At 29.1% G+C, this 57,671-nt stretch carries 56 protein-coding genes (2 of these 56 cut by a window edge); 45 read left to right on the top strand and 11 right to left on the bottom strand.

Annotated features, from left to right (window positions below; all coding sequences use genetic code 11):
- From ABD939_RS14525 to ABD939_RS14350, 36 genes are all read left to right on the top strand, one after another.
- Positions 1-54 carry the 3' portion of an ABC transporter ATP-binding protein gene (locus ABD939_RS14525; RefSeq protein ID WP_345170120.1) on the top strand. It extends 1,161 nt beyond the left edge of the window, so 54 of the gene's 1,215 nt are visible here — the last part of the coding sequence; the start codon falls outside the window, past its left edge; it ends in the stop codon at positions 52-54.
- Between the two features lie 66 nt (positions 55-120).
- Complete coding sequence (locus ABD939_RS14520) at positions 121-810, top strand: DUF4956 domain-containing protein (RefSeq protein WP_345170118.1); 690 nt, start codon at positions 121-123, stop codon at positions 808-810.
- A 170-nt stretch (positions 811-980) separates the two neighbouring features.
- Entirely contained in the window at positions 981-3,485 is a 2,505-nt protein-coding gene (locus ABD939_RS14515; protein ID WP_345170117.1) for a CotH kinase family protein, read from the top strand.
- Positions 3,478-4,446, top strand: coding sequence for a metallophosphoesterase (locus ABD939_RS14510; RefSeq protein WP_345170116.1), 969 nt, complete (start codon positions 3,478-3,480; stop codon positions 4,444-4,446). The genes ABD939_RS14515 and ABD939_RS14510 overlap by 8 nt, the downstream gene beginning before the upstream one ends.
- 8 nt (positions 4,447-4,454) lie before the next feature.
- Complete coding sequence (locus ABD939_RS14505) at positions 4,455-5,126, top strand: VTC domain-containing protein (protein ID WP_345170114.1); 672 nt, start codon at positions 4,455-4,457, stop codon at positions 5,124-5,126.
- Positions 5,127-5,204: 78 nt separating this feature from the next.
- The gene (locus tag ABD939_RS14500) at positions 5,205-6,278 is read left to right on the top strand and encodes a DegT/DnrJ/EryC1/StrS family aminotransferase (protein WP_345170111.1); all 1,074 of its coding nucleotides are present in this window, start codon (positions 5,205-5,207) and stop codon (positions 6,276-6,278) included.
- Entirely contained in the window at positions 6,278-6,988 is a 711-nt protein-coding gene (locus tag ABD939_RS14495) for a WbqC family protein (protein WP_345170108.1), read from the top strand. The genes ABD939_RS14500 and ABD939_RS14495 overlap by 1 nt, the downstream gene beginning before the upstream one ends.
- A gap of 12 nt (positions 6,989-7,000) precedes the next feature.
- Entirely contained in the window at positions 7,001-7,693 is a 693-nt protein-coding gene (locus ABD939_RS14490; RefSeq protein WP_345170105.1) for a class I SAM-dependent methyltransferase, read from the top strand.
- Positions 7,693-8,886 carry a DegT/DnrJ/EryC1/StrS family aminotransferase gene (locus ABD939_RS14485; RefSeq protein ID WP_345170101.1) on the top strand — a complete coding sequence of 398 codons (1,194 nt, stop codon included), beginning with the start codon at positions 7,693-7,695 and terminating at the stop codon, positions 8,884-8,886. The genes ABD939_RS14490 and ABD939_RS14485 overlap by 1 nt, the downstream gene beginning before the upstream one ends.
- Positions 8,887-8,898: 12 nt before the next feature.
- Positions 8,899-9,981: a DegT/DnrJ/EryC1/StrS family aminotransferase gene (locus tag ABD939_RS14480; protein WP_345170099.1), complete on the top strand. Its 1,083-nt coding sequence runs from the start codon at positions 8,899-8,901 to the stop codon at positions 9,979-9,981.
- A 3-nt stretch (positions 9,982-9,984) separates the two neighbouring features.
- The gene (locus ABD939_RS14475) at positions 9,985-10,866 is read left to right on the top strand and encodes a glycosyltransferase family 2 protein (RefSeq protein WP_345170097.1); all 882 of its coding nucleotides are present in this window, start codon (positions 9,985-9,987) and stop codon (positions 10,864-10,866) included.
- Between the two features lie 4 nt (positions 10,867-10,870).
- Positions 10,871-11,707, top strand: coding sequence for a glycosyltransferase family 2 protein (locus ABD939_RS14470; protein ID WP_345170094.1), 837 nt, complete (start codon positions 10,871-10,873; stop codon positions 11,705-11,707).
- A 19-nt stretch (positions 11,708-11,726) separates the two neighbouring features.
- On the top strand, positions 11,727-12,623 hold the full coding sequence (locus ABD939_RS14465) for a glycosyltransferase family 2 protein (protein WP_345170091.1): 897 nt from the start codon (positions 11,727-11,729) through the stop codon (positions 12,621-12,623).
- Positions 12,623-13,546: a glycosyltransferase family 2 protein gene (locus ABD939_RS14460; RefSeq protein WP_345170089.1), complete on the top strand. Its 924-nt coding sequence runs from the start codon at positions 12,623-12,625 to the stop codon at positions 13,544-13,546. Before ABD939_RS14465 ends, ABD939_RS14460 begins: the two co-directional genes overlap by 1 nt.
- A gap of 49 nt (positions 13,547-13,595) precedes the next feature.
- Entirely contained in the window at positions 13,596-14,504 is a 909-nt protein-coding gene (locus tag ABD939_RS14455) for a glycosyltransferase family 2 protein (protein ID WP_345170087.1), read from the top strand.
- Positions 14,501-15,334, top strand: a complete 834-nt coding sequence (locus ABD939_RS14450) for a glycosyltransferase family 2 protein (RefSeq protein WP_345170084.1) — start codon at positions 14,501-14,503, stop codon at positions 15,332-15,334. Before ABD939_RS14455 ends, ABD939_RS14450 begins: the two co-directional genes overlap by 4 nt.
- Positions 15,335-15,354: 20 nt before the next feature.
- Positions 15,355-16,476, top strand: a complete 1,122-nt coding sequence (locus ABD939_RS14445; protein WP_345170082.1) for a glycosyltransferase WbsX family protein — start codon at positions 15,355-15,357, stop codon at positions 16,474-16,476.
- Positions 16,477-16,491: 15 nt separating this feature from the next.
- The gene (locus ABD939_RS14440) at positions 16,492-17,331 is read left to right on the top strand and encodes a glycosyltransferase (RefSeq protein ID WP_345170080.1); all 840 of its coding nucleotides are present in this window, start codon (positions 16,492-16,494) and stop codon (positions 17,329-17,331) included.
- The gene (locus ABD939_RS14435) at positions 17,328-18,269 is read left to right on the top strand and encodes a glycosyltransferase family 2 protein (RefSeq protein WP_345170078.1); all 942 of its coding nucleotides are present in this window, start codon (positions 17,328-17,330) and stop codon (positions 18,267-18,269) included. The genes ABD939_RS14440 and ABD939_RS14435 overlap by 4 nt, the downstream gene beginning before the upstream one ends.
- Complete coding sequence (locus tag ABD939_RS14430) at positions 18,266-19,477, top strand: glycosyltransferase family protein (protein ID WP_345170076.1); 1,212 nt, start codon at positions 18,266-18,268, stop codon at positions 19,475-19,477. Before ABD939_RS14435 ends, ABD939_RS14430 begins: the two co-directional genes overlap by 4 nt.
- Positions 19,474-20,391: a glycosyltransferase family 2 protein gene (locus ABD939_RS14425; protein WP_345170074.1), complete on the top strand. Its 918-nt coding sequence runs from the start codon at positions 19,474-19,476 to the stop codon at positions 20,389-20,391. Before ABD939_RS14430 ends, ABD939_RS14425 begins: the two co-directional genes overlap by 4 nt.
- 3 nt (positions 20,392-20,394) lie before the next feature.
- Complete coding sequence (locus ABD939_RS14420; RefSeq protein ID WP_345170072.1) at positions 20,395-21,396, top strand: N-acetylneuraminate synthase family protein; 1,002 nt, start codon at positions 20,395-20,397, stop codon at positions 21,394-21,396.
- The gene (gene neuC, locus ABD939_RS14415; RefSeq protein ID WP_345170070.1) at positions 21,389-22,549 is read left to right on the top strand and encodes a UDP-N-acetylglucosamine 2-epimerase; all 1,161 of its coding nucleotides are present in this window, start codon (positions 21,389-21,391) and stop codon (positions 22,547-22,549) included. The genes ABD939_RS14420 and neuC overlap by 8 nt, the downstream gene beginning before the upstream one ends.
- Entirely contained in the window at positions 22,549-23,244 is a 696-nt protein-coding gene (locus tag ABD939_RS14410) for an acylneuraminate cytidylyltransferase family protein (protein ID WP_345170068.1), read from the top strand. The genes neuC and ABD939_RS14410 overlap by 1 nt, the downstream gene beginning before the upstream one ends.
- A gap of 6 nt (positions 23,245-23,250) precedes the next feature.
- Positions 23,251-24,195, top strand: a complete 945-nt coding sequence (locus ABD939_RS14405) for an NAD(P)-dependent oxidoreductase (RefSeq protein WP_345170067.1) — start codon at positions 23,251-23,253, stop codon at positions 24,193-24,195.
- Complete coding sequence (locus ABD939_RS14400) at positions 24,188-25,597, top strand: glycosyltransferase family protein (RefSeq protein WP_345170065.1); 1,410 nt, start codon at positions 24,188-24,190, stop codon at positions 25,595-25,597. The genes ABD939_RS14405 and ABD939_RS14400 overlap by 8 nt, the downstream gene beginning before the upstream one ends.
- Positions 25,576-26,658: a glycosyltransferase family 4 protein gene (locus ABD939_RS14395; RefSeq protein WP_345170063.1), complete on the top strand. Its 1,083-nt coding sequence runs from the start codon at positions 25,576-25,578 to the stop codon at positions 26,656-26,658. Before ABD939_RS14400 ends, ABD939_RS14395 begins: the two co-directional genes overlap by 22 nt.
- Positions 26,658-27,797 (top strand): glycosyltransferase family 4 protein, encoded by a 1,140-nt coding sequence (locus tag ABD939_RS14390; RefSeq protein ID WP_345170061.1) that lies wholly within the window; start codon positions 26,658-26,660, stop codon positions 27,795-27,797. The genes ABD939_RS14395 and ABD939_RS14390 overlap by 1 nt, the downstream gene beginning before the upstream one ends.
- On the top strand, positions 27,794-29,335 hold the full coding sequence (locus ABD939_RS14385; protein ID WP_345170059.1) for a glycosyltransferase family 2 protein: 1,542 nt from the start codon (positions 27,794-27,796) through the stop codon (positions 29,333-29,335). Before ABD939_RS14390 ends, ABD939_RS14385 begins: the two co-directional genes overlap by 4 nt.
- Before the next feature lie 2 nt (positions 29,336-29,337).
- Entirely contained in the window at positions 29,338-30,333 is a 996-nt protein-coding gene (locus ABD939_RS14380; protein ID WP_345170058.1) for a glycosyltransferase family 2 protein, read from the top strand.
- Complete coding sequence (locus ABD939_RS14375; RefSeq protein WP_345170056.1) at positions 30,330-31,448, top strand: glycosyltransferase; 1,119 nt, start codon at positions 30,330-30,332, stop codon at positions 31,446-31,448. The genes ABD939_RS14380 and ABD939_RS14375 overlap by 4 nt, the downstream gene beginning before the upstream one ends.
- A gap of 29 nt (positions 31,449-31,477) precedes the next feature.
- Positions 31,478-32,179, top strand: coding sequence for a class I SAM-dependent methyltransferase (locus ABD939_RS14370; protein ID WP_345170054.1), 702 nt, complete (start codon positions 31,478-31,480; stop codon positions 32,177-32,179).
- A 1-nt stretch (position 32,180) separates the two neighbouring features.
- The gene (locus tag ABD939_RS14365) at positions 32,181-33,272 is read left to right on the top strand and encodes a glycosyltransferase family 4 protein (RefSeq protein WP_345170052.1); all 1,092 of its coding nucleotides are present in this window, start codon (positions 32,181-32,183) and stop codon (positions 33,270-33,272) included.
- Positions 33,269-34,624 carry an O-antigen ligase family protein gene (locus ABD939_RS14360; protein WP_345170050.1) on the top strand — a complete coding sequence of 452 codons (1,356 nt, stop codon included), beginning with the start codon at positions 33,269-33,271 and terminating at the stop codon, positions 34,622-34,624. The genes ABD939_RS14365 and ABD939_RS14360 overlap by 4 nt, the downstream gene beginning before the upstream one ends.
- Entirely contained in the window at positions 34,581-35,591 is a 1,011-nt protein-coding gene (locus tag ABD939_RS14355) for a glycosyltransferase family 4 protein (RefSeq protein ID WP_345170049.1), read from the top strand. The genes ABD939_RS14360 and ABD939_RS14355 overlap by 44 nt, the downstream gene beginning before the upstream one ends.
- Positions 35,592-35,650: 59 nt before the next feature.
- Positions 35,651-37,042 carry an exopolysaccharide biosynthesis polyprenyl glycosylphosphotransferase gene (locus tag ABD939_RS14350; protein WP_345170048.1) on the top strand — a complete coding sequence of 464 codons (1,392 nt, stop codon included), beginning with the start codon at positions 35,651-35,653 and terminating at the stop codon, positions 37,040-37,042.
- A 10-nt stretch (positions 37,043-37,052) separates the two neighbouring features.
- Here the strand turns inward: ABD939_RS14350 and ABD939_RS14345 are convergent, their stop codons facing one another.
- Both ABD939_RS14345 and ABD939_RS14340 read right to left on the bottom strand, forming a co-directional pair.
- A complete protein-coding gene (locus ABD939_RS14345) occupies positions 37,053-38,225 on the bottom strand; it encodes a lipoprotein N-acyltransferase Lnb domain-containing protein (protein ID WP_345170046.1) in 1,173 nt (390 codons plus the stop codon).
- A gap of 12 nt (positions 38,226-38,237) precedes the next feature.
- Positions 38,238-39,308, bottom strand: coding sequence for a putative type IX sorting system protein PorV2 (locus ABD939_RS14340; protein WP_486303714.1), 1,071 nt, complete (start codon positions 39,306-39,308; stop codon positions 38,238-38,240).
- Between the two features lie 115 nt (positions 39,309-39,423).
- Between ABD939_RS14340 and ABD939_RS14335 the strand changes: the two genes are divergently transcribed.
- Together ABD939_RS14335 and ABD939_RS14330 are read left to right on the top strand one after the other, a co-directional pair.
- Positions 39,424-40,125: a CDP-alcohol phosphatidyltransferase family protein gene (locus ABD939_RS14335; RefSeq protein ID WP_345170045.1), complete on the top strand. Its 702-nt coding sequence runs from the start codon at positions 39,424-39,426 to the stop codon at positions 40,123-40,125.
- Between the two features lie 12 nt (positions 40,126-40,137).
- Positions 40,138-41,037 carry a DUF808 domain-containing protein gene (locus ABD939_RS14330; RefSeq protein ID WP_345170043.1) on the top strand — a complete coding sequence of 300 codons (900 nt, stop codon included), beginning with the start codon at positions 40,138-40,140 and terminating at the stop codon, positions 41,035-41,037.
- Positions 41,038-41,129: 92 nt separating this feature from the next.
- Here ABD939_RS14330 and lptB read toward each other — a convergent pair whose 3' ends face one another.
- The 4 genes from lptB to ABD939_RS14310 all read right to left on the bottom strand — a co-directional run bounded on the left by lptB (position 41,130) and on the right by ABD939_RS14310 (position 44,028).
- Positions 41,130-41,870, bottom strand: coding sequence for an LPS export ABC transporter ATP-binding protein (gene lptB, locus ABD939_RS14325; protein WP_345170041.1), 741 nt, complete (start codon positions 41,868-41,870; stop codon positions 41,130-41,132).
- Between the two features lie 76 nt (positions 41,871-41,946).
- Positions 41,947-42,294, bottom strand: a complete 348-nt coding sequence (locus ABD939_RS14320) for a carboxymuconolactone decarboxylase family protein (protein WP_345170039.1) — start codon at positions 42,292-42,294, stop codon at positions 41,947-41,949.
- A complete protein-coding gene (tatC, locus tag ABD939_RS14315) occupies positions 42,287-43,111 on the bottom strand; it encodes a twin-arginine translocase subunit TatC (protein WP_345170037.1) in 825 nt (274 codons plus the stop codon). The genes ABD939_RS14320 and tatC overlap by 8 nt, the downstream gene beginning before the upstream one ends.
- Positions 43,111-44,028 carry a KpsF/GutQ family sugar-phosphate isomerase gene (locus ABD939_RS14310; protein ID WP_425550293.1) on the bottom strand — a complete coding sequence of 306 codons (918 nt, stop codon included), beginning with the start codon at positions 44,026-44,028 and terminating at the stop codon, positions 43,111-43,113. Before ABD939_RS14310 ends, tatC begins: the two co-directional genes overlap by 1 nt.
- A 245-nt stretch (positions 44,029-44,273) precedes the next feature.
- On the opposite strand from ABD939_RS14310, the gene ABD939_RS14305 reads away from it, so the two are divergent.
- Positions 44,274-46,478, top strand: coding sequence for a RecQ family ATP-dependent DNA helicase (locus ABD939_RS14305; protein ID WP_345170164.1), 2,205 nt, complete (start codon positions 44,274-44,276; stop codon positions 46,476-46,478).
- Positions 46,479-46,504: 26 nt separating this feature from the next.
- Here the strand turns inward: ABD939_RS14305 and ABD939_RS14300 are convergent, their stop codons facing one another.
- The gene (locus ABD939_RS14300; protein ID WP_345170033.1) at positions 46,505-47,629 is read right to left on the bottom strand and encodes a trans-sulfuration enzyme family protein; all 1,125 of its coding nucleotides are present in this window, start codon (positions 47,627-47,629) and stop codon (positions 46,505-46,507) included.
- A 92-nt stretch (positions 47,630-47,721) separates the two neighbouring features.
- Between ABD939_RS14300 and ABD939_RS14295 the strand changes: the two genes are divergently transcribed.
- Both ABD939_RS14295 and ABD939_RS14290 read left to right on the top strand, forming a co-directional pair.
- Positions 47,722-48,654, top strand: coding sequence for a peptidylprolyl isomerase (locus ABD939_RS14295; protein WP_345170031.1), 933 nt, complete (start codon positions 47,722-47,724; stop codon positions 48,652-48,654).
- A gap of 61 nt (positions 48,655-48,715) precedes the next feature.
- The gene (locus ABD939_RS14290; protein ID WP_345170030.1) at positions 48,716-49,261 is read left to right on the top strand and encodes a YfiT family bacillithiol transferase; all 546 of its coding nucleotides are present in this window, start codon (positions 48,716-48,718) and stop codon (positions 49,259-49,261) included.
- A 61-nt stretch (positions 49,262-49,322) separates the two neighbouring features.
- Here ABD939_RS14290 and ABD939_RS14285 read toward each other — a convergent pair whose 3' ends face one another.
- A complete protein-coding gene (locus ABD939_RS14285; protein WP_345170028.1) occupies positions 49,323-49,880 on the bottom strand; it encodes a thioredoxin family protein in 558 nt (185 codons plus the stop codon).
- Positions 49,881-49,927: 47 nt separating this feature from the next.
- Here ABD939_RS14285 and ABD939_RS14280 point away from each other — a divergent pair, with 47 nt between their 5' ends.
- Genes ABD939_RS14280 through ABD939_RS14270 form a run of 3 tightly spaced genes read left to right on the top strand, consistent with a single transcriptional unit; the run spans position 49,928 to position 52,198 of the window.
- On the top strand, positions 49,928-50,263 hold the full coding sequence (locus ABD939_RS14280) for a tRNA-binding protein (protein ID WP_345170026.1): 336 nt from the start codon (positions 49,928-49,930) through the stop codon (positions 50,261-50,263).
- Between the two features lie 3 nt (positions 50,264-50,266).
- Positions 50,267-51,160, top strand: a complete 894-nt coding sequence (locus ABD939_RS14275; RefSeq protein ID WP_345170024.1) for a bile acid:sodium symporter family protein — start codon at positions 50,267-50,269, stop codon at positions 51,158-51,160.
- Positions 51,161-51,166: 6 nt separating this feature from the next.
- Positions 51,167-52,198, top strand: a complete 1,032-nt coding sequence (locus ABD939_RS14270; RefSeq protein ID WP_345170023.1) for a lysophospholipid acyltransferase family protein — start codon at positions 51,167-51,169, stop codon at positions 52,196-52,198.
- On the opposite strand, the gene ABD939_RS14265 is transcribed toward ABD939_RS14270, so the two are convergent.
- From ABD939_RS14265 to ABD939_RS14255, 3 genes are all read right to left on the bottom strand, one after another.
- Positions 52,193-54,703 carry a M14 family metallopeptidase gene (locus ABD939_RS14265; RefSeq protein WP_345170022.1) on the bottom strand — a complete coding sequence of 837 codons (2,511 nt, stop codon included), beginning with the start codon at positions 54,701-54,703 and terminating at the stop codon, positions 52,193-52,195. The two genes, ABD939_RS14270 and ABD939_RS14265, sit on opposite strands and share 6 nt — an antisense overlap.
- Positions 54,704-54,786: 83 nt before the next feature.
- Positions 54,787-55,176, bottom strand: coding sequence for a PUR family DNA/RNA-binding protein (locus ABD939_RS14260; protein WP_345170021.1), 390 nt, complete (start codon positions 55,174-55,176; stop codon positions 54,787-54,789).
- Between the two features lie 163 nt (positions 55,177-55,339).
- Complete coding sequence (locus ABD939_RS14255) at positions 55,340-57,097, bottom strand: ABC transporter ATP-binding protein (RefSeq protein WP_345170020.1); 1,758 nt, start codon at positions 57,095-57,097, stop codon at positions 55,340-55,342.
- 210 nt (positions 57,098-57,307) lie between these two features.
- Between ABD939_RS14255 and nusB the strand changes: the two genes are divergently transcribed.
- Positions 57,308-57,671, top strand: partial view of a transcription antitermination factor NusB gene (gene nusB / locus ABD939_RS14250; RefSeq protein ID WP_345170018.1) — the 5' portion only. 581 nt of this gene lie beyond the right edge of the window; only the first 364 of its 945 coding nucleotides appear in the window; the start codon lies at positions 57,308-57,310; the stop codon falls past the right edge of the window.

Raw genomic sequence — 57,671 nt, 5'->3', positions numbered from 1 at the left:
GAAAAAGAGGCATGGGAGCCATTTTTACTAGAATCTAAATTTAAAAAAAAATAACTACAATATGTTTTCGATTTTTCTTAAAACTAAATATTTTGAATTTAAAACCAACATAAATTAAAGATGGATAAACACAAAACTTTTGAAGAATTTTTATTGAGTGGAAGCGCACAGTTTTCAATTTTAAATTTTTCTTTTAATTTACTTTTAACGGCGGTATTTGCGTATGTTTTAAGTCTATTATATAATAGATATGGTTCTTCTTTATCCAATAGAAAGAGTTTTGGAAAGAACTTTATTTTTCTTGCAGTTACAACGATGATAATAATTACTATTGTTAAATCGTCATTAGCTTTGTCATTAGGTTTAGTAGGAGCGCTTTCCATAGTTAGATTTAGAACCGCAATAAAAGAGCCAGAGGAGTTAACATTTTTATTTTTAAATATTGCTTTAGGATTAGGATTTGGTGCAGATCAAAAAGCAGCTACGATTATTGGGTTTGTATTTTTGATTTTGTTTTTGATAAGTAAAAGAATATTATACAAAAATTCTATATCGGAAAGTCAAAACCTTATTCTTATTTTAAAAATAAATAACCCTAGTAAAAACATTCTGGTAGAAATTCTAGTTATACTAAAGGAATATTGTGATAAAGTTGATATAAAGAGATTTGATGAAGAGAATTCTATAATGGAAGCTTCTTTTATTATAGAATTAGAAAACTTAGAGAAATTAAACGCTGTGTCAAGTAATTTAAAAGACTCTTTTAAAGATATATCAATTAGCTTTATAGACAATAATATAAATGTTTAATGAGATTATATAGAAAGAAAAAATCAATCCTAGCTATTAAACACCAATTTTTCACAAAAACGAAAATAAGCAAATTGGTGGTTCCTTTTATCGGGCTTGCATTTGTTTTGGGTGTTTTGCTTTCTAACAAAATCAAGTCAACGTATATATATGTTGGTACTAAAAACTTTGTGAAAGAAATTATTTATGGAAACTTTAAGAATAAAGTTAAAGATGTAGTTGAAAAGTCAAATGTTGATATATTAAATGTTGATGGCTTTGATATTGATGTAAAATTTAAGAACTGGGAAAGGATTAAATATTTAAGAGAATTAGCATTACTCGAAAAAAAAATACCTGTTAAGAGTCAAGAAGAGGTATCAGGAAAGATAAGATATTTAGGAGAATCCTATAAAGTTGATATATCATTAACTGGCGGTATGCTTGATCACCTCAAAAATCCTAAGCAATGGTCTTTAGCTGTAAAAGTCAAAGATGATAAAACAATCTTTGGAATGAAAAAATTTGCATTGTTAATACCAGATGCAAGAGGATATATGACAGACTGGATAACACACAAAATGCTTAAATCTAGGGGTGTTATTGGTTTAAGAAGTAATTTTATAGATGTAAATATTAATGGTGATTATCATGGTATATATTATGTTGAAGAACGTTTTGATAAACGATTAATTGAATCTAATCAATTAAGAGAAGGTATAGTTTTTAAATTAAATCTTGCTATCCCCAAAGATAATGTTAGACAAGTTAGAGATGTTGTTAATTCGCATTTAAATTTTAAAACTGAATTAGTTCCTTACGGCAGTTCAAAAATCAGTCAAAATCCAGAATTGAATAGCCAATTAATTAACTTAAAAAAAATATGGGCTGCATTTGAAACCAATAGTTTACCAGTAGAACAAGTATTTGATATGCGAAAGTTTGCTTCATTATTTGCAATTTCAGATTTGCTAAATGAAAAGCATGGTATGTCTATTCATAACACTCGTTTTTATTATAACCCTATAACAAGTCTAATAGAGCCAATTGCTAGAGAATGGTTGATTTTAAACGAAAATAAAAAATTTGGAACTTTATTTTTAGAGGGAGAAGTTTATGAAGAAAACTTTTATGACAACTACTATTTAAGAAGTGAAATTTACGAAAAGTTGTATGCTAACTTAGCGTTTAAAAAAATGTATTTACAAGAAGCTAAAGCTATTTCTCGCTTTTCTTTCTTAGATAATTTAATTGAGAATAACAAAGAAGAAATACAATCTTTAGTAGCTAAAATTAATAAGCATAACCCAAAGTATATATTCCCAGAGAAGATACTTAGAAGGAATCAAAAATTATTAAGAGACAAACTATTTCCATCTACTCCTTCAATACGAGTCTTTTTTGATAAAAAAAATAAGGATAGTTTAAGCTTTTTAGTTGAAAATTTAACTCATCTTCCAAATGAGATTACATCTGTAAAAGTTAGAGAAAAAATACTTTCTAACCAATCAGTAGTAATTGATGCTAGACAAGATTCAGAAAATAGATTACAAAGAAAATCTTTTAAGATAAATACAGATATTAATATTAAAAAAATCACCTCTGATTCTATAACAATTTATTACAATGTATTGGGTTTTGATAATGAAGTTGAAAATTATTTAGGAAGAAAAGTTCACTCTAAAACGGTTGTGTTTCCTAAAATAATGGAATTAAAAGACTATAGTGAATTGAGTTTACCTAATAGAAAACCTAATGTTCAAAAATTTAAATTTCTTAAAATAAATGAAGACAATAAAACGATAAGATTTAAGGGCTCTAAAATTGTTTTGAATGACGATCTTATAATACCTCAAGGTTACACTTTAATTGGAAATGCAGGATTGAATATAGATATTATTAACCGTGCACGAATAATATCTTATTCACCCCTTAGGTTTTTAGGAAAGGTAAATGAATTAATTACTATTACATCTTCAGACTTAACAGGTCAGGGTATTGTTGTTTACAATAGTGTACCTGAATCTGTAATGAATTATGTTAGTTTTGAAAATTTATCTAATATTTCAGATACTGGTTGGAATTTAAAGGGATCAATTACTTTTTACGAATCTCCTATATTTATAAATAATTGTTTTTTTAATTCCAATTTAAAAGGTGATGATTATTTAAATATTGTAAGAACTACTTTTAATATTCAAAATACAATATTTAAAAATACATTTGCAGATGCTGTAGATACTGATTTTAGCAAAGGGGAAATTATTAACACAAGCTTTTTTGAAATAGGAAATGATGCTATTGATGTTTCTGGGACAGATTTAACTTTATCACAAATAAAGATTTTTAGTTCAGGAGATAAAGGTATAAGTGGAGGAGAAGGCTCTTCTTTAAAGTGTGAAAATATTTTTATTTCAGATTCAGAAATAGGAGTTGCAAGTAAAGATGATACAAAAATTGAGATAAATAATATTGAAATTATGTCTAGTAAATTAGGCTACTGTGCTTTTCAAAAAAAATCAGAATATGGTCCTGGAGAAATGGAAATTGTAAACTCTAAACTAAGTGATGTAAAGACAGAACATTTAATTGAGATGGGCTCGTCATTAATTTTAAATGGAGCAACTATTAATAAAAAAAGTGATAAAGTAAAACAATATCTTTATGGCGTTGAGTACGGTAAAAACAGTGAATAATATAATTTTTTTAATACTCTTTTTGTTTTTTAATGTTACGTTTACCAAAGCGCAAACTAAAAAATCAGACTTACACTTTATTGTTATAGGGCATACATACTCTACAATAAAAACCCAGAGTGTTAGAAAAGCTTTTTTAAACAAGGTTAATATTGAAAAACCAGATTATGTTTTTATTCTTGGAGATTCACAAATTAATGATTCATTAGTTTTCAATGACTATAATTCCAAAATAGACGCTAAAGTATTTTTTTCTCCAGGTAATCATGAAGTAAAAGGAACATCTTTAGAAGACTATAAGAAAAGAGTTGGATATTTAAACACTACCATTGTAGATAATCGCTGTAATTTCATTGTTTTAAATTCATTAGAAAGTGTTGAGAATATAAATATTTACTTAAATGAAGCTTTTAAGAAAATTAATTATAATAATCCAATTGTTTTGCTTACTCATTTTAGGATATGGGATGAAAACTTACTAAGTGAAAAGGCATATCAACATGACAAGAGTTATTTGTTTGATGAAATTGATTTACAATTCAGAGAAAAAATAGATTATATTTTTGCAGGAAACAGTTCTGCCCAATATTTTGATAAGCAATATTGTCCTGAACATAAAGTAAATAAGAATGTAGCTTTTTGGGTAGATATGATTGATAATATTACTTGTTACTCTGTTGGTATGAAGCATAACCTTAATTTTACTAATGCGATTTTAAGAAGTAATAAACTGGTTGTTTACCCTACAAGTTTGCCTATTGAAATTAAAAATGAAAAAGAACAGAAAAATGTAGCTGTAATAGAAAAGAGTAAAACGGAAGATTTAAAAATAAAACAGAAGGATAATAAAAAACTTTATGACTCTATTTTAAAAAAAATGAAAAGTAAATCTATATGGCTCTCTTTTTTTCTTGGTATTTTTTGTACTATACTATTTTTCAAGTTTATTAAATTTAAATAATTTGGTATATGGAATATAGATATGAAAGAAAAATGTTCATCGAAAATATAAGTAGAAAAGAAGTTGAAATATATGTCAAAAATCATCCAGCTTTTTTTAGAGAAATATTTTATGCAAGGAATATTAATAATGTATATTTTGATTTTATCGATTTAATAAACTTTCAAGATAATATTATCGGAAATGTTGATAGACTTAAATATAGAATAAGATGGTATGGTGATTTGTTTACAGAAATTGAAAATGCAAGACTTGAGTTAAAAATAAAGAAAGGACATGTAGGTACAAAAAAAATGTTTCCATTAAAGAATTTTAAATTTTGTAAAGGAATAAGTGGTAGTGATTTAATTAAAGTTATTTCAAATTCATCTGTTGATGAATTGGTAAAACTAAAAGTAGAGTCTCAAAAGCCAGTTGTTTTAAATAGATACAAAAGAACTTATTATGAAAGTTTGGATAAAAAATTCAGAATAACAATTGATGATGAACAAATGTTTTGTAAAATTAATACTTTTCAAAATACATTTTTAAATAGAATAATTGACAATGATAATGTTGTTTTGGAGTTAAAATATAATAAAAGTCATGATTTAGAAGCTCAGAGTATTTTAAATAAAATTCCTTTTAGAATTTCAAAAAGCTCCAAGTATTCAAGAGGAGTTGAGTTATTTTATGTTTAGAATTTAAAAGGCACTAATAGAAACAATTTGGCTGTATAGAAGAAACAGTTTTTGTATAAATAACATAAACCAATTACATTGATAAACGTCACAAAAACCTTTTTACCACCTCAAGAGGAATACCAAACTATTTTAAAACGAGTTTGGGAAACCTCATGGATAACCAATAGAGGTATTTTAGTGCAAGAATTGGAAAATGAATTAATTAATTATTTAGGAGTATCAAATATTATTGCCACAACAAATGGGACATTACCTATACAAATAGCTATTAAAGCATTAGGATTAAAAGGGGAAATTATTACTACTCCATTTTCTTATGTTGCCACCACATCAAGTATAGTATGGGAAGGTTGTGTACCCGTATTTGTTGATATAAATCCTGAATATCTAACTATTGATGAAACAAAAATTGAAGCAGCCATAACACCGAAAACTACAGCCATTTTGGCAACTCATGTTTTTGGTAACCCATGCGATGTAGAAGCTATAGAAGCAATTGCAAAAAAATTCAATTTAAAGGTTATTTATGATGCAGCACATTGTTTTGGTGTTAACTATAAAGAGAAATCTGTTTTTAACTACGGAGATGTAAGTACATGTAGTTTTCATGCAACGAAGTTATTTCATACTGGAGAAGGTGGTGCTATTTTTAGTAAAGATGACACATTGCAAAAAAAAATATTTTATCATCATAATTTCGGACATGATGGACCAAAGGCTATTCAAGGCATTGGTATTAATGCAAAGATGAGTGAATTACAAGCAGCTATGGGTTTATCCGTTTTGCCTTATATCAAAGTTATATTAAGTGAAAGAAAACAAGTAGTAGATCAATACAATGCTGAATTGAATTTTTCTAGTCTAACCAAAATTAGATTAAGAGAAAACACTAAATGGAATTATAGCTACTATCCAATTCTATTCAACGATGAGGAAAAACTACTTGAAGTTGAAGTCGCACTTAACGCATCAAAAATTTTCCCTAGACGTTATTTTTATCCATCACTCAATACACTTAAATATGTAAATAGTAGACCTATGATTATTTCAGAATCAGTCGCTTCTAGGATATTATGTTTGCCTTTATATTCTGGCCTTGATGAAGTCGCAGTAAAGAAAGTAATAAAGATAATTAATAGCTTGATTTAATGAAAATTGGAATTATGCAACCTTATTTATTTCCCTATATAGGTTACTTTAGCCTTATTAGAGCTACAGATATATGGGTGGTTTTTGATGGCGTTCAGTTTATTAGACATGGTTGGATTGAACGTAATAGAGTACTAAATTCTAATAATGGTTGGCAATATATTAAAGTTCCTTTAGTAAAAACGTCTCGCAAAAATTTAATAAAAGACACTTATATTAGGTCAGATGAGAATTGGGAAAGTAAAATATTAGCACAATTAACTTGTTATAAAAAGAAAGCACCTTATTATAAGCAAGTAATTCAATTGTTAGAACAAGTGTTTGACGAAAAAAAAAGTAATATAACATCATTAAATGTTTTAGCACTTAAAAAAGTATGTAAATACATTGGGATTTCATTTAATTATAATATTTATTCAGAGACTAAAATGAACTTGTCCGATCAAATAAAAGTTCCAGGTGATTGGGCACTACAAATTTCAAAATACTACAATGCCAAGGTGTATATTAACCCTTATGGAGGAATTGATATTTTTAATAAAGAAATTTATAGAAAGGAAGAAATAGATATTAAGTTTCTTAAAAATGATTTAAAAAGTTATGATCAAAAAAGAAGTTATTTTGAACCAGGACTTTCGATTATAGATGTTTTAATGTTTAATGCTCCAGAAGAAGCGCTAAACTTGATTGAATCTTATAAGTTTTGCTAAATAAATATTATTATGAAAGATTACATACATAAAGAGTTTCCTAAATCTTGTGATTCAGATGATTTTTTTGGACAAGTTAAAAGAACAGTTAATGGAAAACCTGTCAGCCAAGAACAAATTTCTATGATAATAGATTCCATTTCAAATGGATTGAAACTTAATAAAAAAGATGTTTTATTTGATTTAGGTTGTGGTAATGGAGCACTTTCCGTTCTTATATTTAATAAAATCAGTAAATATCATGGAATTGATTTTTCCGAATTTCTAATTGAAGTTGCCAAGAAAAATTTTGAAAAAACTAATTTTTACTTTCAATGTGCAGAGGCAAATGAATACTTAGAGAATGAAGTGGTAAACAAAGAATATACTAAAGGTCTTTGTTATGGGGTTTTTTCTTATTTCGATAAAAAATCAGCAAAAAAAATATTAAAAAATATTCATAACAAATATGTTAATATTGAAAAGTTCTATATTGGAAATATTCCTGATAAGGATAGGGCTTCTAATTTTTTCTATGATGATATTGATTATGCTAAGTTATTAGATGATAATCAAAGTTCGCTTGGTATTTGGTGGTCCAAAGAAGATTTTAAAAGCTTAGCGAATGACACTGGTTGGGATGTAAAGTTTTTTAATATGCCAGATCAATTTTATTCAGCACACTATAGATTTGATGTAGTTTTAACAAAAAAAACTATTCAATAATGTATCAAAAGTTAGCTTTTTTTGGAAATTCTCCGGCTTTTGAGAAACCAAAATCTACATCTAATCTTATAAAGCCAGATATGGATAAATTCTTGAGTTATATCAAGCCATATTATGATAATGAAGATTTAGCTGAGGATAATTTATTAATTCAAAAATTAGAAAATAGGCTTGCAACTATTCATGGATCTAAATATTGTATTGCCGTTTGCAATGGGTTATGGGGGTTAGTCTTAGCTATTAATGAATTAAAAATTAAAAATAAAACGGAAATTATTATGCCTTCTCTAACCTATAGAAGAATGGCAGACATTGCAGCTTGGTTAAAAATGATTCCCCATTTTTGTGATGTAGAAATTAAAACTTTTGGTATATCTCCTAGGTCAGTAGAAAACTGTATTAATGATAATACAGCATTAATTCTTGCACCACATCCAATTGTAAATTTATGTGATATAGAAGGGTTATTGAATGTTGCAAAAAAGCATAATTTACCAATATTATTTGATTCAGTTGAAGCTTCTTATGCATGTTTTAAAGGAAAACCAATTGGATCTTTTGGAGATGCAGAAGTGTTTTCGGTTCACGCCAGTAAATTTTTAAATGGATTTGAGGGAGGATATATAACAACCAATAATCTTGATTTAGCAAAAAGAATTAAAGCAGCTAGGAATTTTGGAATTAATCACAACCAAAATGTAATAACTCTTGGTATAAATGGTAAAATGATTTCACCTCATGCTGCTATGACCATGGCTTGTTTAGATTTGTTAGATAATCAAATAGAAAAGAATAAAGAACGCTTCTATAGATATAAAGAACTTTTGAAAAAAGTAAAAGGGATTGATTTGGTAGAATATAATCTTGTTGAACGTAGAAGTTTTAAAAACATATTAGTCAAATTAAATAATTTTTGGCCATATAATAGAGAAGAAACACTTGTTTTTTTACAAAAAGAAAATATGGTTGTCAGACCATATTATTATCCTCCATTGCATAAAAAAAAGGCAATATATCCTACAATTATAGGAGAAATTAAAAATGCCGAGCTATTAATGAATGATTTTATGCTTCTTCCCTGTGGAGAGTTTGTTAGTTTAGAAGATATAGAAACCATAGTTGAATATTTAATTTACCTTGAGAATAACTTTATATCTATAAAAGAAGCAATAGATATATTTAATAATGCTTAAAATATTTTTTAAATGAGTTCAAATAATTTAAAAAAAGTTGGTAGTTTACCTAGTTGGAAAGAGTTTGAAGGCATGGTAGAAGGCATTTGGGAAAGGGAATATTACACAAATCATGGACCTTTAGTGAGTAGTTTAGAAGCTAGGGTTGGAGGTTTATTAGGTGTTAAACATGTTATCTGTATGACTAATAGTAGTATTGCTTTAATGATAGCTTTGAAAGCACTTGGAATTAATGGAGAGGTAGTATTGCCATCGTTTTCACATATAAATATTGCTCAATCGGTTAAATGGGCAGGACTTGAAGCCGAGTTTTGTGATGTAAAGAATAATTCTTTTGATATTGATCCTAACGAAATCATTAATAAGAGAAATAAAGATGTTGAATTAATAATAGCAATTAATGATTATGGAGTGATTAGTGAAATTGATAAACTAGAAGAAGTTACTGCTCAACAAAAGTTAAAATTATTATTTATCTCAAATCCTTTTTTTGGGGAAGAATATAAAGGGAAGAAGTTTGGCAGTTTTGGCGATTTAGAAGTATTTTCATTTCATGAAAGTCAATTGATAAATGGAGCAGATGGTGCTTGTGTATGTACTTCAGATGATTTATTAGCAAGTAGATTAAGAAATATTCGTAGTAGTTATGGAGCAGGAAAACAAGTTCCTATTCCTTACACTGGTAATGGTAGAATGTCTGAAATTCAAGCAGGATTAAGTCTACTTTCTTTAGATAATTTAGAAAATAAAAGAAATGAAGTTTTAAAAAGGAAAAATGAATTTACTGAATTTATTGAAAAAATAAATGGTGTTTCAATTTATAACCCAACTAGTGTTTCCTCTAATTTTATTCTTGAATTAGATACTATTAAACTTGATATTAACTTTAAGGATATAGAGTTTAAATTAAAATTGATTAATAAGCATATTGAATTATTTAAATTTCATGGAGCAGAAATTTACCCACCTTTTAAAAGGAAGGATTTTTCAACGAATAGTCTCGTAAATAATACTATCGGTTTGCCTAGTAATATTACTTCAAAAGAGTTTCATGATGTCATTTCAATTTTAACTCAAAAAAATCAGGCTAATTAACCTATGAATTCGAAGCATAATAAAAACTTAATTAGTGTTTTAGTAATGGCTTATAATCATGAAGCTTACTTGGCTCAATGTTTGTATTCAATATTAAATCAAAAGACTAATTTTTCATTCGAAATTATTCTAGGAGAAGACGCTAGTAGTGATGAAACAAGAGCCATTTGTTTAGATTTTGCCGAAAAATATCCAGATAAAATAAAACTTTTTTTACGTTTACGTAAAGATGTCATTTATATTAATGGAAGTCCAACTGGACGATTCAATTTTATTGAAAGTTTAAAATCTTGCACAGGTAAATATGTAGCACTCTGTGATGGGGATGATTATTGGTCAGATTCTTTAAAACTTCAAAAACAAGTCGATTTTTTAGAAGCAAACCCAGATTATAATATATGTTTCCATAAGGCAAATCTTTTACAAAAACATGTTTTAAAACCACATCAGATTCCTAATGAATTCGAAGGTAACACTTTTCATTATATTGAGCTCTTGAAGCATTTTAATTTTATAACTACTGCCAGTGTGGTTTTTAGAAATTTAGAAAAAGAGGATTTACCAAACTGGTTTTTAAACATCCCTTTAGGAGATATGGCTTTATATAAAATAGTATCTAAAAACAAGAAAATTCATTGTTTGCCAGAAATAATGTCGGTTTATAGAATTCATGATGCTGGTCTTTGGTCTGGTTTGAATATAATGCAAGAGAAATATAATTATCTAAATTTTTATAAAATTATTTACAAAATCTTAAATTATGAAGAAAAAGTAGTTGTTAAAAATAAAATGCGTAAAATAAAGAGTGAAATAGCAAATATAAAGTTTCCTAAAAACCATATTTTATCTAGAATATATTTTAATTATCTCAATTTAAAGTTTTAATTACATGAATCCTATTTTATCTATAATAGTACCTTGTTATAATTCTGAAGCTACTTTAGAAGCTACTTTAAAGTCTATTTTAAACCAAGAATATCAAGAATGGGAAGCTATAATAGTTAACGATGGTTCGGAGGATGATTTAGAATCAATCGCTTTGAAATATATCAAAAAGGATTCTAGATTTTTATATTTTAAAAAAGAAAATGGTGGTCTAGGCTCAGCTAGAAATTATGGAATTGAAAAGGCTAAAGGTAAGTTCATTGTTCCTTTAGACTCTGATAATCAAATAGAAAAGGAATTTACTAAAGAAGCAATATCCATTTTCAAAGATAATTCAAATATTGGTGTTGTTTATGGTAATGCAGAGTACTATGGAGAAAAAAGTGGAATTTGGGAAGTTGGACCATTTGATTTAAATAGAATGTTAGCTCACAACTATATTGATGCGTGCGCTATTTATAAAAAGAGTCTTTGGGAACAGGTAGGAGGATATGATGAGAATATGCCTCATCAAGGCCATGAGGATTGGAGCTTCTGGATAGCTTTAATAAGTATAAAAGTGAAATTTTATTATTTGCGAAAAATTACATTTAAGTATTATGTTTCAAGTAAATCAATGATTAATAATTTCACAGAGGATATGGTTTTAGAAAACCAAGATTATATTATTTCTAAATATTCTCGTTTATATCATGCTCATTATCGAACTTCTTTTAAATATAGAAGGGAATTAAGGGAAAATTTTTTAAACAATTTGAAAAGCAGAAAATTTGTTGTTGATTTAATTTGCGATACTTTTTTTAGTTTTAAACTCTTTAATAGCAAGCTAGATGAATTTTAATTAATATAACATTATTAAAATGTTTAATCCACTAGTATCTATATGTATACCAACTTACAATGGTTTTGAGTTTATTGCTGAAGCAATGGAATCGGCTATAAATCAAACTTATTCTAATTTAGAAATTATAGTCTCTGATGATGCATCAAAAGATGATACGCTAAAAGTTATTCAAGAGTTTAAAAAAAGAACAAATGTTCCCATCAGCATTTATAATCACGTTCCTAATGGTATTGGTGCCAATTGGAATAATGCAATCAGAAAGTCTAAAGGCAAATACATAAAGTTTCTGTTTCAGGATGATGTTCTCCTTTCTACTTGTATCGAAGAAATGGTAAATGTATTAGAAAACGATACTTCAATTGGCCTTGTAGCCAGTAAAAGAACATTTATTATTGAAGCCTCGCATTTGAATGAAGAAACAAAAGAATGGATAAAAGGTTATAGTAATTTACAAAAAGCATTAGAGCTACCTTTATATAACGGTATGCGCATTTTAGATAAAAATTTATTTAAATCTAATCTTTTTTTAAAATCACCTTTAAATAAAATTGGAGAACCACCAGTAACTTTATTTAGAAAAGATATTACAGATGAAATTGGTTTTTTTAGAGAAGATTTAAAACAAGTTCTAGATTACGAGTTTTATTATCGGCTTTTAAAAAAATATAAAATTGCTATTTTAGAAAAGGAACTTGTTAAGTTTAGGTTACATAAACAGCAAGCTACCAACATAAATAGAGGTAATGATAGTGAAGATTATATAAAATATGATAAGCTAATTTATAAAGAGTATTTTTGGTATCTTAATAAAAATACAAGAAGAGCATTTTTGAATAGATACAATCCTGTTGTAAAGAAATACAATAAACTAGTAAAAAAACTTTTTAAAATTAAACGAAAATTGCGGTTATAATGGTTAAAAAAACAGCAGTTATTATTGTTACATATAATGGAATGCAATGGATTGAAAAATGCATTAGCAGTGTTTTAAATAGTTCAGTTGCTTGTGATATAATTGTTGTAGATAATAATTCTACCGACAGTACAATTTCTTTTATCAAAGAAAATTTTAAAAAAGTAGTTTTATTAAAACAGGTCAAAAATTTAGGCTTTGGAGCTGCAAATAATATTGGTATGTCTTATGCCATAAAAAGCAAAGTAGACTATGTTTTTTTATTAAATCAGGATGCATATGTTTTTAATGACACAATTCAGAAATCAGTTGAAATTCATTGCAGTAATTCTGAATTTGGTGTAATAAGTCCAATCCATTTAAATGGAGATGGAAGCAAATTAGATAAAAACTTTTCTAGCTATATAAAAGTAAATGATACATTGTTTTATGACGCGTTAAAAGGCAGTTTCTCGAAAACTATTTATGAAGTTCCTTTTGTAAATGCAGCAGCTTGGTTAATACCCAGAAAAACATTGGAGACTGTAGGTGGATTTGATCCCATTTTTCATCATTATGCCGAGGATGATAATTATTGTCAACGTGTAATTTTTCATGAATTTAAAATTGGAATTGTTCCCAATACATGCGTGAAACATGATAGAGAGTTTAGAAAAATAGAAACTAAACTTACAAGAGCTGATGAAATTATTTTAAAAGAGCGAAAACTAAAATATAAATGGGGAAATATTAATGATGAAGTTAGAGAAGAAATAGAAAACCAAAAAAAATATTTATCAAAATTAATAATAAAACTCTTTATTAAATTAAAATTTAAAAAAGCTAAATATTACAAAAATCAATTGGCTTTAATAGAGCGTATTATGCCAGAGATATTTAAAAGTAGAGATATTAACTCAAAAAAAGGAAAACATTATTTATAATTAAATCTCCTATTTGTTTCTATTACAGAAATTAATATAAATACATAACATGTTATTTTCAATACTTATAGCTAATTATAATAATGGTCACTTTTTTAAAGACTGTTACGAAAGTATAATAAAGCAAACCTACAATAATTGGGAAGTAATAATTGTTGACGATTGTTCTACTGATTATTCAGTAGAAACTATAAAAAAGTTAATAGGGAACGATAAGAGGTTTAAACTATTTGTAAATACAGAAAATCAAGGTTGCGGTTTTACCAAAAATAAGTGCGCTTATCATGCTAATGGAGATGTTTTAGGGTTTTTAGATTCTGATGATGCCATAAAATCTAATGCTTTAAGTATTATGATTGAAAGGCACCGTTTAAATAATGATGTATCTATAATTACATCCAAATATGAGTTAGTTGATTTAGAAATGAATTTTAAAGAAATTGGTAAAACTGGAACTTCTTTGCCAAAGAATACATCATATCTAACTTATGGGAAAGGCGCTTTAACTCATTTTGCAACATTTAAAAAAACTTTTTATTTACAATCTATGGGTATAGACTCTAAAATGAAACGTGCAGTAGACCAAGATTTATACTATAAAATGGAAGAGCAAGGGAAGCATTATTTTATAGATGAATCATTATATTTATATCGAATAAACGAAAATAGTATATCAAATAACAATAATACTTACAAAGCAGAATATTGGCACTTCTATGCTATTAATGAGGCATACAAACGGAGAAAGAAGTCAAAATTGAAAATAGATAATTTTTCAAGTGTTTATATGAGAAAATATCGTTCTAATTATTATTTAGCTCGATTTGAAAAATTAAAATTATCTAAAAAAACTCAATCTAAATTTTACTTTTTGGCAAAATCCTTTTTGTCTAGCCCCAGACATAAGTTTATGCTTAAATTAAAAAGTTTTTTATTGTTAATAATAGGTAAAATATGACAACTGATTTAGTATCTATTATAGTTCCTTGTTACAATCAATCTCAATATCTTGATGAGTGTCTGTTATCTGTTTTAAATCAAACATTCGCAGATTGGGAATGTATTATTGTAAATGATGGAAGTACAGACTCAACTCAAAAAACAGCAAAAAAATGGCTAGAAAAAGATGAAAGGTTTAAATATGCTTTTCAAGAAAGTTCAGGTTTAAGTAGTGCCAGAAATTATGGTATTAAACAAGCCAATGGAGAGTTTGTTTTACCCTTAGATGCTGATGATAAAATAGGAGTTGATTATTTACAATTAGCAATTAAAGAATTCAAAAAAAACACAAAATTAAAAGTGGTTTACTGTAAAGCGGAGAAATTTGGAGAGGTAAATGAAATATGGAAACTCCCAGAATTCTCATTACATAATTTGAGTTTAAAAAACATGATTTTTTGTACTGCCATGTTCAGGAAAATAGATTGTCAAGCTATTGGAGGTTTTGATGTTAATATGCTTTATGGTTGGGAAGATTGGGAGTTTTGGATTTCGATGTTAAAAAAGGGTGGAGAGGTTAAAAGAATAAATTCGATTCAGTTTTATTATCGAATTAAATCTGATTCTATGCTTATGGCAATGAATCCAGAAAAAGTAAAATATACAGAAGAATATTTAAGCATTAAACATGCAGATTTTTTTGTTAAACAATTAGGTTCATTTAAATCATTACTGAGAGCAACTGATGAAGTTAAAAATGACTACGAAGAGAAACTTAACAGTGAAAAATTTATAGTTAATTCATTTTTTAAAAAGTTTTTAGGTATTACTATCTTTAGAAATAAGTGAATTTGAATGCTCCAAAAAATATGAGTGAAATAAAATTTTTAGCATATTATTTACCACAATTTCATCCAATTCCAGAAAATGATAAATGGTGGGGAAAAGGTTTTACTGAGTGGACAAATGTAAAAAAAGCAAAGCCTCTTTTCCGAAATCATTACCAGCCTATAAAACCAAGTAAATTAGGTTATTACGATTTATTATTACAGCCCGAAGTGCAGGAAAAACAAGCTCAATTAGCCCTAGAAAACGGCGTTGATGGTTTTATATATTATCAATATTGGTTTGGCGAGAATAAAATGCTTTTAGAGAAACCAGCAGAACAAATGCTTAAAAATAAAAAGATTAATATTCCTTTTTGTTTCTGTTGGGCAAACGAAACATGGAAAGGCATATGGCATGGTTTAGATAATCCTGAAGTATTAATAGAGCAAACCTATAATGGAGAAGCAGAGTATAGGTCGTACTTTAATTATTTGTTACCTTTTTTTAAGGATTCCAGATATATACTAATAGAAAATAAACCAATGTTTCATGTATATAAGTTAGAGGATATTCCAGATTTAGACTTATTCATTAATGTATTTGACAATCTAGCTATAAAAGCTGGTTTTGATGGTATACATTTAATATCTACCGCAATATCTGATAATCATTTAATGCTCGATAATAGTGATGTTTATGGACAGGTAGGACTAGATGTTTTTTTTAAAATGAGATATAAAAAGAAATCTTTTTTTCCGCATAAAAGTTTGTTAGGTAAAGCTGAAAATAAAATAAAAAGGAAACTTTGGCCATCGCGAAGTATAGGTGTTAGAAGAAAACCTCTTATTTTTGATTATGCAAAGGGCGTTTCAAATTTTAATATAAAGTTTCCCAATAAAAAATATATATCTTGTGTTTTTCCTAATTGGGATAATTCTCCAAGGAGTGGTAAAAAATCCTTAATATTTAAAAATGCAACACCCATGGCTTGGAAAAAACACCTTGAGGCTGCCGTAAGTGAATTAAAAAGAAACCCTAATAATCCTCAGTTTATTATTATTAAATCCTGGAATGAATGGGCGGAAGGAAATTATTTAGAGCCAGATGAAAAATTTGGATTGCAATGGTTAAAAGTAATTAAAGAAGTTAAAGAGGCCTTATAAATAAAAATAAAACCATTGAAAGAAAACGATTTAATATCAATAATTATTCCTTGTTATAATGATGCAGAATTCATTGAACAAGCTATAAATTCTGCTTTAAATCAAACTTATCCAAACAAAGAAATAATTGTTGTAGATGATGGATCTAATAAAAACACTAAAGTTGTTTTAAAAAGTTTAGAACAAAAAATAGACAAGCTAATTACACAAGAGAATTCAGGACAAAGTAGAGCAAGAAATAATGGCATAAAACAAGCTAAGGGGAGTTTTATCTTAGTGTTAGATAGCGACGACTACTTTGAGAATTCCTTTTGTGAAAAGGCTATTTACATCTTCAAAAAAGATTCAAATGTAAAATTGGTTACTTGTTTTGCAAACTTAATTTTTGATGATAAGACTAAAAATTATATTTACAAACCCAAAGGTGGTGATATAAAAAGTTTTTTAACATCAAATAGTGCATTGGGTTCTGCCATGTTTAAAGAAAGTGATTGGGATGTTTGTGGCGGATATGATGAAAGTATGACTAATGGTTTAGAAGACTGGGAATTTTATATACGTTTACTTAGTAAAAGCGGAATTGCTGAGATAGTAAAAGAGCCTCTTTATAATTACAGAAAAAGACAAAATACTACAACATCAAAAGCTAATAAAGCGAAATATGAGTTGTTAAATTCTATTTTCACAAAACACAAAGACTTAAACATTAAGTACTATGACGAATTCACTAAACAGCTATTGGTAAAATTGGAAAAGGAGGAAAGGGAAAAATTTAAAAACAAAAACCGTATTGAATTTAAATTAGGAGAATTAATTTTAACACCATTTCGATGGGTAAAATCGATTTTTAAATGAATCTTGTTCCAAAAGTGTCTATTATAATGGCAACTTATAATAGGGCTCAATATATATTAGAATCTATTAAATCCATTCAAAATCAGACTTTTGACGACTGGGAATGTATTATTGTTGACGATGGCAGCACAGATAAAACCGAAGATATTTTAAAACCTGTTTTAAAAGCAGATGGTAGATTTAAGTATTTTAAGCGTAAAGAAAAATATCAGAAAGGGCTACCTGGAAGTAGAAATTACGGACTTGATTTAGCTAAAGGTGATTATATCATTTTTTTTGATGATGATGATATTGCACATCCTCAAAATTTAGAAATTTGTGTTCAAGAATTATCTTCAAGAGATATTTCGTTTTGTAGATACATTAGAAAAACATTCACAGGTGATTTTGATTATAATTTTGATTTTTCTAAAGCGTATTCATACTTTTTTATAGACAAAAGCGATATTAATAAAATACTTAAAAATGAGCTTCAGTTTAATTCTTGTGCTGTAATGTGGACGAATGCATGTTACAAAACTCATCGATATACAGAGCACTTAAAATATGCCGAAGAGTGGGAAGTGTACGGAAGAATATTAACTTCAGTTGGAAAAGGAATTTCAATAAATAAAGCACTTTATTTTGGAAGAAAGCATGAAGTTTCAGTAACAGGAAATTTTGGAAACAAAAAAGAAAGTAGTTTAGCATCCTATGCAGATGCTATAGATTTAGTAATTCAAAATTTGAAACAAAAAAATTTAATTACTGACGAAATACTTCGTTATTTTATTCAAATTGCATTAGATTATAAAAAGTATAATTTATATGATAGAATTATAAAAACGCTTAATTTATCATCAATTGAAAAGTTAAAATGGAAATTGTTTTATTTACAATTACCAACAAGATTATTTTTTTATAAAATTTATAAATATAAATTAAAGAAAAACTCATGACATTGAGATTTTTAGTAATAGCTCAAGATTTAAGAATTTCTGGGACAAGCGAAGGTGTTGTTTCCAGGTCTTTTTTGGCTAAACTAAGAATGGCGTACCCAAACGCTTTAATTGATGTATTGTATTTAAAAACACATACTGGAGAGGATGATTTAGGTTTACTTCCAGTAAACACCATTGATTCTCATGAAATTAGTTTAAAACCGCAATTTTATATAAAATGGTTAAATAGAATTTCAATACGATTATTTCATATATCGTTATACGACAAACATATTCATAAGTTATTTGCTAAATATATTGCAAAAGTTGACCACGAAAAGTATGATTATGTATTTGTTAGAAGTTCAGGTGTAAATCATGAAACTATTTTGGCAACTAAGGATTTGCCCATACTAAAGAAATCAATCATAAATTTTCATGACCCTTATCCCTTTTTCTGGTATCCGGGTTCTAACGCTAAACTAACAGGATCTGAACTTTTTAGACTCAAGAAAATGAGTTTGGTAATAAAACAGGCTAAATTATGTACCAGTCCTTCAAAGCTACTGTCTAAAGATCTAGATTTTCTATACGCATCAAATAATAAATTTAGAGTTTTACCACATCAATATTCTAGTTCTGTTTTTAATCTAACTCAAGAATCAAAAAAATATTTAAAGAAGAAAAAAGTGATCATTTCATATCATGGTTCTGTACAATTTGGAAGAGACCTCGATGTTTTGTTAGATTCTTACAATGAATTGGTATTAGAAAATCTAGAAATAAAAGCAGAAACTGAAATTAGAATTAGATTAAAAACTAATGAATTCGAGCGATTTAAAAACAAATATTTAAATAACGAAAACATTATTATTTTAGAAAAAACAGATTTTTCAACATCATCAAACGAGCAAATGCTTGAATCTGATATAATATTAATTTTAGAAAACGGACCAAAAATTTCTAATATATTAGTAGGAAAAGCACCTTTTATTGATGCTACTAAAAAACCCGTTTTAATCTTATCTCCTAAAGCAAGCGAATTAAGGAATATAGTTACTGAAGAAAAATATATTGCAACATATTCTAATAAAAAAGAAATAAAGAATAAGCTTAAAGATTTAATATTAAATAGCTTAGAATCTAATTCTGAAATATCTGTTTTTGGAGATTATTTCAGCGATGATAATTTCAAGAAGCAACTAAAACAAATTTTAGAAAATTGAATACTCCTAAATTTTCTATTTTAATTACAACTTATAACCGTTTAGAAGCGCTTAAGTATACGCTTAATACCTTGAATGATTTTCTGGTTAGTGATGATATCGAGTTTATAATTTGTATTGATGGTTCAACCGATGGTACTCAGGAATTTTTAAGATCTAATTACCTAAATATTTCTCTGATTTGTCATGATGAGTCAAGAGGTTTAATTGCAAGCAGAAATGAATTATTAAACCTAACAAAGGCAAAATATGCTATATCTATAGATGATGATGCTAATTTTTTAACAGATAATGTTTTAGAAAACATAGAATACTTATTTGAAAGGTACCCTAAATGTGGTGTGCAATCATTTAGTGTTTTTTGGGACTTAAATGTACCAGAGAACACCATTAAATACGAAGATATTAGGCTTGTAAATGGTTTTATTGGTTGTGGTCATGTTTGGAATATGGAAGCTTGGAAAGCGATACCTAATTACCCCGAATGGTTTGTTTTTTATGGTGAAGAAGACTTTGCAGCTTTTCAACTATTCAAAAAAGAATGGGATGTTTTTTATAACCCCAACATTTTGGTACATCATAGAGTTAGTATTAAAAACAGATCGAAACATAAGGACTACTATACTCGGTTAAGAAGATCGTTAAGAGCAGGTTGGTATTTGTATTTTCTGTTTTATCCCACAAAACAAATTCCCAAAAGATTTATATATACGTTATGGGTTCAAATTAAAACTAAAATTTTTAATGGAGACTTAGGTGCTATTATTCCCATCATCAAAGCTATTTTTGATGTGTTGACAAATATTCCAAAATTGAAGACAAATAGTAATCGATTATCTCTTAAACAATTTGAAGAATTCAGTAAATTGCCAAGTGTAAAGATTTACTGGAAACCTAAAAACTCTAATTTATAATTTATGAGCTTTATTATTGCTGAAATTGCCCAAGCCCATGATGGTAGTTTAGGTACTGCACATGCCTATATTGATGCTCTAGCTGGTTCAGGAATAGACGCTATTAAATTTCAAACCCATATAGCTGAAGCTGAAAGCAGTATTTATGAGCCTTTTAGAGTAAAGTTTTCTAAACAAGATAAAACACGTTTTGATTATTGGAAACGCATGGAGTTTTCTCTAGAACAATGGCAAGATTTGAAACAACATTGTGATGAGGTTGGTTTAGAATTTATGAGTTCTCCTTTTAGTAATGCCGCAATAGATTTACTTGAGGAGGTAGGAGTAAAACGATATAAAGTTGGTTCTGGAGAGGTCACTAATTTTCTGTTATTAGAGAAGATTGCAGAAACACAAAAGCCTCTAATACTGTCTTCAGGAATGAGTTCTTATGAAGAATTAGATGCAGCTACAAATTTTTTGAAATCTAAAAAAGTAGATTTTTCTATTTTACAATGTACAACATCATATCCCACAGAACCAGAGCAGTACGGACTTAATGTAATTAAAGAATTAAAAGAACGTTATAATGTCCCTGTTGGTTTTTCAGATCATTCTGCAAAAACGGAAACATGTATTGCAGCTGCTGCTTTGGGAGCTGAAATATTTGAATTTCATGCAGTTTTTAGCAGAAATCAATTTGGTCCAGATTCAGCATCTTCTTTAACTATTGAAGAGATAAAGTCTTTGGCTAGCGCAATAAAAAATATTGAAAAGGCTTTACAATCGCCAATTAATAAAAATGATAATAGTGCTTTTGAAAGTTTAAAAACCATCTTTGAGAAAACTTTAGCAGTAAATAAAGATTTAGAAAAAGGGCATGTTTTGAAATTTTCAGATTTAGAGGCAAAAAAGCCAGCTAAAAGAGGCATATCAGCTACATTTTTTAATGATTGTATTGGTAAGTCTATATCAAAAAACATGAAAAAATGGGAATTTTTAACTCAAGACCATATAAATGAGTAAACGAAAAATATGTGTAGTCATTACCGCAAGGCCTTCATATAGTAGAGTAAAGACTGCATTAAAGGCAATACAATCTCATCCTAAATTGGAATTACAACTTGTTGTAGCTGGTTCTGCTTTACTGGGAAGATATGGTAATGCTGTTAATTATATAGAAGACGATGGTTTTGTAATTAATGAAAAAGTCTTTATGGTTTTGGAAGGCGAAAATAAAACCTCGATGGCTAAAACTACAGGTTTAGGCGTTATGGAACTCGCCAATACGTTTTACAACTTAAAACCAGATGCTGTAGTTGCCATAGCTGATAGATTTGAAACTATAGCCATATCAATAGCATCATCTTATCAAAATATTCCATTAGTGCATATACAAGGTGGAGAGGTAACTGGCAATATTGATGAAAAAGTGCGTCATGCAAATACAAAACTTGCAGATATTCATTTCGTTGCTTCAGATGATGCTAAAAATCGTGTGTTAAAAATGGGTGAAGATGCGAATTATGTGTTTAATACAGGTTGTCCATCTATCGATATAGCTTATGAAGTAAGCGAAAATAGTAAGCTTAATTTTAATCCAATTGAAAAATATGGTGGTGTTGGTAACAAGATTAATTGGGAAGATGGTTATTTAGTTGTCATGCAACATCCGGTTACTACAGAATACAAGCAAAGTAGAGAAAATGTTTTAAAAACATTAAAGGTTATTCATGAATTGGGAATTCCAACATTTTGGTTTTGGCCTAATGTAGATTCTGGAGCAGATGGAACATCAAAAGGCATTAGGTTTTTCAGAGAAGAGTATAAGCCGGAGAATATTCATTTCTTTAAAAATATGAAACCAGAAGATTTTTTACGTTTATTATGTAATAGTAGATGTTTAATAGGAAATTCTAGCGTTGGCATTAGAGAATGTGCGTTTTTAGGGGTGCCAGTTGTAAATATAGGAACCAGGCAACATGGTAGACAACGGGGTGAAAACGTTTTTGATGTTACTTATGATGAAGAGGCTATTAAAGATGGTATTTTAAATAGGTTGCAAACGGAGAATACTATTGCCAAAGATACTATTTATGGTGATGGAAATTCTGGAGAGAAAATGGCAAATATTTTAGCTGATATAGAATTAAGATTCCATAAAACGATTACGTATTAATGAAAGTTTTAGGTATTATACCAGCAAGAGGTGGCTCTAAAGGCGTAAAAAATAAAAATATAAGGCTAATTGATGGAGAGCCTTTAATAAACTATGCCATTAATACTGCAAAGGAAAGTAAACTTCTTACAAACTATATTGTTACCTCTGATGATGAAAAGATATTACGTGTAGCAAAATCCAGTAATTGTTTATACCATAATCGAGATTTAAAAAATGCCCAAGACGATTCTCCAATTGAATCTGTAGTACTCGAAGTATTACAATTTTTGAAAAACGAGCAATATGATTTAATCGTTCTGTTACAGCCAACAGCACCCATAAGAACTGGAAAAGATGTAGATAATGTAATTTCGATGTTTTTAGAAGATGAGGCATTAAATAATGTAGTTTCTGTTGTTGAATTGGAAGATATTCATCCTGCAAGAATGTATGAAGTTGATGATTTAAAAAATTTAAAATCACTCAATTCGCAACATGAAAAGGAACAGAGGCAAAAATTGAGTTCGGTTTATTTAAGAAACGGGTGCATATATGCAATTACAACTAAAGCTTTTTTAGCTGAAAAGGCTTTAATTTTAAAGAACAAAAAGGCTTATGTTATGCCTCATGAAACTTGGGCTAATATTGATACGGAAAGAGATTTACTAATTGCTGAAACTTTAGTAAAGCTTTGGAAAGCAAATAAAATATAGAACGAAGTGAGTAAATTGAGGATATACGTTTCTGGAATTGATAGAATAGCTGACAGCGCTTCAAAAATATTAGCTGAGAATTTTGTTTTGGAATATGTGTCATTAAATTCAAATGACGCACTTAAAAACGCTTTAAATACTTGTGATATTTTCTGGTTCAGGCTGAATCATAAATTAACTCGAGATATTTTAGAAGAAGTTAATTGTAAATACATTCTTTGTGCTGTAACAGGTTTAGACCATATTGATGTAAAAGCTTGTGAAGATTTCGGAATTACTATTGTCAGTTTAAAAAATGAAACTGAGTTTTTGAAGGAAGTAAGAGCAACTGCTGAGCATACTTTTGGACTCCTTTTATCACTTATTAGAAGAACAAAATTAGCTTTTAATCATGTCGAATCAGGAGAATGGGATAGATCATTATTTAGAGGTACTGAATTATATAAAAAAAAGATTGGTATTTTAGGATTAGGAAGGTTAGGAGAAATAGTTGCAAAATATGCTGATGCCTTCGGTATGGAGGTTTATTATTTTGATATAATGGAAAAAAAGACAAATGATAATTTTATAAGATGTAATTCAATTAAAGACCTATGCTCAAAAATCGATATTTTATCAATTCATCTACCATACAATGATGATACACATTTTATAATTAACAGAGAGGTTTTAGATTGTTTGAATAATAAAGTTTATATAGTAAATACCTCTAGGGGAGGATTAGTGAATGAAGGAGACCTTTTAGAAAAGCTAAATAAAAAAGAAATAGCTGGTTACGCTACAGATGTTTTATTTGGCGAGCCAGATACTAAAAACCATTTACTTACTTTATATGCGGCAAGTAACGAAAATGTGATTATTACACCTCATATTGGTGGATATACTTACGAATCTGTTGATAAAACTGAACTTTTTATTGCTAAAAAACTAGTTAACATAATACATGAATAAACTAGCATTAGTTATAACAGACGGGGTAGGTTTTAGAAATTACATTATGAGTGATTTTCTGAAAGAAGCGCAAAATCAGTTTAATGAAATAGTTATTTTTTCAGGATTACCAAACTCATATTTTGATGATTTTAATACAGATAAATGTGTTATTGAAAACCTTGAAGATTACAGAGAATCTTCAAAAACATGGCTTTTTAGAAAGTTAAAAGAAGTTGCACATCTTCAAAATCATAAAAAAGATAATTTTGGAATTCGTACTAATTTAAAAAAGAATTACCCACAAATACAAAGTTTAAGAGCTCAATTTATAAAACTAATTTTTCTTTGGACAAATTTTTTCCACTCAGAAAAGTGGATTAGTAAATACTATAAATATCAACAAAAAAGCTTTAAGAATAATGCAACAACTCAGCGATATATTTCGCTTTTAAATTCTCATAAACCAGATTTCATATATTTTACACACCAGCGTCCCCCATACATTGCACCATTAATTTATGCTGCTAATTTGTGTAAAATTAAAACTGCAACTTTTATTTTTAGTTGGGATAATATTCCCTCAAAAGGTAGAATGAGTGGAGATTTTGATTATTATTTTGTTTGGAGCTATTTAATGAAGGAAGAGCTATTAAGTTTTTATGTTAATATAAAACCCAATCAAATAAAAGTTGTTGGAACACCTCAGTTTGAACCTTATGTTTTAGATAGATATCCGATTGATTTAAATAAATTTTCTGAGAAGTTTAATCTAGACACAACAAAAAAAATAATTTGTTACAGTTGTGGAGATGTATCTACAAGTAAAAATGATGGTTTGTATATTAAAACAATAGCTGAAGCTATTAATAAAAATCAAATTATCGAACCTGTTAATCTATTAGTTAGAACATCTCCCGCCGAAGACGGTTTCAGATTTAAAAACTTAAAAGATGAGTTTCCTTTTATAAAATGGAATTACCCAAAATGGGTTTTATCTAGGGATAACCATCAAGAAACTTGGTCCCAGCGCATTCCAACGGCAGAGGATATTGTAGATTTAAAGAGTGTATTGTCATTTTCAGAGATTGCAATAAACATGTGTTCTACAATGAGTTTAGATGCTATGTTTTTTGATAAACCAGTTATAAATCCAGTATTTGGAAATGAAAAAAACGGTTTATATAACGATCAAAAATATTTGAAATATCAGCATTATAAGCGAGTGGTTGATAGTAAGGCTGTTGCTGTTGTTAAATCTTCAGAAGAACTAATAAATGAAATAAATTTACTATTACAGAAACCTGAAGTTAGATTAAAAGCGCAAAATAATTTACTTAAATTACAAATTAGTCATCCATTAAAAGGAACAGGCAGACGTATTGCTACAATAATAAATGAATGTATAAAGGAAAACATATAGCAGTTGTTTGTAACTATCAATTAAAACATAATAGAATTGGCAGTATGGATAGGTTTTTCTTGGCTTTTGATGCAGCTTGTAAAACTAAAGGACTATCTGTTCATTGGTTTTTTCCAAAATCGGAACAAATTGAATTCTATAAAAATATTAGCTTTTATAGTGATAATGTATCAAGCGTAGAAACACTTTTTTTAAATCATATTGAAAAAAGGAGTCATAATTATAATTATGTTTTTACTCATTTCATAGAGCTATTTACACCGTTTTATAAAAAAATTAGACAGCAAGTAAACTGTAAAACATTTGCTGTAGATCATATGTCCAGACCTATCAATGGGTTTCCTCTAAAGAAAAAAATTAAAAGGAAAATTAAATATTTAGTCTATAGAAATTATATTGATAAGGTTGTAGCAGTAAGTCACTACATTAAAAACCAAAATATTAACGATTATAGTTTTACTTTAAAAAGTAAAATTGAAGTTATTTATAATGGAATTGATACTAAATTGTTTAATAACTCAAAACAAAAGCAAGAATCGGAAAAAATCAATTTTATTGTAGTGTCTCATTTGGTTTACGAAAAGGGTATTCAAGATTTATTATTAGCCCTAAACAAATTAGACGAAGTAACATTGAGTAAAATTAATATCGATATATATGGCGAAGGTATTTATAAAAGTGTTTTGTTAGACTTAACAGATAGATATAATTTAAGTCATATTATTAGTTTTAAAGGCAGTGTGGCTAATGTTTATAACATGTATTGGCAATATGATTTTATGATTCAACCAACTTATATGGAAGCTTTTAGTCTTTCAATATTAGAAAGTTTATTTAGTAAAGTACCAGTTATTACAACAAATGTAGGAGGTAATGTAGAAATTATACAAGATGGGATTAATGGTTATTTGTTTATCCCGAAGCAAGTAGAAGTTCTAAAAAATATTATGAAGGATATTTGTGATAATAAGGTATTTCTCAAAGATTCTGATATTTATGAAGAAATCAGAAATGAGTTTGCATTAGAAACCATGGTTGATAATTATATAAAGCTTCTGTAATGCATATAGGTTTTTTAACTCCAGAGTATCCGCATACAAATTTATCATCTTCAGGTGGTTTAGGAACAAGTATAAAAAATTTAGCGGTACGTTTAGCTAGTTCTGGAGTTAGGGTAACTATTTTTTGTGTCTATCAAAACCACAATGAAGTTTATCAGGAAGATTTAGTTAAAATTATAAGTATTAAACACAAAAAATATAAGTTTTTAGGTTGGTATAAAGAGCGTAAACGAATTCAGAAATTTATTCAAAAAGAAATTAATAATCATGCTATTGATATAATTGAAGCACCAGATTGGACAGGTATTTCTGCTTTTATGAAGTTTACAATTCCTATTCTAATTAGGCTTAATGGAAGTGACGCTTATTTTTGTAAGTTAGACAATAGAAAGCAAAAGTTTAAGAACTTTGTTTTTGAAAAATTAGCTTTAAAAAGTGCAGTTAAAATAGTTTCGGCAAGTACTTTTACAGCTGATATTACTAAAAAAATATTTAGTTTAAATACTAACATAAAAACCATTCATAACGGGATTGATATTAATCAATTTGTACCTAATCAGATTGAAATTAATAACGGCCAACTATTGTATTTTGGCACTATAATTAGAAAAAAAGGCGTTTTAGAACTAGCGGAAGCTTTCAACTTAATTAAGGAAAGAAATGCAAGAGCTAGTCTTCTATTAGTAGGTAAAGATGTTATTGATATTTTTGAAAAAAAATCAACCATTCAATTATTTTATGATTTATTAAAACCAGAAGTTAGAAAATCTGTAACTCATTTAAATGAAGTACCATATATATCAATAAAGGAAATTATTAGTAAATCCAATGTTGTTGTTTTACCGAGTTTTGCTGAGGCTTTTCCTATGACATGGCTGGAAACTCTAGCCATGGAAAAAGCATTAGTATCTTCTAATATAGGTTGGGCTAATGAATTGATGATTGATAATGAAACAGGATTTACGGTTAACCCCAAAAACCACGAAGAATTTGCCACAAAAACACTCAAACTATTAGATAGTAAAAAACTTTGTGAAACTTTTGGGAAAGCAGGTCGGCTTCGAGTAATTAAAAAATTTTCAGCAGAAAAAACAACAAATCAAAATATTGAATTTTATAAGTCTTTAATTAATAAATGATTATAATTCTGCACAGCAATAATAAGGTTGTTAAAGTTTTTGATTATTCTTCAAAAGCTGATATATCTGTGACTAAAAATAGTTTAGTAGAAACCTTTTTCGAACTTGCAAATCAATATAAAAACACACTTTTGGTTTGGTGTCATAATAATTTGAAAGATGATATAAATTTTGAAGAATTTGATAGAACCTTTCACCATAAATTGATAATGGGTTCATTGAATACTAAAGCAAAAAATTATATTGATGACCGAATTGGCTATGTAGAATCTTCTCCTTTTGTAAAAATAAATAAAGAAGTTTATTATCCTACTTGGTTAATGGCTAGTTGTATAGGCGGAATAAATTCAGATGTTTTATCATGCTATAATGTAAAAGATTATTTGAAAAAACCTTTTGATTACACTCTAAACTCTATTGCAAAACTCGGTATGAAAAATGGATTGTTTTGTTATTCAATGCCTAAATTATTAAATCCAAATATAAACGTAACCGATAATAATCCAACATCAAAAATTGAGCTTTTTAAGTTTATAAAACAACATTACAAAAGTAGATGGATTTTATTAGCCTTTTTAAATAGTTTAATTTATGAGAAGCGTTTATTGTTATTACCATTAATAACTTCCTTTTTTATTGCTAAAAAATTTAAAAGTCTAAATTTTAAGGATTTAGAAATAGTTTCGAAAGCTAGTAATGTTCTAGATACTAGTCTAGATGTTATTATACCTACAATTGGCAGAAAGCTTTATTTATATGATGTTTTGAAGGATTTGTCAAACCAAACACTATTGCCTAAAAATGTAATTATTATAGAACAGAATCCAGATTTTGATAGTAAAACAGAATTAGATTATTTGACAAATGAAACATGGCCTTTTAAGATAAAGCACCAGTTTACAAACAAAACTGGAGCATGTAACGCTAGAAATTTGGCACTAAAAGAAGTAGAGTCAGATTGGGTTTTTATGGCAGATGATGATATTCGTTTTGAAAAGAAAGTACTCGAAATAGCTTTGGAAGAAATGTTTAAGTATAAGCTAAGTGCAGCAACTCTTAGCTGTTTGAGAAAGGGAGATAAACAACTTGAATTACCAACTTCCCAATGGAATACATTTGGATCAGGCTGTAGTATTATTTCAAAGCATATTGCTAAAAATATAAAGTTTGATATAGCCTTCGAACATGGTTTTGGGGAAGATGGCGATTATGGTATGCAAATAAGAAATTATGGAGAAGATATTGGCTATATTAGTAAATGTAGGCTTATACATTTGAAAGCACCTATGGGAGGATTTAGAACAAAATTTAAACACTCTTGGATAGATGATAAGATTCAACCAAAACCCTCGCCAACTATAATGTTATACAATTTGAAAAACCAATCTAATTTTCAAATTAATGGATATAGAACCTTATTATTTATAAAATTTTTCAAATTGCAAGAGAATAAAAACGTATTTTCATATTATTCGCAAATAAAAAAGCGTTGGAAGAAAAGTATTTATCTGGCTAACAAGTTAAAAGACAAACATTAAAAATGATTTTTTCTTTAATTATTTGTACATATATGCGGCCTAGGGCTATTTTAAATTTATTAACATCTGTAAATAGTCAAACACTTTACCCAAATGAGATATTAATAGTCGATGGCTCAACCAATAATGAAACGGAGAATATTTTAAAAGCTAAAAACTTTAATAAGTTACGTTATTTTAAAATAGATGATAATAATCGAGGGTTAACCAAGCAACGTAATTACGGTGTGAATTTGGTCTCAGAATCATCAGAAATAGTGTGTTTTTTGGATGATGATATAATTTTAAAACCTAATTATTTTGCTAATTTAATTAGTACTTACTCTTCAAAACCAGAAGCGTTGGCTGTTGGCGGTTATATTACTAACGAAGTGATTTGGAAGCCTTCTGACGGCAAAAATAATAAGTCTAGGTTTTATTTTGATGGTTGGATGCGCAATGAACCTTTACGATTCAAAATGAGACGTTTTTTTGGCTTGCAACCAGATGCAGAACCAGGTTTTATGCCTAGTTTTTCTCATGGTAGATCTGTTAGTTTTTTACCACCATCCGGAAAAATTTATCAAGTAGAACAGATCATGGGCGGTGTTTCATCTTACAGAAAGGATATTTTTGAAAGTTTAAAATTCTCTAAATATTTTGAAGGTTATGGGTTATATGAAGATGCCGACTTTTCATTACGAATTGCTAAAACAGGAAATTTATATATAAATACATCAGCCCAATTAGAACATCATCATGATAGTTCTGGGCGTCCAAATAAATTCCAATACGGAAAAATGGTGGTAAGAAATGGGTGGTATGTTTGGCGTATAAAATATTCAAAACCAACGTTTAAGGCAACCTTTAAATGGTATTTTACTAGTATGTTACTAACAAAAATTAGACTTTTAAATATTATTACAACTGCTAAACGAAAAGAAGCATTAACAGAAGCTTTAGGTCGTATTTTTGGTTGGTTTTCGCTTATGTTTAATCCACCAAAAATTGAAACATGAGGTTTTTAATTATTTCCCATGCTTTACATAAAATAAAAAAAGAAGACGTATTTAGTTACGCTCCATACGTTCGTGAAATGAATTTATGGTTAAAATATGTAGATAAGGTTTCAATTATAGCGCCAATAACTAAGGAAAAAATAAGTACTATTGATATAGCTTATAAGCACGACAATTTGATGTTTAAAAAAATACCTTCAATTCAATTTACTAGTATTTTGTCCTCTATTTTTTCGGTTATAAAGTTGCCTTATATTTTGATTGTAATCTTTATTGGTTGTTTAAAAGCTGACCATATTCATTTAAGATGCCCAGGTAATATTGGTTTATTAGGGTGTTTTATCCAGATCCTTTTTCCTGGTAAAATTAAAACAGCTAAATACGCTGGTAATTGGGATCCAATAGCGAAGCAGCCAATTAGCTATAGGCTACAAAAATGGATATTGAGTAATACGTTATTAACTAAGAATATTAAGGTTTTAGTTTATGGGAAATGGGAAAATCAATCAAAAAATATAATCCCTTTTTTTACTGCTACTTTTAATAATTCTGAAAAAGAAGGACCTTTTAATAGATCTTATACAGGGGAGCTCAAATTTATTTTTGTTGGAAGTTTGGTAAAAGGAAAACGTCCACTTTTATCAATTAAAATTATTGAGGCTTTACACAAGCAAGGAAAAGATATTTCTCTAGATATATTTGGTGATGGAGTTTTAAAGGAATCACTTAAAGATTACATCAAAGAAAATAAATTAGAAAATATTATAACTATACATGGAAATAAGCCTAAAGAGGTTATAAAAAAGGCACTTAAAAAAGCACATTTTTCAATACTACCATCAAAATCTGAAGGCTGGCCAAAGGCTATTGCTGAAGCTATGTTTTTTGGGGTTGTTCCAATTGCTACAAAGATATCTTGTGTTCCATTTATGTTAGATTATGGAAGACGAGGTGTTATAATTGAACCAGGTTTAGAAGAGTGTATTAAAGAGATAAGTAGATATTTAAAAGATGAAACCAAATTAAAATTGATGAGTAAAGCAGCTTTTAAATGGTCTCAAAATTATACTTTAGATGTTTTTGAAACAGAGATTTCAAAATTATTAAAAGAGTAGCTTAATCTAAAATTAGAATAACCATTAATATGTATTCAGAAGGTAATTATTTTCAAGATATAAATAGGCATATAGAGGATAGTAAGTATAAGGTAGAGGCAATTAAAAAAGTATTGATTAATTATTTGATTGATAATAAAATAGAATTGAAATCATATGCTGATATAGGTTGTGGTTCTGGTGAGATAGTTAAATTATTAGGTAGCGAATTAATGCATAAGTTTAATTCACTTAAGATCATAAAGGGATTTGATATTTCGCCTCATGTTAAGGAATTAAGTGACGAATTAGTAGATTTTGATTTCAAGGATTTTACTAAGTGTACTGAAAAATTTGATATGGTTACTTTAAATGATGTTTTCGAACATGTACCAAACCCAATTGATTTTATAAGAGAAGTTGGAAAAAGAGCAAAACTTGTTGTAATGCATATTCCATTAGAAAATAGTTTTTCTGTTAATGTTAGAAATCTTCAAAGAAAGAAAATAGAAAACCCAGGACATTTAATTTTTCTAGATATTAATTCGGCGATTAACTTAATTACTTTCTCAGGATTGAAAATTATTGATTATCAATATTCAAAAGATTCTCTAAAAGCCCCTTCAAATAACAAAACTTTTTTACAAAAAATAGCTTATCCTATTAAATATCTATTTTTAAGATTAAATCCATATATATATTCAAAGTTATTTGGAATTAGTATTACAGTTATAGCAAGAGGAATAGATTAAAATGAAAAAAAAACATAAGATACTTCAAATTGTAGATTCATTAGAAATTGGTGGTTCTGAAAGGATGAGTGTTAACATTTGCAATAGTTTTACCTTAAATAAAATTGAAAATTATTTAGTTGTATCCAGAAAAACGGGGTTTTTGTATAACTTTATAAAGGAAAAAGAAAATGTCACTTTTTTAAATAAAAAGGGGTTTTTAGATTTAATGGCATTTTTAAAGCTTTTTAAGTTAGTAAGAAGTTATAAACCGTCGGTAGTTCATGCACATCAAACATCTATTTATTGGATTTTTTTAGTCAAATTATTATTTCCTAGAGTAATAGTTATATGGCACGACCACTGGGGTTATAGTGATTTATTGAAGGATTCTGATAGAAAAATAATTAAATACTTTTCTTTTCTAATCAATGGTGTAGTTTGTGTTAACGAAAAAATAAAAGAATGGAATATAAAGCACTTAAAAGTGAAAAAAGAAGCAATTGTTTATATTCCTAATTATTCATTATTAGAAATAATTAAAGCAAAAAAATCTGATAAATTTGTGCTTGCTTGTGTAGCTAATATTAGAAATCAAAAAGATCATATAAATTTATTAAAAGCATGTTTTTTATTAAAAGAACAAAATATTGATTTTGAACTGCTACTCGCAGGATCTTTAACAGATGTAAATTATGTTAAGAAGATAAAAAATAAAATCATAGAACTTGATTTAGGTGATAATGTATCTTTTTTAGGACCTGTTATTAATATTTCAGAAGTTTTAAGTAACTCAGATGTTGGAATTCTAAGCTCTGTAAGCGAAGGTTTACCTCTGTCTCTTTTAGAATATGGTTTAGCTGAGTTACCAGTTGTATGTACTAATGTGGGCCAATGTAAAGAAGTACTTGGTAATGGGGAATTTGGATGGATTGTACCTCCAAAATCTCCTCAAAAGTTAGCCGATGCTTTAAAAGAAGTTTTTGAAAATAGGGAATTAGCCAATTTAAAAGCAATAGGATTAAAGAAGAACATTCAAAATCATTATGGTTCCAAAAAATTTATTTTAAAGTACTTAAATTTACTAAACAATGTTAACTACTCTGCTATATGAAGTTGACGCTATATTATAAACTTCTAATATTTCATATAGTTTTAGCTGTAGGCGTTTTTTTATATAAGCCTTTAGCATTATTATATTTTTTGTTTATAACTGCTTTTTTTAGCTACAAAATTATTAGAGCTTCTAAGAATTATAAAACATTTTATGTGCTATTGGCATGTGCATATATAGTTGGCATAGAAGTTTTTTTAAGAATGAATAACGGTACTGTTTTGTATGAAGCAAGTAAGTACTTAGTTATATTGTTTATTACACTGGGGTTATTTACTAATGGATTTTCTAATCAATCATTAGTATATGTGTTATATATTCTTTTTCTAATTCCTGGAATATTTGTAGCAGTTGCAGAAATGGGATTCGAGACAGATATAAGAAGAGCAATAGCTTTTAATTTGAGTGGACCTGTATGTTTAGGTATTTCTGCTGTTTTTTGTTACAAGCGGAATATTACTTTCAATCAGATTAAAATAATACTATTAGCTTTATTATTACCTTTGATTAGTATGGCCATCTATCTTGTTTTATATACTCCAAACTTACAAGAGGTTGTAACTAGCACTGGCTCTAATTTTGATACTTCTGGTGGTTTTGGTCCAAATCAAGTTGCAACCGTTTTAGGGATTGGTATTTTTGTTTTGGCAACAAGATTTTTTATGTCAAGAGAATTATTTTCGCATAGAATAATTGATTTGTTAATACTTAGTTTGTTAGCATTTAGAGCATTAGTAACTTTTAGTAGAGGAGGAGTTTTTACAGCTATAATTATGATTCTCTGTTTTATTGGTTTATATTATTTAAAAGTTAATTTGAAAACCAAATTTCGAATAAAATTTTCTTTAATTCTATTTTTAACCATTGCTGTTTTAACTTGGTTAATTAGCTCCATACAAACAGGAGGTTTTATAGATAAACGCTATGCAAACCAAGATGCAGCTGGAAGAGAAAAAGCAGATATAACTACAGGAAGAACAGATTTAATTGCTTTTGAGTTTCAAGAATTTTTAGATAATCCCTTTTTAGGAATAGGAGTTGGCAAAGTAAAAGAAGAACGTTTAAATGAAACAGGAATAGTTGCAGCATCGCATAACGAAATGACACGAATTTTAGCCGAACATGGAATGTTTGGTGTCATAGCTTTTTTAATATTATTAGTAACACCACTGGCTTACAGAATGAAAAACAGAAATAATATTTTCTTTTTTTCATTTTACTTATTTTGGCTATTAACCATTAACCATTCTGCAATGCGAATAGCGGCACCAGCATTTATTTATGCACTATGTTTGCTTAATATAACATATGAAAAACCTCCTTTACATAGGAAACCAGTTATCTCAAAGTGATAAAACAGTTACTACTATTGATACTCTTAGTAAATTATTAAGTGATGAGGGTTTTAGTATAGTAACAACTTCTGGTAAAAAGAATAAGTTTCTTCGTTTATTAGATATGCTTTATCAAATTCTAAAGCACAGGAATTGGGCAAACTATATTTTAATTGATACTTATAGTACACAGAATTTTTACTATGCTTATTTGTGCAGTCAGCTATGTAGGTTTTTTAAATTAAAGTATATTCCAATTTTACATGGTGGCAACCTTCAAAACAGGCTTAAGAATAGTCAGTTTATGAGTAAGGCTATATTTAACAATGCTTTTAAAAATATCGCACCATCTGAGTTTTTGAAATTACAATTTCAAGAATATGGCTATGGTAATTTAGAAGTTATTCCAAATTCTATCGAGCCTGAAAATTATCCTTTTAAAGAAAGAGATTTTAGTAAACCAAAATTACTTTGGGTGAGGTCGTTTTCAAAAATTTATAATCCGTTACTGGCTATTAATGTTCTTAAAATTCTCAAGGATGATAATATTCAAGCTACACTTTGTATGGTAGGTCCAGATAAAGATGGGTCTTTAAATGAAGCTAAAATATATGCAAGTGATTGTGGTGTTGATGTGAGATTCACAGGTAAATTATCAAAAGAGGACTGGATAAAAATCTCGGAAGATTTCAATATTTTTATAAATACTACAGATTTTGATAATATGCCTGTTAGTGTTATTGAAGGAATGGCATTAGGTTTACCAATTATTTCTACAAATGTTGGCGGTTTGCCATTTTTGATAGAAAATGAAAAAGAGGGATTATTAATTGAACCAAACGATGCTTTTTTGTTCGTTGAAAAAATTAAACAAATAATTGAAAACCCAGAAATGGGTAATAATCTTGCTGCTAATGGTAGAATAAAAATCGAACAGTTTGATTGGGAAATTATCAAAAATCAATGGATTAAACTGTTAATTTAATTTAGGCTTAATACAATTTACTTAGTATATTTATACTTCTTATTTATCGGCCTCCAAAAATGTCAAAAAGCAGTATTCATTTTAATATTTCTGAACGTAAAGTATTATTGCGTTTATTTGACATTGCATCAATTCTTATTGTTTTATATTTTGTAAGTAACACTTTTGAGTTTGACTATTTTACAATTACAAATGAAAATTGGAGTTGGGTTTTTGTTCTAATTTTATATGTTTCAGTGTTTGGAACCATTTTTGAATTATACGATTTACAAAAATCTAGTAAAATTGAAAAGGTATATGTAAATATTGTTTTTACGGTTTCAGTAACCGTATTATTTTACTTTTTAACACCCTTCTTTACACCCATATTACCAGATAATAGACTACAAATATTTTTCTTTTACTTCTCAATACTATTTGCATTATTTATTTGGCGGTTTGTTTATGTAACTTTCATAGTATCTCCTCGGTTTTATAAAAAAGTGTTGATAATTGGAGAAACATCAAATATTGAAACTATTGTAGAGGCTTTTAATGATGCAGATCCAAATTATAAAATAGTTGGGTTTATAAATTGTGAAACTCGAAAAGCAGATAAAGTTAAATTTAAGGGTATAGTTGAATATAGCCCGAAGCAAATCTATCAAGTTATTAAAGATGAGAGCATTTCAGAAATCGTTATTGCTAGTTATAATTCTGAATCAATAACACCAGAAATTTACAAAGATCTTATTACTTTGTTGGAAGGAGGCTTTCCCATAAAGGAATACACGCAGGTTTATGAGGACATGACGCAACGTATACCTGTTCAATTTGTAGGTAAAGATTTTTATAAATATTTTCCTTTTAGCAGAAGTAACCAGAATAAAATGTACCTCTTTTTTCATCGTATATTTGATATTCTTATTTCTATAATTGGTATAATTGGAGGTTTGGTTGTTTTACCCATTATATTATTAGGCAATTCTATAGGAAATCGAGGCCCATTATTTTATACTCAAGAGCGAATTGGTAAAAATGGCAATCTGTTTAGCATTATTAAATATAGAACCATGATTAAAAATGCTGAGAAAGATGGCGCTGTATGGGCTAAAAAAAATGATGTTCGTATAACACCTTTTGGTAAATTTTTAAGAAATACACGGTTAGATGAAATCCCACAATTTCTTAATATCTTTTTAGGCGATATGAGTTTAATAGGACCAAGACCAGAGCGTCCGTATTTTGTTAGAGAGTTATCTCAAATTCTTCCTTTTTATGAGACTAGGCATATTGTAAAGCCAGGATTAACAGGTTGGGCACAGGTTAAAACTAAGTATGGATCTTCAATAAACGACAGCTTAGTTAAGCTACAATATGATTTATACTATATAAAACACAGAAGTTTTTTTCTAGATATGAATATTCTAGTAAAAACTTTAAGTACTGTAATTTTCTTCAGAGGGCAATAGTTACTCAATATTATTTACTTTTTCCTAAGTAGTTTATTAAGTATAAATATCTAACAAAAAGAGCAATTAGAAAAGGAATTAGCCCTATAGCGAAAACTTGAACACCAATTATCCAATGTAAGGTTAAAAGGCATAATAGAATGATTAAAAACTTAAGGTATTTAATAAACCAACTGCTAACTTTGTTTTTAAATAATTGACCAATTACTACTATATTTAGCGCACACGCCCAAAGTAAATTGTAGTTTTGATGTGTTCCTCTGTGGTCTGTGGCAAACCAAAGCAATAAAATTAAAACACCAATAATACCAGTTATAGCAAATAAAGTTATATCTAACCACTTGGTTTGCTTACCGTTTTTGTAATCTTTGTACGTAATAAATAGAATAAAGAAACCAATAACACCAAAGACAAATAATGGGCTTGTGAAAAAATTATTTGTTTTTGTACTCTCAACTTCTTCAAATATAACACTGCTTTTCTTTACTAAAGCTTGATTATTTTTGAGAGTAGCCACTTCAAAGAATTTATATATATTTTCTGGTAAAAACATATGTTCTTCTTCATTAGCATTAGTATCGATTACTGAACCTAATGCAATATCAATACCCAAACTTCCCCAAGAATTTCTATTAAGATTGTTTTGAATTAAAGTTCTGAAAGACGCTTCCTCAAAGTTTTCAGGTTTATTAAAAATGATGTTATTATCCACTGCGATGTTTACTACATCTTTAATTTTAGTTGCACAGTTATCAAAAAAGAATTCATATAAATAATTCCTGTTTTCAGGTTTGTTATTTTCAATTAAAAAATTGTAAAGTGATTGTTTTTCGTTTGGTGTAAGATTTAAAATTTGCTCTTTTACAGTTCTATTTTGACTGACATAAAACCGAATAAAATCGTAAAAACCCATACTTCCAATAGAGTAGTTAAGCTTTCCTTTTGCAAAATTTAAATAGAAATTTGGTGCCTCAAAATCAAAACGTCCATAATCATAAGTAACGTCTAAGTTGCTTTGCGGATCTTTTATTCTAAAGGCATTATGACCAAAGGCATCATTTAACGAGGCTCCAGGAGCTATTGTTAAAACACTAATTTCTGATTGTTCAGATAAAATATTTTCTTGCGCTTTTAAAAATGAAAAAGAAAGAAGTAAAACTAAAAAAAGTAGTGTTTTCTGCATGTATTTAAATTATTATCTAAAGATACTTAAATCCACTTTTAAAGAAAAAACATTAGAGTATAACGCAACACTTTGGTCGCCAATATCGGTAAACGCATAATCAATTTGAATACCATTATATTTAAAACCAACTCCAAAACTGGGCTGAAAGCTCAATTGTTCTGAGTTGTCTATTTGTAATTCATTTTGGAAGTTACCCATTCCAGCGCGTAAGTATACCATATCTATATACCCAAATTCAAAACCAAGAGCAGGGTTTATACTGGCAAAAGATGTTGAAATAATATCATTATTTTCTTCAAAACGCACATTTAAGTTTGCAGCCATTAAAAGTGTGTAATCAAAATTAAAATCTACTAGTTTAGAAATTCCAATTTGTAATTTTGGTATTGTAATTTCTGTTGTTTCTGGTAATTCTTGATTCTGACCCGCAACAGCATCTCTTACTGTAGCAAATTCTTCCTCATTAATAGCCCAGGCATTAAAAGTTGTTGTAATATCTCTGGCCATTAATCCAAATCTCCAGTTATTGTTGGTTTCAAATTGAATTCCGAAGTCTAAACCAAAACCCCATGACGAGGCAAAGTCGCCAATTATCCTTCTAATTACTTTTGCGTTAACACCATAATTTAAGCCTTGTACGGGAAGTTTCCTAGCGTAAGAAAATGTAAGTCCATAATCTGCTGTAGAAAATAAACTAATTCTATCATAGTTTATATTTCCTTCAGCATCAATTAGTTGTGTGGTGTTTAAAATATCGTCGACGGCAAAACGAATTAATGATATTCCAACCGCACTTCTGTCATCTAAGGGCATTGCGAAAGCAGCATAATCATAGTTTGCAATGTTGGCAAAATAGCTTGAGTGCATTAAGGCCAACTGACTATCTTCAAGTTTTAAAAGTCCCGCAGGATTCCAGTAACCCGAGTTAACATCAGCTGTATGAGACGTTACGGCACTACTCATCCCCAATGCAGCAGCATCGACACCAATATTCATAAACTCATTAGAATATTTTCTAACAGTCTGACTGAACACTGACATTGATAAAATGAAGAAAAATGCAGTTATGTAAGGTCTCAATCGCAATTTTTTTACAAAGATGCACATAATTTATATTCTTTAAAACTTCAATTTATAATAGATATTGCTTTAGAGTGAATTTGTTTGTTATTTTTACAAAATCAAAATAAAACATATGAAGAAATTTATACCAAATACACTTACGCTTTTGAATTTATTATGTGGATGTGTAGCGGTAATTTTTGTTCTAAATAGTAATTTTGTAACAGGTGCCTTTTTTGTTTTTTTAGGCATATTTTTTGATTTTTTTGATGGTTTTGCAGCAAGGAAATTAAAAGTTCAAAGTGAATTAGGATTGCAATTAGATTCGTTAGCTGATATGGTTACTAGTGGATTAGTACCAGGGTTAGTTATTTATAAACTTTTAGAAATTTCAGATTTAAGTTGGGGAGAAACAGACGTAATACCTTATTTAGGGTTTTCTGTAACTCTTGCATCTGCTTACCGTTTAGCAAAGTTTAATATAGATACAGAACAGCAAACGTATTTTAAAGGCTTGCCAACACCAGCAAATGCTTTACTTATCTTATCCTTACCGCTAATTATTGAGTTTCAGGATAATGATGTTATTAATACTATCATTCTTAATAAATGGTTTTTAATTCTGTTTACTATCTTGAGTTGCTATTTGTTAAACTCTAATATTAAGTTATTTGCATTAAAGTTTAAAAACTATAGTTTTAAAGACAATGCAACGCGATGCATCTTTATAATTTTGTGTGTAGTTTTACTTATAATATTGAAATTTGCGGCAATACCTATTATAATATTACTATACATTATCATGTCTGTTTTAGACAATTTAACTTCAAAATAATTTTAACAATTTATGGCATCAGGTTTTTTTGCTTTGTTTGATGATATTGCTACACTTATGGATGATGTTGTGGTAATGACTAAAATATCTACAAAAAAGACAGCTGGAATATTAGGAGATGATTTAGCAGTGAACGCAGAAAAAGCTACCGGTTTTGTATCATCGAGGGAATTACCCGTTTTATGGGCAATTACAAAAGGCTCAGCAATTAATAAATTGATTATTTTGCCCATTGCATTTTTATTGAGTGCTTTTGTACCTATTGGAGTAACAATAGCCTTAATTTTAGGTGGTATTTATTTAGCTTTTGAGGGAGTTGAAAAAATTTATCATTTCTTTTTTCATCGAGAACAAAAAGAACACATTACTGAAGCTGACATTGGGAATGTAAATTTATCAGAAGCTGAAGTGCTAGAAAATGAAAAAAAGAAAATAAAATCAGCTATTTTCACAGATTTTATTTTGTCTGTTGAAATTGTAATTATTGCATTGGGTACGGTAATTGGAAAGCCTTTATTATTTCAAATTCTTGTCGTGTCTTTAGTAGCTGTAATTGCCACTGTTGGAGTTTATGGTATTGTAGCTCTTATAGTTAGAATGGATGATTTTGGATTGAAATTAGTAAGTTTAAACTCTAATAAAAAAAGTTTTTCAAACCTTTTTGGGAACTTATTAATTAGAACCTTGCCCTTAATTATAAAAAGTTTATCTGTAATTGGTACCATAGCATTACTTTTAGTTGCAGGTGGTATTTTTATACATCACATAGATTTTCTTCACCATTTTTTAGAAGTCCTTCCAGGTATTTTGAGAGATTTTATAGTTGGATTACTTGTTGGGTTTTTAACTTTTTTGGTAGTGAAAACCTTAATTTTTATCAAGAAGAAGTTATTTAGGAAACAAGGAAAGTAAGAGAAATTTTAAGATTGTTTTATTCCTGCAGCAGAGTTACGGTTTTCTATAAAGAATAAATAAATAATTAATTAATTAATAAGTTTTATGCTTTAGTCACGAATTTTCTTCTTACGTAGTTCAAAATTTTGACCTAAATAGACTTTTCGTACCATTTCATCACTAGCAAGTTCTTCTGGTTTTCCAGCTTTAAGAATGCTACCTTCAAACATTAAATACGTTCTATCGGTAATAGCAAGTGTTTCCTGAACATTATGGTCGGTGATAAGAATACCAATATTTTTCTTTGTAAGTTGTGCTACAATGCGTTGAATGTCTTCAACGGCAACAGGATCAACTCCAGCGAAGGGCTCATCTAAAAGAATAAAACTAGGGTCTGTTGCTAAAGCACGGGCAATTTCTGTTCGTCTACGCTCGCCTCCAGATAATAAATCGCCTCTACTTTTTCGAATATGACCTAAACCAAATTCTTCAATAAGTGATTCCATTTTTAAATGCTGTTCTTTTTTACTCAATTTGGTAAGCTGTAAAACACTTAAAATATTATCTTCAATACTTAATTTTCTAAAAACGGATGCTTCTTGCGCTAAATAACCAATACCATTTTGTGCACGTTTATACATTGGGAATTTAGTGATTTCAGTATTATCTATAAAAATATGTCCACCGTTTGGTTTTATTAAACCAACAATCATGTAGAAAGATGTAGTTTTTCCAGCACCATTTGGACCTAAAAGTCCAACAATTTCACCTTGGTTTACTTGAAGTGAAACATCTTTTACAACTTTACGTCCGCTATAGGACTTCATTAAATTTTCGGCTCTTAAAATCATAAGTTATATACTGAACGCTAAAAATAGTAAAATCATATACACTACAATAGCAAGGCGTTTAGAATTTATGTAAAGTTTAACTTTGAGATTCTAAAGCATCCCAAAACTCATATGCACGACGCAAATGAGGAATTACTATGGTACCTCCAACTAAAGTTGCAATACTTAAAGCTTCAACAACTTCATCTTTTTTTAATCCTAATTTATAGCTTGTTTCTAAATGGTATTTAACACAATCATCGCATCGTAAAACTGCTGAGGCCACTAGACCCAGTAGTTCTTTTGTTTTAACATCTAGGGTGCCTTCAGAGAAAGCATTGGTATCTAAATTAAAAATACGCTTAATAATTTTATTGTTGTCAGCTAAAATTTTGTCGTTCATTTTAGCACGATAATCATTGAATTCTGTAACAATATCAGACATGTTCCTTTTCTTTTCTTTTTTGATTTCTAACTACAACTTTTGATATATATATACTTACTTGATATAGTATTAAAATAGGAATAGCCACAATAACTTGACTTGCAACATCTGGAGGCGTAATAATTGCAGATAAAATTAAGACAATTACTAGGGCGTATTTCCTGTATTTCTTTAATATTTCTGGTGTTACTAAACCTATTTTAGTAAAAAAATAGATGATTATTGGAAGTTCAAAAATCAGACCTGAAGCCAAAACAGAATTTCTAAGTAATGACATAAAAGAACTAATATCTATTTGATTATCAACAATTTCTGAGATACTATAATTAGCTAAGAAATTAAGAGATAAAGGGGTTACAATGTAGTAACCGAATAATACACCGATAAAAAAAAGAAGTGATGATATTATAATAAAACCCCGAGAATGTTTACGTTCGCTACTATGTAAACCAGGGCTAATAAACTTCCATAATTGGTAAATAACGTATGGGAAAGAGATAATAAAACCACCAAGAATAGCTGTCCAAATATCTGCTGAGAACTGTCCACCCATAGTTCGATTTTGTATAATCATCGGCATTTCTTCTGCACAAAACGTAGTATCTACACCTATAAAATTTGCTGCATTACAAAGAAAATTATAGGTTGGAAAACTCATATCCAATGGTGCAAAAATAATAGCCTCAAAAATAAACCTACTAAATATGAAAGCTAAAGTAGCTACTATTACTACTGCAAGAACAATTCTAATTAAATGCCAACGCAAGTCTTCAAGATGATCTAAAAAAGACATCTCATTAATATTCTTTTTAGCCATTATATAATACCTTCTTTTATCAAATCGTGTAGGTGAACCACACCTGCATATTTACCATTTTCTTCTACAAGTAATTGCGAAATATCGTTAGCTTCCATTATTTCTAAAGCATCTATAGCCATAGCATTACTATCTATACTTTTAGGTTTATCGCCCATAATATCTTTAGCAGTTAATTTAGAAAAATCATCTACTTTACTAAGCATTCTACGCAAATCGCCATCTGTAATAATTCCTATAATTTTATCATGCTCAACAACAGCAGTTACACCCAACATTTTCTCACTAATTTCAACAATAACTTCTCTTATACTATTATCTAATCCTACTTTGGGTTTTTCGTTTACAGATGATATGTCATGAACTCTTAGATATAGTTTTTTTCCTAAAGCACCCCCAGGATGATATTTTGCAAAGTCATTACTAGAAAAACCACGCAATTCTAATAAACAAACGGCAAGTGCATCACCAATTACTAATTGCGCTGTAGTACTAGTTGTAGGAGCTAAATTATTAGGGCAAGCCTCTTTTTCAACAAAGGCATTTAAAACAAAATCTGCTTGAGTGCCAAGAAACGATTTGTTATTTCCTGTTATAGCTATTATCGTATTTTTTGCACTTTTAATAAGTGGGATAAGTACTTTAATTTCTGGCGTATTTCCACTTTTTGATATACAAATAACAACGTCGTCTTCAAGAATAAGTCCTAAATCTCCATGAATAGCATCTGCAGCATGCATAAAAACTGATGGTGTTCCAGTAGAGTTTAATGTTGCTACAATCTTATTGGCAATAATGGCACTTTTTCCAATACCTGTAATAATAACACGACCTTTGGAGTTGTAAATAATTTCTACAGCCTTTGCAAAGTCATCATCAACAAGGTTAGATAAATTTAAAATGGACTTACTTTCCATTTCAATTGTTTTTTTTGCAGTATTTATAATAGAATCTTTACTTATCAAAATTTCTTCTATTTTTTAGTTGATGCTTGAAGATTTTGTATATTTATTGTTAATGAAATTAAATTTTTATTGTAATTTCAATTTTCGTTACAAAACTAACGAAAAAAAAATGAGGGTTCTCTAAATACACTATTAAATTCATTGTCTTAGTTTTTAATAATTGATGTATTTTAATGAGTATTAATTTTAAATAATTCATATTGATAGCAAAAGGTGACTTGCACTCAGCATTGAAAAAGTATTTTGGGTTTAACAAATTCAAAGGACTTCAAGAATCAGTTGTAGAAAGTATCATATCTGGTAATCATACATTTGTAATTATGCCAACAGGTGGTGGTAAATCGCTCTGTTATCAATTACCAGCCTTAATGCAAGAAGGTACTGCTATAGTGGTTTCTCCTTTGATAGCTTTAATGAAAAATCAGGTGGACGCCATTAGAGGAATTTCTAATGAAGAAGGTATTGCACATGTTTTAAATTCATCTTTAAATAAAACTGAAATAAAGCGTGTAAAAGAAGATATTGTTAATGGCGTTACTAAGTTACTTTATGTAGCTCCAGAATCATTAACCAAAGAAGAGAATGTTGAGTTTTTACGCTCAGTAAAAGTGTCTTTTATGGCAATTGATGAGGCGCATTGTATTAGCGAATGGGGGCATGACTTTAGACCGGAATATAGAAACTTACGTCATATAATAGGTAGAATAGGAGATAATATTCCCATAATTGGTTTAACTGCAACCGCAACACCAAAAGTTCAAGAAGATATCATAAAAAATCTGGGTATTTCTGGAGCAAAAACATTTAAAGCATCATTTAATCGCCCTAATTTATATTACGAAGTACGTCCAAAAACTAAAAATGTTGATGTTGATATTATTCGGTTTGTAAAGCAAAACGAAGGAAAATCTGGTATTGTTTACTGTTTAAGTAGAAAACGTGTTGAAGAATTAGCTCAAGTACTTCAAGTTAATGGTATTAAAGCAGTGCCTTATCACGCTGGGTTAGATGCTAAAACACGCTCTAGCCACCAAGATAAATTTCTCATGGAAGATGTCGATGTTGTTGTAGCTACTATTGCATTTGGTATGGGTATAGATAAACCTGATGTGCGTTTTGTAATTCATCACGATATTCCTAAAAGTATAGAAAGTTATTATCAAGAAACAGGTCGAGCAGGACGCGATGGAGGAGAAGGTCACTGTTTAGCATTTTATGCTTATAAAGATATCGAGAAACTTGAAAAATTTATGTCTGGTAAACCTGTAGCAGAACAGGAAATTGGACAGGCTCTACTACAAGAAGTTGTAGCTTTTGCAGAAACATCTATTTCTAGAAGAAAATTTATTCTTCATTATTTTGGTGAAGCCTTTGATACAGAAACAGGAGATGGTGGTGATATGGATGATAATGTTAGGCATCCTAAAAAGAAAGTTGAAGCTAAAGATGATGTAAAAATTCTTCTCGAAATAATAGACAAAACCAATGAAAAATATAAGTCTAAGGATTTAGTAAATGTTATTACAGGTAAAGAAAATGCTTTAATAAACTCGCATAAAACAAACGAGCAACCTTTTTTTGGTAAAGGAAAAGATAAAGATAATAAATACTGGATGGCCTTATTAAGGCAGGTTTTGGTCGCTGGTTATTTAAAAAAGGATATTGAAACTTATGGTGTTATTAAGCTCTCTAAAAACGGTAAAGAGTTTATAATGAAACCGGTGTCATTCATGATGACTGAAGATCATATTTTTGAGGGAGAACAAGAAGATGGCAGTATTATTACCGCATCTAAAGGTGGAGGTGCTGTAGCAGATGAAGTTTTGATGGGTATGCTCAAAGATTTACGAAAAAAGAATGCAAAAAAATTAGGTGTACCTCCTTTTGTTATTTTTCAAGATCCTTCTTTGGAAGATATGGCGCTTAAATATCCTATTAACATAACAGAACTAAGTAATGTACATGGTGTTGGTGATGGTAAAGCAAAAAAATATGGTAAAGACTTTGTGGCATTAATTGCTAACTATGTTGAAGAAAATGATATTATGCGACCTGATGATTTAGTTGTTAAATCTACAGGAAGTAATTCTGCAAATAAGTTGTATATCATTCAAAATATTGATAGAAAATTACCGCTTGATGATATATCCTCTTCTAAGGGTATGTCTATGGAAGATTTCATAAAAGAAATGGAAGTTATTGTGTATTCGGGTACTAAGCTAAATATCGATTATTGGCTTAATGATATTTTAGACGAAGACCAACAAGAAGAGATTCATGATTATTTTATGGAATCTGAAACCGATGATATCGATGCAGCTATTGATGAATTTGATGGTGATTATGATGATGAAGAACTTCGGTTATACCGCATAAAATTTATTAGTGAAGTAGCTAACTAGTTTTGTTTTTTATTAGCTCTTGGCTATTAATTAGATAAAGCTTGCTTCCAGTCTTCGATTAAATCATCTACGTTTTCTAAACCTACTGATATACGTAATAAATTTTCTGGAGTATTGCTATTAATACCTTCAACAGATTTTCTGTGTTCCACTAAACTCTCTACACCGCCTAAACTTGTAGCGGTAGTAAAAACTTTAAGCTTGTTGGTAATTTTTTTTGCCGTTTCAGCATTTCCTTTAATTAATACAGATAACATAGCACCATAACCATTTTTCATTTGTTTTTTTGCTATATCGAATTGGGTGTGACTTTTTAATCCCGGATAATTAACCTTTTTAATTTGTGGGTGCTTTTCTAAAAATTTAGCTAATTTTTTTGCTGTTTTTGTTTGAGCAGTTACTCTTAAATGCAGTGTCTGGATTCCACGAGATATCAGCCAGCAATCGAATGGAGAAGGGACACCTCCGGACAGCGATTGTATATGACTTATTTTTTGTGCAGTTTCATTATTTTCTTTTAAAATCACGCAACCTCCTAAAACATCACTATGTCCTCCAAAATATTTTGTTGTTGAATGCATTACTATATCAGCTCCTAAATCCAGTGGTTTCAGTAATACAGGTGTTGACCATGTATTGTCTACCGCTAATAATATGTCATTCTTTTTTGCTATTTCACTTATTTGTTCAATATCGGTGATTTTTAATTGAGGGTTTGATGGAGTCTCTACCCATATAAGTTTTGTGTTATCCTTGATTGCAGAAAGCACCTCATTTTTGTCTGACATATCTACAATAGTAAACTCAAGTCCCCATCTTTCAAAGACCTCTGTAGTTAACATATAAACGTTGTAGTAAACATCATCTGGAAGTAAAATATGATCACCAGTGCTAAAGCTTTGAAAAATTGCACTTATAGCTGCCATGCCAGATGAGAAAGTATAACAAATTTTACCACCTTCTAATAAGGCAAGACTATTTTCTAAAATTTGACGATTTGGATTATTACTTCGGGTGTATAAAAAATCATTATTATAACTCCCATCCTCATTTCTGATAAATGTTGTTGACAGATATATTGGAACACTTACTGCATTAGTATTTGTCAAATTATTTTCTAAACTTTTAATAGCTAATGTTTCAAACTTCATTTTTTAGATATTTTCTACTTACAAAAATATGAAATCGTTTGTCTAAAATCGTAAATCCTTACTATATTTGCACCTCATTAAAAATCAGAACAATGCAAGACGGATTATACGCAAAATTTAATACATCAAAAGGAGAAATTCTTGTAGCTTTAGAGTATAAAAAAACACCAGGAACAGTTGGTAACTTTGTAGCTTTAGCTGAAGGAAACTTAGAAAATAAAATAAAGCCTCAAGGCACACCTTATTATGATGGTTTAAAGTTTCATAGAGTGATTCCAGATTTTATGATTCAAGGAGGTTGTCCTCAAGGGTCAGGAGCTGGAAATCCAGGTTATCAGTTTGATGACGAGTTTCATCCAGATTTAAAACACGACGGACCAGGAGTTTTATCAATGGCCAATGCAGGTCCTGGAACAAACGGAAGTCAGTTTTTTATAACCCATATAGAAACATCTTGGTTAGATAATAAACACACTGTTTTTGGTAAAGTAGAACAGGGACAAGAAGTTGTTGATGCTATTGCACAAGGTGATGAAATTGAAAGTATAGAAATTGTAAGGGTAGGAGCAGATGCTGAAGCATACAATGCAGTTGAAGCGTTTAGAACTTTTGAAGGTTCAAGAGAAAAACGCTTAGCAGAAGAAAAAGCTAAAGCAGAGGCAGAATTAAATAAATTGGCAACTGGTTTTGATAAAACTGAAAGCGGCCTTAGATATCAAATTATTCAAAAAGGAGATGGTGTAAAAGCAGAAAAAGGGCAAACAGTTTCTGTGCATTACAAAGGTCAATTATCAGACGGAACCGTATTTGATTCATCATACAAACGCAACGAACCTATCGATTTTCCATTGGGAGTTGGTCAAGTAATTCCGGGTTGGGATGAAGGTATAGGCTTATTAAAGGTTGGAGATAAAGCACGTTTAGTTATTCCAAGTCATTTAGGATATGGTAGCGCAGGTGCTGGAGGAGTTATTCCACCTGATGCTACTTTAGTTTTTGATGTAGAATTGATGGATGTGAAATAATTTACTTTATTTTTATGATATTCTAAGCACCTCAATTGAGGTGCTTTTTTTATATTTAAGCATGACAAATAAAGACCTTGAAAAATTAAAATATCCAATAGGTAAGTTTGAATGTCCAAATAACATTTCAAAACAACATATTGAAAGTTGGATTTCAACTTTAGAACAGTTTCCTATTCGCTTTGAAGCTCTTGTAAAGCATCTTTCTAAAGAACAATTAAATACACCTTATAGACCAGACGGTTGGACCATCAGGCAAGTTGTTCATCATGTTTCAGATAGTCATCATCATAGTTACAACCGTTTTAAATGGGCTTTAACTGAAGATAAGCCTCTTATAAAAGCTTATGATGAAAAACTTTGGGCAGAATTGAGTGATAGTAAATCTGCACCTATTCAAATGTCTATTGAACATTTAAAAGCAGTTCATTATAAACTTGTAAATTTATTAAAAGCTATGTCTGAGGAAGATTTTAATAAATGTTTTATTCATCCAGAAACTAATAGAGAAGTATTTTTAAATTATAATACTGGGCACTATGCTTGGCATAGTAGCCATCATTATGCACATGTTGAAAATATAATGAAGCAAAAAGGCTGGTTGTAAATTAAATACAATAGTATTCTTGATGTTTTAAAAATCTAACTAACAGGGAATTAATTTTGGTTTAAACTTTCCACTTAATATTGCAACCAATACTCGGTTTTTGTGGTTCGGTATTTTCTTTTCCGTCAATTAAGCAATCTAACGCATATTGTAAATCTTTACCAGACAGTGGAATTTCATTTCCAGGTCTAGAATCATCTAATTGCCCTCTGTATGATAGTTTTAATGCTTGGTTAAAAACATAAAAATCAGGAGTGCAAGCTGCATCATAAGCTTTAGCTACGCTTTGAGTTTCATCATATAAATATGGAAATGGGTAGTTTTCGTTTTTAGAGTGAATTTTCATCTTTTCTGGAGAATCTTGCGGATAATTAACCACATCGTTACTAGAAATAGCAATAAAACCAATCCCTTTTTCAGAGTAAGCTTCGGCTATAGACACAATTTTGGAGTTTACGTGAATTACAAACGGACAATGGTTACAAATAAACATAATTACAGTTCCTTTCTGTCCTTTCAAACTGTTTAAACTTAAAGTTTTATTAGAAACTGTGTCTAAAAGAGAAAAGTCTGGAGCTATAGTTCCCAAAGGAAGCATATTTGACGGAGTCATTGCCATAATATTAGTTTTTTATCAAAGTTCGGGATAATTTGTATTTTTAAAAAATGAGTGATACAATATTTTTTGAAGATTTTACCAAAGTAGATTTACGAATAGGTACTATTATAGATGTTAAAGATTTTCCTGAGGCCAGAAATCCAGCTTATCAGCTTACTATAGATTTTGGAGATATAGGAATTAAAAAATCGTCCGCACAAATAACTACACTTTACAAAAAAGAAGACTTATTAAACAAACAAATTGTTGCAGTTGTTAATTTTCCAAAAAAACAAATTGCAAAATTTATGAGCGAATGTTTAGTTTTAGGTGCTGTGAAAGAAAATGATGTGATACTTTTAAATCCTGAGACCAAAGTTAAAAATGGAACACCTGTAAATTGATTTATGCAAGACTTAGATAAGGTTCAAATTAACTTTGATAGTAATGGATTGTGGGTATTAAATATAGCGCTTGCTGTTGTTATGTTTGGAGTAGCTTTGGGCATAACGTTTGAAGATTTTAAAACATTATTAAAACAGCCAAAGCTAGTTTTAATAGGGGTTTTATGTCAATTTGTATTATTACCACTTGTTACGTTTCTTCTAGTAATTTTAATAAAGCCTCAACCTAGTATAGCTTTAGGAATGTTTATGGTTGCTGCTTGCCCCGGAGGTAATATTTCAAATTTCATGACGCATTTATCCAAAGGGAATACAGCTTTGTCAGTTAGTTTAACAGCGTTTGCTACTTTCTTAGCTGTGTTTATGACGCCTTTTAACTTTCATTTCTATAGCGATTTATATCAGCCAACTGCTCAAATTTTAAAAGAAGTTCAATTAAATTCTTTTGAACTTATAAAGCTTGTTGTTTTAATTCTAGGTATCCCTTTGGTATTGGGCATGACATTTAGGTACAAACTCCCAGATTTGGCATCAAGATTTTCTAAAGTATTAAAACCAATATCCATATTGGTTTTTGCGGCTATAGTTGTGATTGCATTTTCAAAAAACATGGATGTTTTCAATAACTATATTCATCATGTATTAGCAATAGGTATAAGTCATAACTTTATAGCATTGTTGCTGGGTTTTTTAATAGCTAAACTTTTTAGATTATCTTTTAAAAATCAAAAAACAATGGCTATTGAAACTGGAATTCAAAATTCAGGGTTAGGATTACTGCTCATATTTACATTTTTTAATGGTTTAGGAGGTATGGCAATTTTGGCAGCGTTTTGGGGTATTTGGCATATTATATCTGGATTATTATTAGCGTTATTTTGGTCTAAAAAAAAGTAATAAAGTTTGAATCGAATTTGGCTATCATTTGTAAGAAGCTACCTAAGCTTAGGTATGTTTTTCTATTTTAAAAGAATAGAAGTTCATGGTGTTGAAAACGTACCTAAAAACAAACCTATTTTACTTTTAAGTAATCATCAAAATGCGCTTTTAGATGCCTTGTTAATTGCAACTAAATGCGGTAGATTTTCTTATTTTTTAACTAGAGCAGGCGTTTTTAAAAGTACTCTTATAAGTAAAATTTTGAAAAGTTTAAGAATGCTTCCGGTTTATAGAATTAGAGATGGATGGGGGAATTTGGCTAATAATAAAGCCATTTTTAGTTCTTGTGTAGAGTTGTTTAATAAAAATGAAGCTATTGTAATTTTTCCTGAGGGTAGCCATAATTTAAAAAGAACCGTTAGGCCTCTTAGTAAAGGTTTTACTCGTATTATTTTTGAAACCTTAGACACACACCCAAACATAGATTTGCAATTAGTACCAGTAGGTTTAAACTTTTTAAATGCAGAAAGGTTTTCTGATAGTACAGCACTTTATTTTGGAAATCCAATTTCTGCTAAAAAGTTTTTATCAGATGACAGAAATAAAGATGTAATAGCACTAAAAACAGTTATGCAATCTGAAATTTCAAAATTAACTGCACATATCCCTACCGAAAATTATGACAAAACATTACAAAAACTAGAAAAATTTAATGTAAATTTTTTAAAGCCTGAAGCAGTAAATAAAAGTATCGCTACTAATTTTGAATTTTATGAATCGCAAAAAAAAGATAGCTTTTCAGTAGTTAAAAAAATCTTCAAATTAGTTTTAATCATTCAATTAATAGTACCCTATTTAATTTGGAAATTGATAGCTAAACCTAAAATTAAGGAAAAGGAATTCACTTCCACATTTAGGTTTGCCATTGCTATTACTATAGTTCCTTTGTGGCTTTTGATAATTACCCTAATCCTTGCTTATAACTTTGGTTGGTTAATTGCTTTGTGTTTTTTTACATCAGTATTGTTACTAACATTGTTAGCCGTAAAATTATAATTCATCTCTAAAGAAAATAGCATTCATTAAGAGTTTATTTGTTCCATACCAAAACGCTCTAAAATTAGTATTATCAGTAAACGCGACTACTTTTCCTCTACCAATATTTTTAATTTGAAGCGGAACTGTATTAGATAAAGCTTCTAGATTTGGTTTTGAAATATAACCACTTAAAAGCGGATTCTTAGTATACTGAATAGGATTTCTATAGCTTACAGAGTCGGCTTCAACGAAAATAGTTGTATTTCTAAACAAAGCTATTTTATCATTTTTATAGCCAAAGTTTATTGGGTGCGATCTATCTAATGTAGCTTCAAAAATCGCTCCACCAATTTGTTGTGCACCTCTAAAATCGCTTCTTTCTTCAAAGCTTATGTTTTTTGCCGGTACATCTGTTTTTTTGAATTTTAATTTAATAAACTCCTTATCGTTTAACCATTTTACTGTATTTCTGTAACCAATTATAGTACCTCCATTTTTGGCCCAGTCTTTAAGCTTTTCAGTATTCGTTTTATCTAAATATCTCGTATTGGGAATTATTATGGTGTTATACCTGCTTAAATCGGCCCTTCCAATACTTTTAGTGTCAAGTTTTGTAACATGCATATTGAAACGAGTATCTAATAGATGCCAAATTTCCCCAGCATCATATGATGTTATTCCATCACCAACTAATAATGCAATTTCTGGTTTAATAAGGGTTTTAAAATTTCTACTACCCAAATCTATACCTTCAGTTAAGCCTGTGCTTACGGCATCTACTTGTACATGGCTTTCTGCCGCTAAATCTTTTAAAGTGTTATATAAATCTGTTGCATTTAATTTTTGATTTTGAATAGGAATCATAATAGTACCATAATCATAATCTTTTCCATTCATGCTAAACTGTTTTAAAGCTACTTTAGTTCGAATTCCTTTGTTTAAAATACTATTGAGAATTTTTGGAGAATAGTATTCATGCCATTCCATCAAATAAGCATAATCACTTTTTTTAGCAACGCTTCCTTGTTTTGGTTTTAAATCTGTTACTTCAGATCCAAGATTACTGGAAGATGCGTTTTCAACAAAATCGACATTAAAGGCTAGAGGAAATGACCATGCAGAAATATCGTAAAACAAACTATCTTGAAACGTTGTTCGTTTTTCAAACATAGCGTTTATAAGTCTTATATTTTTTTGGTTTTTTGGAACCGCAAAACTATACCCCTTTTTGAAGTGCTTACCACCTAGGTTTAAGTCTTGTTTTATATCGTAAAACTTTATTTGTTGCCTCTTTAGTATTTCGGCTAAATGGTAAGTTTTAGCAGCATCTTTTTCGTCACCAAAAATAAGAACTTTGTTAGCCTCTTTTGAAGCTTCAGAACGCGCATTCTTATAAAAATTGTGTTGATAATTTAATATTTCCTTGCGCATATTTTTCGCAGCATCTAAGGTAGAAAGCGCTGTAGTAAATTGATTTCTTATTGTAAAAGGGAATGTAATTATTCCGTTTTCACTTTCTTGAATATGGCCTCTAGAACTGGCTTGCTCAAAAAGTATACCTATACTTCCATTAATATCAGGGAATGTTGATCCTTTACCATAATAAAAATCATCATAGCTTTCTTCAGTATAATATAAAGATCCTATTTTGTTAAGTGCTTTGGCATGAAATTCACCAATGCTTTTAGTTAATTTTTGATTTAACTTAGGTGTTAAAGGGTGAGTTCTAGAAGGTATTCCAGGTTGAAAGAAGAATGTAGCGTTAGTACCCATTTCATGATGATCTGTTAGAATATTTGGTAACCAACTATGAAAGGTTTTTATTCTTGCTCTAGATTCTGGTAATTGAACTGGTAACCAGTCGCGGTTCATATCAAACCAATAATGATTTGTTCTACCACCAGGCCAAACTTCACGGTATTCTCTGTCGTTTGGGTCTGGATTTAAATTTATACTTTTATTAGTATTTGCCCAATAAGCAAAGCGTTGCAAGCCATCAGGGTTATAAGATGGGTCGAATAAAATTACAGTATTGTCAAGTAAATCATTAATATAATCACCTTTTGCAGCCGCTAAATAATAGGCCGCAAGTAATGCTGCATTCGATCCGCTAGCTTCATTACCATGAATTGAAAATCCTTGATAAACCACAATAGGCATGCTTTCTGCATCATCATTTACATTATTATTAGTTGCATCAACATGTTGTTCACGAATGGCATCTATATTTTGATGATTGTTTTTTGATGTTATTGTAAGAAGTAATAACGGTCTGCCTTCAAAAGTTTTACCTCTATCTTCAATAGTTATTCTATCAGTAGCATTTGCCAGCGCGTACATGTATTGCACTAATTTGTCGTGTGTTACATGCCATTCACCAACCTGATGGTTTATAATACTTTCTGGTGTTGGGATATTCTCATTATAAGAAATGTCTTGAGGAAGGTAATACGATAAGTCAATATTGTTTTGAGAGTTAACAAATATTGATGTTAGTAAACAGAGAAATAAAAGTTTTTTCATGGTTATATAGTTAGATTATAAATATAAAAAAACCGTTACACAAAGTATAACGGTTTGAATTTATTTTAAAATGATTTATTTATCTATATATCATCAAAATCTATATCTGTAAAACTTTCAGGAGTATTTGTTTTTAAATCTGCTTCTGTAATTTTTGTATCATCTTCATATTCCTTCTTGAAATCCTTTTGATGACGTTCACTAATAACTTCATCTCCTTTTTCACTGATAATATAGTCTGTCATTTCAGCTAGAATATCTTTGAATTCAGCAAAATCTTCTTTGTAAATATAAATCTTGTGTTTTTTATAATGGAATGATCCATCATCATTTGTGAATTTTTTACTTTCAGTTATTGTAAGATAATAATCTTCGGCTTTTGTTGCTCTAACATCGAAAAAGTATGTGCGTCTTCCAGCTCTTAATACTTTTGAAAAAATTTCCTCTTTCTCCATCATATGATTATTCTTCATTATTATTTAGTAATTAGTGTTGTTAACATTTGTAAACCAAAAATCTAAAAAAAACAGATACTAACCAACAATTTTTACAGTTTCTTTTCTAATTATTAACTTTTATTGAATAAAATTTAAAAAATTAAAACGCAAGAGTACCTCAAAACTGTGTTCTTATATTTTATTTGAAAGTTTCACTTAATTGTTTTAAGTAAAGTTCTTTATAGTATCCATTGATGTCTACAAGTGCCTCATGAGTGCCCTCTTGAACTACTTCTCCATCATCTAAAACAATAATTTTATCTGCGTTTTTAGCAGAAGAAATCCTGTGGCTAACAATTATTGTTGTTTTGCCTTTTGAAACTTTATTCAAATTTTTTAGTATTTTTTCTTCAGTTTCTGTGTCTACTGCAGATAGACAGTCATCAAATAATAATATTTTTGGAGATTTAATTATTGCTCTAGCGATAGAAACTCGCTGTTTTTGTCCACCAGATAGAGTAATACCTCGTTCACCTAAAACAGTATCGTAACCATTATTAAAACCTATAATGTTTTTGTGTACTTGGGCGTTTTTGGCAGCTTCAATAACGTCTTCTTCGGTAGTATTTTCTTTTCCGAATTTAATATTATTTTTTATTGAATCTGAAAATAAGAATGCATCTTGTGGTACATAACCAATACTGTCTCGTAAATTAGTTAGGTTATGTTTTTCAATACTAATTTGGTTTATTTTAATCTCACCATTGTCTATATCGTAAAGTCTGCCAATTAAGTCTAGAATTGTAGATTTTCCAGACCCTGTTTTACCTAAAATAGCTAATGTTTCACCTTCATTAATACTAAAACTTACGTTTTTAAGTGCTTGAATATTTGTATCATCATAGGTAAAGGAAACATTTTTAAAAGCAATATTTCCATTAATTTGAGTCTGTTCTTTAACACTATTTTTTATTTCTGGCTCTAGTTTTAAAAACTCATTAATCCTTTTTTGAGATGCCTCAGCTTGTTGGATAATTGAGGTTACCCAACCAACGGTAGCAACTGGCCATGTAAGCATATTTACGTAAATAATAAATTCGGCAATGGTTCCTAAACTTTCAATTTCGCCATTAATATATTGCATTCCACCAATGTAAATAACCAGTAAATTACTGGCGCCAATAAGCAAAATCATCATTGGGAAAAACCAAGCTTGTACCTGAGCTAAACTTAATTGCTTCTCTTTGCTAGTTAGTGCTAGTTGATTGAAATTTGTAGCCGTTAAGGGTTCAATACCATAGGCTTTAATTACTGAAATTCCGCTAAAAGATTCTTGAGTATAAGTTGAGAGTTTAGATAAATATTCCTGAACAATAGTACTTCTTTGGTGTATTTCTTTGCTTAATTTATATATTATTACAGATAAAATAGGTAATGGAACAATGGTGTAAAGCGCTAGTTTTGGAGCAGTGTTAAACATGTAAATTAAAGCAATTACAAAAAGTGTAATGGTATTTATACTATACATTATTGCTGGACCTACATACATTCGAACCCGCCCAACATCTTCACTTATTCGGTTCATCAAATCGCCCGTTCTGTTTTTTTTGTAAAAGTTTAAAGAGAGTTTTTGGTATTGTTCATAAACTTCATTTTTTAAATCGAATTCTATATATCTAGAAACATTTATTATAGTTTGACGCATGAAGAAAGTTAGAACACCTGCAATTATAGCCGCACCAATGATATAAATAATAATTCTGGTTAATTCACCTTCAATAGAGCCATCCGAAGTTGTATCTGCGTCTTTGTATTTTTCTACAACCACGAAAATTTCTCGTATTAACCGCGGAGTAAAAAGCAAAAATATCCTAGCTACAATAGTAATTACAATACCTGCCAGAAGATTTGATTTGTACTTTAAAAAGTATTTATTTAAATGCTGTAATTCTCTCATTAAAAAAGATGCGTTTACTTTTTTAGTAAATGGATTCTAGAATGAGCAAAGATAAGCATTCGCTAAAGAAAACTATTTTATAACTGGTTGCAAAATGTTAAATAAAAACTAAAGTATTATTATCAAATTTTGAAGATATTATTTGAAAATAATACTATTTTTGCCAACTAAAGTTAAACTGTCACTTTTTAATTTAAGTTCTTTGTAATTATGCTAAACAGAAGACATATTCGTGTAAAAGTAATGCAAACCTTGTATGCCTTTAAAGGAGGTGAAAGCGATGATTTAAGTAAAGACCAGAAGTTTTTGCTGTTTAGTATAGATAACATGTATAATCTCTACCTGTTGGTTATTTCATTGTTAATTGAAGTTCAAAAAAGGGCTGAAGATGATTTACAAAAAAAGCAGAAAAAGCACTTAGCTACTCAAGAAGATAAAAATCCAAACCGAAAGTTTGTAGAAAATAAGTTATTAATACTTCTTAAGAATAACGAAGCTTTAAAGAACCAATTAGAAAAGTATAAAATTTCGAATTGGGAATTAGATAACGAGTATGTTGATGTTATTTTTAAAG

The organism is Algibacter aquimarinus, from assembly GCF_039543265.1.
Lineage (GTDB): Bacteria > Bacteroidota > Bacteroidia > Flavobacteriales > Flavobacteriaceae > Algibacter_B > Algibacter_B aquimarinus.
Note: the sequence above shows the minus strand (reverse complement) of the source record. Positions and strands in the feature narration are given on the sequence as shown.

Bases quoted from the DNA above. Each gene is read 5' to 3' on its own strand.
- ABD939_RS14520 (WP_345170118.1), top strand. From the start codon at position 121: ATGGATAAACACAAAACTTTTGAAGAATTTTTATTGAGTGGAAGCGCA.
- ABD939_RS14505 (WP_345170114.1), top strand. From the start codon at position 4,455: ATGGAATATAGATATGAAAGAAAAATGTTCATCGAAAATATAAGTAGA.
- ABD939_RS14495 (WP_345170108.1), top strand. From the start codon at position 6,278: ATGAAAATTGGAATTATGCAACCTTATTTATTTCCCTATATAGGTTAC.
- ABD939_RS14490 (WP_345170105.1), top strand. From the start codon at position 7,001: ATGAAAGATTACATACATAAAGAGTTTCCTAAATCTTGTGATTCAGAT.
- ABD939_RS14485 (WP_345170101.1), top strand. From the start codon at position 7,693: ATGTATCAAAAGTTAGCTTTTTTTGGAAATTCTCCGGCTTTTGAGAAA.
- ABD939_RS14480 (WP_345170099.1), top strand. From the start codon at position 8,899: ATGAGTTCAAATAATTTAAAAAAAGTTGGTAGTTTACCTAGTTGGAAA.
- ABD939_RS14475 (WP_345170097.1), top strand. From the start codon at position 9,985: ATGAATTCGAAGCATAATAAAAACTTAATTAGTGTTTTAGTAATGGCT.
- ABD939_RS14470 (WP_345170094.1), top strand. From the start codon at position 10,871: ATGAATCCTATTTTATCTATAATAGTACCTTGTTATAATTCTGAAGCT.
- ABD939_RS14465 (WP_345170091.1), top strand. From the start codon at position 11,727: ATGTTTAATCCACTAGTATCTATATGTATACCAACTTACAATGGTTTT.
- ABD939_RS14460 (WP_345170089.1), top strand. From the start codon at position 12,623: ATGGTTAAAAAAACAGCAGTTATTATTGTTACATATAATGGAATGCAA.
- ABD939_RS14455 (WP_345170087.1), top strand. From the start codon at position 13,596: ATGTTATTTTCAATACTTATAGCTAATTATAATAATGGTCACTTTTTT.
- ABD939_RS14450 (WP_345170084.1), top strand. From the start codon at position 14,501: ATGACAACTGATTTAGTATCTATTATAGTTCCTTGTTACAATCAATCT.
- ABD939_RS14445 (WP_345170082.1), top strand. From the start codon at position 15,355: ATGAGTGAAATAAAATTTTTAGCATATTATTTACCACAATTTCATCCA.
- ABD939_RS14435 (WP_345170078.1), top strand. From the start codon at position 17,328: ATGAATCTTGTTCCAAAAGTGTCTATTATAATGGCAACTTATAATAGG.
- ABD939_RS14430 (WP_345170076.1), top strand. From the start codon at position 18,266: ATGACATTGAGATTTTTAGTAATAGCTCAAGATTTAAGAATTTCTGGG.
- ABD939_RS14420 (WP_345170072.1), top strand. From the start codon at position 20,395: ATGAGCTTTATTATTGCTGAAATTGCCCAAGCCCATGATGGTAGTTTA.
- neuC (WP_345170070.1), top strand. From the start codon at position 21,389: ATGAGTAAACGAAAAATATGTGTAGTCATTACCGCAAGGCCTTCATAT.
- ABD939_RS14410 (WP_345170068.1), top strand. From the start codon at position 22,549: ATGAAAGTTTTAGGTATTATACCAGCAAGAGGTGGCTCTAAAGGCGTA.
- ABD939_RS14400 (WP_345170065.1), top strand. From the start codon at position 24,188: ATGAATAAACTAGCATTAGTTATAACAGACGGGGTAGGTTTTAGAAAT.
- ABD939_RS14395 (WP_345170063.1), top strand. From the start codon at position 25,576: ATGTATAAAGGAAAACATATAGCAGTTGTTTGTAACTATCAATTAAAA.
- ABD939_RS14390 (WP_345170061.1), top strand. From the start codon at position 26,658: ATGCATATAGGTTTTTTAACTCCAGAGTATCCGCATACAAATTTATCA.
- ABD939_RS14385 (WP_345170059.1), top strand. From the start codon at position 27,794: ATGATTATAATTCTGCACAGCAATAATAAGGTTGTTAAAGTTTTTGAT.
- ABD939_RS14380 (WP_345170058.1), top strand. From the start codon at position 29,338: ATGATTTTTTCTTTAATTATTTGTACATATATGCGGCCTAGGGCTATT.
- ABD939_RS14375 (WP_345170056.1), top strand. From the start codon at position 30,330: ATGAGGTTTTTAATTATTTCCCATGCTTTACATAAAATAAAAAAAGAA.
- ABD939_RS14370 (WP_345170054.1), top strand. From the start codon at position 31,478: ATGTATTCAGAAGGTAATTATTTTCAAGATATAAATAGGCATATAGAG.
- ABD939_RS14365 (WP_345170052.1), top strand. From the start codon at position 32,181: ATGAAAAAAAAACATAAGATACTTCAAATTGTAGATTCATTAGAAATT.
- ABD939_RS14360 (WP_345170050.1), top strand. From the start codon at position 33,269: ATGAAGTTGACGCTATATTATAAACTTCTAATATTTCATATAGTTTTA.
- ABD939_RS14355 (WP_345170049.1), top strand. From the start codon at position 34,581: ATGAAAAACCTCCTTTACATAGGAAACCAGTTATCTCAAAGTGATAAA.
- ABD939_RS14350 (WP_345170048.1), top strand. From the start codon at position 35,651: ATGTCAAAAAGCAGTATTCATTTTAATATTTCTGAACGTAAAGTATTA.
- ABD939_RS14345 (WP_345170046.1), bottom strand. From the start codon at position 38,225: ATGCAGAAAACACTACTTTTTTTAGTTTTACTTCTTTCTTTTTCATTT.
- ABD939_RS14335 (WP_345170045.1), top strand. From the start codon at position 39,424: ATGAAGAAATTTATACCAAATACACTTACGCTTTTGAATTTATTATGT.
- ABD939_RS14330 (WP_345170043.1), top strand. From the start codon at position 40,138: ATGGCATCAGGTTTTTTTGCTTTGTTTGATGATATTGCTACACTTATG.
- lptB (WP_345170041.1), bottom strand. From the start codon at position 41,870: ATGATTTTAAGAGCCGAAAATTTAATGAAGTCCTATAGCGGACGTAAA.
- ABD939_RS14320 (WP_345170039.1), bottom strand. From the start codon at position 42,294: ATGTCTGATATTGTTACAGAATTCAATGATTATCGTGCTAAAATGAAC.
- tatC (WP_345170037.1), bottom strand. From the start codon at position 43,111: ATGGCTAAAAAGAATATTAATGAGATGTCTTTTTTAGATCATCTTGAA.
- ABD939_RS14310 (WP_425550293.1), bottom strand. From the start codon at position 44,028: ATGGAAAGTAAGTCCATTTTAAATTTATCTAACCTTGTTGATGATGAC.
- ABD939_RS14300 (WP_345170033.1), bottom strand. From the start codon at position 47,629: ATGAAGTTTGAAACATTAGCTATTAAAAGTTTAGAAAATAATTTGACA.
- ABD939_RS14295 (WP_345170031.1), top strand. From the start codon at position 47,722: ATGCAAGACGGATTATACGCAAAATTTAATACATCAAAAGGAGAAATT.
- ABD939_RS14290 (WP_345170030.1), top strand. From the start codon at position 48,716: ATGACAAATAAAGACCTTGAAAAATTAAAATATCCAATAGGTAAGTTT.
- ABD939_RS14285 (WP_345170028.1), bottom strand. From the start codon at position 49,880: ATGGCAATGACTCCGTCAAATATGCTTCCTTTGGGAACTATAGCTCCA.
- ABD939_RS14280 (WP_345170026.1), top strand. From the start codon at position 49,928: ATGAGTGATACAATATTTTTTGAAGATTTTACCAAAGTAGATTTACGA.
- ABD939_RS14275 (WP_345170024.1), top strand. From the start codon at position 50,267: ATGCAAGACTTAGATAAGGTTCAAATTAACTTTGATAGTAATGGATTG.
- ABD939_RS14265 (WP_345170022.1), bottom strand. From the start codon at position 54,703: ATGAAAAAACTTTTATTTCTCTGTTTACTAACATCAATATTTGTTAAC.
- ABD939_RS14260 (WP_345170021.1), bottom strand. From the start codon at position 55,176: ATGAAGAATAATCATATGATGGAGAAAGAGGAAATTTTTTCAAAAGTA.
- ABD939_RS14255 (WP_345170020.1), bottom strand. From the start codon at position 57,097: ATGAGAGAATTACAGCATTTAAATAAATACTTTTTAAAGTACAAATCA.